The 57,671-nt window shown below is 34.5% G+C and carries 46 protein-coding genes (1 of these 46 running past the window's edge); 41 read left to right on the forward strand and 5 right to left on the reverse strand.

Annotation, left to right across the window (positions count from 1 at the left end):
* From BM212_RS04105 to BM212_RS04155, 11 genes are all read left to right on the forward strand, one after another.
* Window positions 1–332 (forward strand): transposase (locus tag BM212_RS04105; RefSeq protein WP_143744904.1); only part of this gene is annotated, 332 nt, incomplete at its 5' end.
* A 226-nt stretch (window positions 333–558) separates the two neighbouring features.
* Complete coding sequence (locus BM212_RS04110; RefSeq protein ID WP_072694207.1) at window positions 559–1,548, forward strand: sensor domain-containing diguanylate cyclase; 990 nt, start codon at window positions 559–561, stop codon at window positions 1,546–1,548.
* A 187-nt stretch (window positions 1,549–1,735) separates the two neighbouring features.
* Window positions 1,736–2,095: a pyridoxamine 5'-phosphate oxidase family protein gene (locus BM212_RS04115; RefSeq protein ID WP_091896530.1), complete on the forward strand. Its 360-nt coding sequence runs from the start codon at window positions 1,736–1,738 to the stop codon at window positions 2,093–2,095.
* A 250-nt stretch (window positions 2,096–2,345) separates the two neighbouring features.
* Window positions 2,346–3,101: a WecB/TagA/CpsF family glycosyltransferase gene (locus BM212_RS04120; protein ID WP_072694209.1), complete on the forward strand. Its 756-nt coding sequence runs from the start codon at window positions 2,346–2,348 to the stop codon at window positions 3,099–3,101.
* Window positions 3,101–4,192, forward strand: coding sequence for a glycosyltransferase family 4 protein (locus tag BM212_RS04125; protein ID WP_091896533.1), 1,092 nt, complete (start codon window positions 3,101–3,103; stop codon window positions 4,190–4,192). The genes BM212_RS04120 and BM212_RS04125 overlap by 1 nt, the downstream gene beginning before the upstream one ends.
* A gap of 105 nt (window positions 4,193–4,297) precedes the next feature.
* Window positions 4,298–5,773 carry a nicotinate phosphoribosyltransferase gene (locus BM212_RS04130; protein WP_072694211.1) on the forward strand — a complete coding sequence of 492 codons (1,476 nt, stop codon included), beginning with the start codon at window positions 4,298–4,300 and terminating at the stop codon, window positions 5,771–5,773.
* Between the two features lie 74 nt (window positions 5,774–5,847).
* Complete coding sequence (gene nadE, locus BM212_RS04135; RefSeq protein ID WP_072694212.1) at window positions 5,848–6,675, forward strand: ammonia-dependent NAD(+) synthetase; 828 nt, start codon at window positions 5,848–5,850, stop codon at window positions 6,673–6,675.
* A 297-nt stretch (window positions 6,676–6,972) separates the two neighbouring features.
* Window positions 6,973–8,109, forward strand: coding sequence for an N-acetylglucosamine-6-phosphate deacetylase (gene nagA, locus BM212_RS04140; RefSeq protein WP_072694213.1), 1,137 nt, complete (start codon window positions 6,973–6,975; stop codon window positions 8,107–8,109).
* Between the two features lie 22 nt (window positions 8,110–8,131).
* Window positions 8,132–8,830 carry a glucosamine-6-phosphate deaminase gene (gene nagB, locus BM212_RS04145; RefSeq protein ID WP_072696005.1) on the forward strand — a complete coding sequence of 233 codons (699 nt, stop codon included), beginning with the start codon at window positions 8,132–8,134 and terminating at the stop codon, window positions 8,828–8,830.
* A 104-nt stretch (window positions 8,831–8,934) separates the two neighbouring features.
* The gene (locus BM212_RS04150; protein WP_072694214.1) at window positions 8,935–9,651 is read left to right on the forward strand and encodes a GntR family transcriptional regulator; all 717 of its coding nucleotides are present in this window, start codon (window positions 8,935–8,937) and stop codon (window positions 9,649–9,651) included.
* A gap of 256 nt (window positions 9,652–9,907) precedes the next feature.
* Window positions 9,908–10,726, forward strand: a complete 819-nt coding sequence (locus BM212_RS04155) for an SGNH/GDSL hydrolase family protein (protein WP_072694215.1) — start codon at window positions 9,908–9,910, stop codon at window positions 10,724–10,726.
* 74 nt (window positions 10,727–10,800) lie between these two features.
* On the opposite strand, the gene BM212_RS04160 is transcribed toward BM212_RS04155, so the two are convergent.
* Window positions 10,801–11,901: an LCP family protein gene (locus BM212_RS04160; RefSeq protein WP_072694216.1), complete on the reverse strand. Its 1,101-nt coding sequence runs from the start codon at window positions 11,899–11,901 to the stop codon at window positions 10,801–10,803.
* A 167-nt stretch (window positions 11,902–12,068) separates the two neighbouring features.
* On the opposite strand from BM212_RS04160, the gene BM212_RS04165 reads away from it, so the two are divergent.
* Window positions 12,069–13,160, forward strand: a complete 1,092-nt coding sequence (locus BM212_RS04165) for a glycosyltransferase family 4 protein (RefSeq protein ID WP_091896587.1) — start codon at window positions 12,069–12,071, stop codon at window positions 13,158–13,160.
* Between the two features lie 21 nt (window positions 13,161–13,181).
* Here the strand turns inward: BM212_RS04165 and BM212_RS04170 are convergent, their stop codons facing one another.
* Window positions 13,182–14,291 (reverse strand): LCP family protein, encoded by a 1,110-nt coding sequence (locus BM212_RS04170; RefSeq protein WP_245750928.1) that lies wholly within the window; start codon window positions 14,289–14,291, stop codon window positions 13,182–13,184.
* 182 nt (window positions 14,292–14,473) lie between these two features.
* Window positions 14,474–15,109, reverse strand: coding sequence for a YigZ family protein (locus BM212_RS04175; RefSeq protein WP_072694218.1), 636 nt, complete (start codon window positions 15,107–15,109; stop codon window positions 14,474–14,476).
* A gap of 162 nt (window positions 15,110–15,271) precedes the next feature.
* On the opposite strand from BM212_RS04175, the gene BM212_RS04180 reads away from it, so the two are divergent.
* The 22 genes from BM212_RS04180 (at window position 15,272) to galU (ending at window position 42,061) form a co-directional block, all read left to right on the forward strand.
* A complete protein-coding gene (locus BM212_RS04180; protein ID WP_072694219.1) occupies window positions 15,272–16,129 on the forward strand; it encodes a DegV family protein in 858 nt (285 codons plus the stop codon).
* A gap of 155 nt (window positions 16,130–16,284) precedes the next feature.
* Window positions 16,285–17,658, forward strand: coding sequence for an ATP-dependent helicase ComFA (locus BM212_RS04185; RefSeq protein WP_072694220.1), 1,374 nt, complete (start codon window positions 16,285–16,287; stop codon window positions 17,656–17,658).
* A gap of 184 nt (window positions 17,659–17,842) precedes the next feature.
* Window positions 17,843–18,346, forward strand: a complete 504-nt coding sequence (locus BM212_RS04190; RefSeq protein ID WP_177206305.1) for a ComF family protein — start codon at window positions 17,843–17,845, stop codon at window positions 18,344–18,346.
* Window positions 18,347–18,506: 160 nt separating this feature from the next.
* Window positions 18,507–19,085: a ribosome hibernation-promoting factor, HPF/YfiA family gene (gene hpf / locus BM212_RS04195; protein ID WP_072694222.1), complete on the forward strand. Its 579-nt coding sequence runs from the start codon at window positions 18,507–18,509 to the stop codon at window positions 19,083–19,085.
* A gap of 312 nt (window positions 19,086–19,397) precedes the next feature.
* Entirely contained in the window at window positions 19,398–21,863 is a 2,466-nt protein-coding gene (gene secA / locus BM212_RS04200; protein ID WP_091896539.1) for a preprotein translocase subunit SecA, read from the forward strand.
* A gap of 219 nt (window positions 21,864–22,082) precedes the next feature.
* Window positions 22,083–23,184 (forward strand): peptide chain release factor 2 gene (gene prfB, locus BM212_RS04205; protein ID WP_425434170.1). Its coding sequence is split into 2 segments (ribosomal slippage): window positions 22,083–22,154 and window positions 22,156–23,184, totalling 1,101 coding nucleotides; the frame shifts between segments, so codons are not numbered across the junction.
* 450 nt (window positions 23,185–23,634) lie between these two features.
* Window positions 23,635–24,321, forward strand: a complete 687-nt coding sequence (gene ftsE, locus BM212_RS04210; RefSeq protein WP_087058932.1) for a cell division ATP-binding protein FtsE — start codon at window positions 23,635–23,637, stop codon at window positions 24,319–24,321.
* Window positions 24,311–25,198 (forward strand): permease-like cell division protein FtsX, encoded by an 888-nt coding sequence (gene ftsX / locus BM212_RS04215; protein WP_091896545.1) that lies wholly within the window; start codon window positions 24,311–24,313, stop codon window positions 25,196–25,198. Before ftsE ends, ftsX begins: the two co-directional genes overlap by 11 nt.
* A gap of 94 nt (window positions 25,199–25,292) precedes the next feature.
* Window positions 25,293–26,489 (forward strand): C40 family peptidase, encoded by a 1,197-nt coding sequence (locus BM212_RS04220; protein WP_177206309.1) that lies wholly within the window; start codon window positions 25,293–25,295, stop codon window positions 26,487–26,489.
* Between the two features lie 347 nt (window positions 26,490–26,836).
* Window positions 26,837–28,036, forward strand: a complete 1,200-nt coding sequence (locus BM212_RS04225) for a PDZ domain-containing protein (protein WP_072694228.1) — start codon at window positions 26,837–26,839, stop codon at window positions 28,034–28,036.
* Window positions 28,037–28,097: 61 nt separating this feature from the next.
* Window positions 28,098–28,808, forward strand: coding sequence for a response regulator transcription factor (locus BM212_RS04230; RefSeq protein WP_091896593.1), 711 nt, complete (start codon window positions 28,098–28,100; stop codon window positions 28,806–28,808).
* Window positions 28,805–30,601, forward strand: a complete 1,797-nt coding sequence (pnpS, locus tag BM212_RS04235; protein ID WP_072694229.1) for a two-component system histidine kinase PnpS — start codon at window positions 28,805–28,807, stop codon at window positions 30,599–30,601. Before BM212_RS04230 ends, pnpS begins: the two co-directional genes overlap by 4 nt.
* Window positions 30,602–30,788: 187 nt before the next feature.
* Window positions 30,789–31,448, forward strand: coding sequence for an HD domain-containing protein (locus tag BM212_RS04240; RefSeq protein ID WP_072694230.1), 660 nt, complete (start codon window positions 30,789–30,791; stop codon window positions 31,446–31,448).
* Window positions 31,449–31,598: 150 nt separating this feature from the next.
* Window positions 31,599–34,451 carry an excinuclease ABC subunit UvrA gene (gene uvrA, locus BM212_RS04245; protein WP_091896552.1) on the forward strand — a complete coding sequence of 951 codons (2,853 nt, stop codon included), beginning with the start codon at window positions 31,599–31,601 and terminating at the stop codon, window positions 34,449–34,451.
* Between the two features lie 257 nt (window positions 34,452–34,708).
* On the forward strand, window positions 34,709–36,478 hold the full coding sequence (gene liaX, locus BM212_RS04250; RefSeq protein WP_091896555.1) for a daptomycin-sensing surface protein LiaX: 1,770 nt from the start codon (window positions 34,709–34,711) through the stop codon (window positions 36,476–36,478).
* Window positions 36,479–36,496: 18 nt separating this feature from the next.
* Window positions 36,497–36,808, forward strand: a complete 312-nt coding sequence (locus BM212_RS04255; protein WP_091896558.1) for a PspC domain-containing protein — start codon at window positions 36,497–36,499, stop codon at window positions 36,806–36,808.
* 2 nt (window positions 36,809–36,810) lie between these two features.
* Window positions 36,811–37,146 (forward strand): phage holin family protein, encoded by a 336-nt coding sequence (locus BM212_RS04260; RefSeq protein ID WP_072694234.1) that lies wholly within the window; start codon window positions 36,811–36,813, stop codon window positions 37,144–37,146.
* A gap of 291 nt (window positions 37,147–37,437) precedes the next feature.
* Window positions 37,438–38,376, forward strand: coding sequence for an HPr(Ser) kinase/phosphatase (hprK, locus tag BM212_RS04265; protein ID WP_072694235.1), 939 nt, complete (start codon window positions 37,438–37,440; stop codon window positions 38,374–38,376).
* An 18-nt stretch (window positions 38,377–38,394) separates the two neighbouring features.
* Window positions 38,395–39,264, forward strand: coding sequence for a prolipoprotein diacylglyceryl transferase (lgt, locus tag BM212_RS04270; protein WP_091896561.1), 870 nt, complete (start codon window positions 38,395–38,397; stop codon window positions 39,262–39,264).
* A gap of 35 nt (window positions 39,265–39,299) precedes the next feature.
* Window positions 39,300–39,962 (forward strand): HAD-IA family hydrolase, encoded by a 663-nt coding sequence (locus tag BM212_RS04275; RefSeq protein ID WP_245750929.1) that lies wholly within the window; start codon window positions 39,300–39,302, stop codon window positions 39,960–39,962.
* A gap of 17 nt (window positions 39,963–39,979) precedes the next feature.
* Window positions 39,980–40,981 (forward strand): NAD(P)H-dependent glycerol-3-phosphate dehydrogenase, encoded by a 1,002-nt coding sequence (locus BM212_RS04280; protein ID WP_091896567.1) that lies wholly within the window; start codon window positions 39,980–39,982, stop codon window positions 40,979–40,981.
* A gap of 141 nt (window positions 40,982–41,122) precedes the next feature.
* Window positions 41,123–42,061 (forward strand): UTP--glucose-1-phosphate uridylyltransferase GalU, encoded by a 939-nt coding sequence (galU, locus tag BM212_RS04285; RefSeq protein WP_091896596.1) that lies wholly within the window; start codon window positions 41,123–41,125, stop codon window positions 42,059–42,061.
* 121 nt (window positions 42,062–42,182) lie between these two features.
* Here the strand turns inward: galU and BM212_RS04290 are convergent, their stop codons facing one another.
* Together BM212_RS04290 and BM212_RS04295 are read right to left on the reverse strand one after the other, a co-directional pair.
* The gene (locus BM212_RS04290; RefSeq protein ID WP_087057323.1) at window positions 42,183–43,262 is read right to left on the reverse strand and encodes an IS30 family transposase; all 1,080 of its coding nucleotides are present in this window, start codon (window positions 43,260–43,262) and stop codon (window positions 42,183–42,185) included.
* A gap of 343 nt (window positions 43,263–43,605) precedes the next feature.
* On the reverse strand, window positions 43,606–44,763 hold the full coding sequence (locus BM212_RS04295; RefSeq protein WP_087058897.1) for an ROK family transcriptional regulator: 1,158 nt from the start codon (window positions 44,761–44,763) through the stop codon (window positions 43,606–43,608).
* A gap of 586 nt (window positions 44,764–45,349) precedes the next feature.
* Between BM212_RS04295 and xylB the strand changes: the two genes are divergently transcribed.
* The 7 genes from xylB to BM212_RS04330 form a co-directional block, all read left to right on the forward strand.
* Window positions 45,350–46,840: a xylulokinase gene (gene xylB / locus BM212_RS04300; RefSeq protein WP_091896570.1), complete on the forward strand. Its 1,491-nt coding sequence runs from the start codon at window positions 45,350–45,352 to the stop codon at window positions 46,838–46,840.
* 418 nt (window positions 46,841–47,258) lie between these two features.
* Window positions 47,259–48,587, forward strand: a complete 1,329-nt coding sequence (xylA, locus tag BM212_RS04305; protein WP_091762547.1) for a xylose isomerase — start codon at window positions 47,259–47,261, stop codon at window positions 48,585–48,587.
* A gap of 1,329 nt (window positions 48,588–49,916) precedes the next feature.
* A complete protein-coding gene (xylE, locus tag BM212_RS04310) occupies window positions 49,917–51,344 on the forward strand; it encodes a D-xylose transporter XylE (protein WP_091896573.1) in 1,428 nt (475 codons plus the stop codon).
* A gap of 1,241 nt (window positions 51,345–52,585) precedes the next feature.
* On the forward strand, window positions 52,586–55,492 hold the full coding sequence (locus BM212_RS04315; RefSeq protein ID WP_177206310.1) for an insulinase family protein: 2,907 nt from the start codon (window positions 52,586–52,588) through the stop codon (window positions 55,490–55,492).
* 125 nt (window positions 55,493–55,617) lie between these two features.
* Window positions 55,618–56,043 carry a tetratricopeptide repeat protein gene (locus BM212_RS04320; protein WP_091896578.1) on the forward strand — a complete coding sequence of 142 codons (426 nt, stop codon included), beginning with the start codon at window positions 55,618–55,620 and terminating at the stop codon, window positions 56,041–56,043.
* A gap of 99 nt (window positions 56,044–56,142) precedes the next feature.
* Window positions 56,143–57,096, forward strand: coding sequence for a thioredoxin-disulfide reductase (trxB, locus tag BM212_RS04325; protein WP_091896581.1), 954 nt, complete (start codon window positions 56,143–56,145; stop codon window positions 57,094–57,096).
* Window positions 57,097–57,360: 264 nt separating this feature from the next.
* Window positions 57,361–57,671: the 5' portion of a phospho-sugar mutase gene (locus BM212_RS04330; RefSeq protein WP_091896584.1), read on the forward strand. Its footprint extends 1,423 nt past the window's final position; only the first 311 of its 1,734 coding nucleotides appear in the window; its start codon is at window positions 57,361–57,363; its stop codon lies beyond the right edge, outside the window.

A 57,671-nucleotide genomic window follows, 5' to 3' on the forward strand; every position in this document is an offset into this window, starting at 1 on the left:
TACGAGGCATTCGCCTAGCCGGACCATCACTTGGTCGTCCAAAGAAAGACCAAACCAGAGACAAAGAAATCGAATATCGCGATAATGCAGATCGTGTAGAAGTTGAGCGCGGCTTCAGTTTACTGAAGCGTTGTTTCGGTATGGAAAATATCCGCACCAAACTCCGCGAAACTACCTTGACTACGATTGCCTTATCCGTCATTGCGATGAATGTAGATAACATTAATCGCAATCGCTTGCGCTCTTTTTTTGGACAACTGAAAAATCGGAAAAAAAGCTGTTTAGTTCTATTGAACTTTTCTCCATTTCAAATTAGCCCAATTGTTCAGTAGGCATTAATTAAACATAGAGGAATAATTATTAACTAGAATATTTATTATTAGTAGCAGATTTATTAGTTGAGAGTTTAACCAGCTAAAATATTCCGATTATTAAAATTAATGATTTTACATTATGACATAAATGTGAACAGACATTCTTTTTTTAGCATTGAACGCTTATTATCTGTATGAAACGTTGATTCTATCACTTATAATTATTTGTGAGAGGTGTGAGTAAATGACAGAGAATAAACTCAATCTAGAAATTCAATCATTAAAAAAAGAATTAGATTCCGTTAAGCGATTGAATAATGAATTGTTGAAACTGCAAGAGGAACAAGACTCATTAGATTTTGCCTGGTCAGGTAATTTAGGACATTGGTTCTGGGATTTTCAAGTTAATAGAGTGACATTTAACCCAATGAAGGCAATCGCTTTAGGGTTTAAAAAAGAAGAGCTTCCAGAATATGTTGATTTTCAGTTTTTTACTGATCGTCTTCATCCAGATGATTATGAGCGAGTAATGGATGCTATGAGAGATCATTTAGGAAACAAAATTCCTGTATGGGAAGTTAGATATCGTATAAAAACTAAAAGCGGTGATTACCGTACTTATTATGACCGTGGAAAAGTAACGAAAAGAACTGCTGAGGGCGCACCTTTATTCTTATCTGGAATTGTATTTGACGTCACTGAATATGAAGAAGAACGGCGAAGGTTGCTTGAAGAAAATAAAGAATGGGCAATCCAATCTAAAAAAGATTCTATGACGGGCTTATATAATCGTGCAAATATCTTATTCGAATTAGGGAAACTAGTAAATGAAGCCCAAGTAGGCTCCAACAAGGCTCTCTCAATTATTTTATTAGATATTGATAATTTGAGTCATCAGAATTCACTATTTGGTCCTTTATTCGGAGATGAAATTATTCGTAAAGCTAGTCAAATCATCGAAAATCATATAAAAGAAGAGGATTATGCAGGAAGTTTTGAAGGCGGAAAATTTATGATTGTATTGCCGGAAACTAAGAAAAAAGAAGCACATCAGATTGCTGACAAAATCAGGCAAGAACTCAATGCGGCAGATTTTAGTGAACCTGCAGAAGTAACAAGTAGTTCTGGGATAGCACAATATATGCCGACTGAAACCGTTAGTCAATTGTTTAATCGTGCAGATCGAATGTTATATAGAGGTAAAACATCGGGGAAAAATCAAGTTCAATCATAGAATAGATACAGCATTTAATAGTCTAAACTTAAGAGTAGCTCATATGCTGCTTTTTTTGTTTGTCTAAATATTATAAGCGAATTCTTTGCTTGAAAAAGCTTTCTCTGTCATAGTTAATATAAATACTAAAGGAGATGAAAATATTGGTAGATATAAAAGAAAAGGCTCTTAAAATGATGTTGGTGTAATGGCGACAATTTCTGAAAATAAACCAATGGCACGTTATATGTCTTTTTATAGCGAAGAATTCACTTTATACACTATAACGGACAAGCGAACTGAAAAAGTGGAAGATCTTGAAGTAAATCCTAATGTATTTGTCTTACTTGGCTATGAAGAAGGGATTATCGATAAAGATTATGTCGAAGTTGAAGGACAAGTCTCAATGGTCAAAAATCAGGAAATTATCGATAAGTCATGGAATGACTACATGGATAAGCAGTATTCAAGTAAAGAAGATCCAAATATTTTAGTGCTGGAAATCAAACCGACCAGAATCAACGTAAAAAACAAAAAAGGAAATGAAGTAGAAGAAGTTAGATTATAATTGATCAATAGTAGTACTAGTAAAGAGTGAAAGAAGTGCATAGACTTCTTTCACTTTTTTTTGTTACTTAGGAAATTCAATTCTATTGAGATCGATTTAATCCAAAATTATCGTAGAAATATAGTTCCTAATTAGAACTATAATCATTAAACCTTTAAAATAGTCTGAATATAAACAAATTGAAGGCTGTACGCTAGGGCAAAATTGTATTACAATAATAGCAATAGAACTTACGGAACGGATGAATGGAATGGACGATAAAAAGGTTTCGATATTAGGCATTCCTTTTGATAATTTAACTCGAGTAGAATTTTTGGCTCGGCTGCTTGCACGGATGGAAGCGAACCAGAAAACGTTTCTTGTGACTGCAAACCCGGAAATTGTTATGTATGCTAAAGAAGATGATGAATACTATAATTTATTGTTAAAAGCAGATTATGTAGCACCAGATGGTATAGGAATCGTGAGAGCCGCTAAGAAGTTAGGAACACCTATCAAAGAGAGAGTACCAGGGTTTGAATTAATGTTGGGGTTACTGGAATTATCCAATATGCATAAAAAACGAGTATATTTCATAGGGGCTAAAGAAGAAATCGTTGAAAAAGCTGTCAATAATGCTGAAAAGTTATGGCCGAACCTAGTAGTTGCAGGCTATCATCATGGTTACTTTGATCATTCAGACAGTGCAATGATTGATCACGTAAAGTCAGTTGAACCTGACTTAATATTAGTAGCATTCGGTTTTCCTCGACAAGAAAAATGGATTCATGAATATTTGAAGGCTGCTGGACATGGTATAGCCGTTGGAGTAGGCGGCAGCTTTGACGTGCTGTCTGGGAAAGCTAAGCGAGCCCCTAAAATTGTACAAAAACTCCATGTAGAGTGGTTGTACAGGTTAGTTAAACAACCGTCTAGATATCGTAGAATGCTTGCTTTGCCTGCATTTATGCAAGAAGTCAATAAACAGAAGGCATTAGAAAAAACAAAAAAGAAACGAGATAGTTAATGAAAGTATTACATGTAAATGCGGGAAACGAATATGGCGGAGGCTTGTTTCATATTCTATCAATCTTTCAAGGGGTTTCCCAGCTGGAGATGGACTTATTAGTATTCGAAGATGGACCAGTAGCTGAAATGGCTAGAAAAAACGGTATAAATGTATTTATACTTCCTCAAAAATCTCGATATGATCTTTCGATCCTATCAAGACTTAAATCTTTTATCAATGATCGTGAGTATACGATCCTGCATACACATGGTCCAAGAGCCAATCTATTGATTTCTTTAACAAAGAAACGATTAGCAGCAAGATGGGTAATGACTGTACACAGCGATCCTACACTCGATTTTAATGATAGAGGAATCAAGGGTCGGATTTTTGAAGTACTTAATTTACGTACGATAAGAAAACCAGATCAGGTAATTGCAGTTTCAAGTGAGATAAAAGAAATATTAGTTAGTAGCGGAGTACCCTCTGACAATGTATCAGTTGTTCATAATGGAAGAAATTTCAATTTGAACCACTCTAAAATTAATAAGAATTCAAATCTTTTTAATATTATTACGGTTGGGAGGCTGGAATGGGTCAAGGGACATCGATACTTGATTCAAGCCTTGAGTAAAATAAAGCAAACAAACTGGACCTTGACAATTTGCGGAACTGGACAAGAAGAATCAGATCTAAAAAAACTTGCCGATGAATTGGATTTATCAGATAAAATAAATTTATTAGGATGGGTAGAGGGCACAGAAGTTAGTAAACAGATCGCTCAAGCAGATGTTATGGTGTTGCCTTCATTGAGTGAAAGTTTTCCCTTAGTTGCGCTAGAAGCCGGTGAGCATCACATACCAGTTATTGCTACGGATGTTGGCGATATTGGTGAAATGATTCCTAATAAGTCTGTGGGTTGGCTAGTACAGAAAGCTTCATCAGATGAATTGGCCGCAGCGCTAGAAGAAGCGTGTACAGACTGGGAATTAGATACTCTGGAACAAAAAGGTGAACGATTTTACAAATGGAGTAGTCAGTTTACAATTGAAAAACAAGGGCTGGAAACAATGAAAGTGTATAAACAGTGTATGGACCAGAAGAAGTAAATTGTGATGCAAACATGGACATAGTCATTATTTTCACAAGTAAATAATAGCTGGAATGTGATATACTAGCTAACATATTATAAGTACCACTAGGAGGATATTAAAATGAACCGAACGTATACGGATGATAGCGTAGCGTTGCATACTGATTTATATGAAATTAATATGATTTTAACCCATTGGAAAAAAGGTAATGATCAAAAACGTGCTGTATTTGAAGTTTATTACCGCAACAATCCATTCGGCATGGGTTATACGATTTTTACAGGATTAGAGAGAGTTGTCAGATATATAGAAGAACTGCGTTTTAAAGAATCAGATATTGCCTATTTAAGAGAGATTGAGCAATATCCTGAAGAGTTTTTAACTTATTTAAAGAATTGGCGATTTAAAGGAACGCTTAGATCTTTCAAAGAAGGAGAAGTAGCATTTGCAAATGAACCTTTAATTCAAGTAGAAGGTTCGATTGTTGATTGTCAATTGATTGAGACAGCTTTATTAAATATCGTGAACTTCCAGACCTTAGTTGCCACTAAAGCTGCGCAAATCAAGAGTGCTGCTGGAAATGATCCTGTTTTAGAATTTGGTGCGCGTCGCGCTCAGGAAATGGATGCAGCAATTTGGGGAGCTCGTGCAACTTATATTGCAGGAGTAGATTCTACTAGCAATACAAGAGCAGCAAAAATTTTTGGTATCCCAGCTTCTGGAACCCATGCACATGCGTTAGTCCAAGCTTATCGAGATGAATATCAAGCTTTTAAAGCCTATGCTGAGACACACAAAGATTGTGTGTTTCTTGTAGATACATTCAATACCCTGGAATCAGGTGTTCCAACTGCTATCAAAGTTGCTAGAGAAATGGGAGACTCCATCAATTTTTTAGGTGTTCGTTTGGACTCGGGAGATTTATCTTACTTATCTAAAAGAGTGCGTCAGCAGTTAGATGAAGCTGGCTTTAAAGAGGCAAAAATATTTGTTTCAAATGATTTAGATGCTGAAACGATTCTGAATCTGAAAATGCAGGGAGCTAAAATTGATGTGTGGGGTGTAGGGACTAAAATGATTACAGCCTATGATCAGCCAGCACTGGGTGCAGTTTATAAAATCGTATCGGTAGAAGGTAATGATGGCAATATGCACCACACACTAAAGTTAACCGGCAACGTTGCGAAGATTACAACTCCAGGAAAAAAACAGGTTTGGCGTGTGCGTTCTTATAATGATAAAAAGCCAGAAGGGGATTATATTTCACTGGTAGATGAACGTCCAAATGAACAGGAAGAATTATTTATGTTCCATCCTCAATATACTTATATCAATAAAACAATCACTGATTATAATGCACGCCCTTTATTACACGATATTATAGTAGATGGAAAGGTAGTATATACATTACCTACACTTGAAGAGATAAGAGACTATGCAATGCAAAGTCTATCTGAACAGTGGGAAGAACACAAACGTTTATTAAATCCAGAACCTTACCCTGTAGATCTTTCACAAAAACTTTATGAAGCAAAAGTTGAAACAATCAATTTGTTCAAAAAAATGCCAACTGATCAGTCAAAATCATTGTTTTAAAGCTATTTAAAAATTTATGATAAACTAAGAATACAGAAATTTCTTAAAAACTTAAATAGGAGATGACGTAGCCAATGTCAGAATTACAAAAACAGATTATTGAAGAAATGGCAGTCAAGCCGGAAATAGATCCAAAAGAAGAAATTAGAAAAAGTGTTGACTTAATGAAAGATTATTTAAAAAAAAATAATTTTCTTAAGACGTTAGTATTAGGCATCTCTGGTGGACAAGATTCATCATTGCTAGGTAAATTAGCACAAATTGCAATGGAAGAACTACGTGAAGAAACAGGAAATGAAGAGTATGCGTTTATTGCCATGCGCTTACCTTATGGTGAACAAGCAGATGAAGAAGAAGCTATGGCAGCAATCGACTGGATGAAACCAGATAAGGTTGTACGTGTGAATATCAAACCAACTGTTGATGCAAATGAAACTTCTCTTAGAGAAGGTGGAGTAAAAATCACTGATTTTAATAAAGGAAATATCAAAGCGCGTGAGCGTATGGTCGTACAATATGCAGTAGCAGCCAATCATAATGGAGTAGTATTAGGAACAGATCATTCAGCAGAAAGTGTAACTGGATTCTTCACAAAGTACGGCGACGGCGGAACAGACTTGAATCCACTATTTAGATTGAGTAAAGGTCAAGGTAAAGCGTTATTGAAAGAGTTGGGTGCTCCTGCTAAGTTTTATGAAAAAATTCCAACAGCTGATTTGGAAAGTGACAGACCAGGAAGATCTGATGAAGATGCTTTAGGTGTTACTTATGAAGAAATTGATCAGTACCTTGCAGGAAAAGAAGTTTCTGAACAAGCTGCAAAAACGATTGAAGATTGGTACTTGAAAACGCAACATAAACGCCATTTGCCAGTTACGATATTTGATGACTTCTGGAGATAAATATTATTTTAAAAGGATCGAGACAATTGTCTCGGTCCTTTTTGTCTTATCGGCAGTTATAGTGGAACTCGAGCCGGAAGAGAAACTGAGTAGAGAGATAAAAGGGGCTTATGTACCAACTCAAATCAAAAAAGAAGTAAAGTAGATAGAGAAAATGGATTTGTGTTTTAACTTAAACTGAAAATAGCTTGAGTGAATAGAGAAACAGCTTCTAGATCGGGAGTAAAATTTATATATTTGACTTTTTGGTATATACCAATTATAATAAGCTTGAGTAAAACCTAAGGAGGAATTTATATGGTTAAGGTTTTGACAAATGCGCATATTTACACCGGAGAAGATTCAATAGAAAAAGGATATATTCGTTTTGATAAAGAGATAATCGGCGTTGGGAAAATGGAAGCATTTGAAGCACAGTCGGATGAAGAAGTAATGGACCTGAAGGGTAAAAAAGTAATTCCTGGCTTTATTGATGTGCACAGCCATGGCGGATATTTGATTGACAATATGGATGGAACTCCTGAAGAAATCAACGAAATGATTAGAAAAATGTTGAAAGAAGGCGTTACAAGTTATTTTCCTACTACCATGACACAGTCGGATGAAAATATTGAAAGATCACTGAGAAATCTTAATAAAGCAGCGGCATCAAATCCGGTAATACAGGGAATTCATATTGAAGGACCTTTTATTTCAGTTAAACATAAAGGAGCTCAACCAGAGAAATATATAGTAGTTGCTGATAAAGATAAAATCGAAAAGTGGAATAATTTGAGTGGTGGTCGAATTCGTCTAGTCACCTATGCACCTGAAACAGGAGATGTCTCTGAATTTGAAGAGTATTGTAAAGAAAATAATATTATCATGTCAGTTGGACATTCAGATGCTAAATATAATGATTTAAAGGAATCTGCAGCAACTCATGTCACTCATCTGTTCAATGCACAAAGAGGATTACATCACAGAGAAATAGGTGTGACTGGATTTGGTTTGTTGGAAAAAAATGTTATGGTTGAGATGATCGTGGATGGTTTCCATATCGTTCCGGAAATGGTCAAACTAGCTTATAAAGCTAAAGGGGCAGAGGGCATTGAGTTAATTACAGACTCTATGCGTGCAAAAGGAGTTCCTGAGGGCAAAAGTGAATTAGGTGGACAACAAGTTATAGTAAAAGATAAACGAGCCCGATTAGAAGACGGTACTCTGGCAGGCAGCGTATTGACGTATATAGATGCCTTCAGAAACGTTATAGAATATACAGGCTGCAGCATTGAAGAAGCTGTTAAAATGAGTTCAGTTAACCAAGCAAAAGAATTTTCATTAGAAAATAAAGGATCTTTACTGCCTAATAAGGATGCAGATATGCTGATTTTAGGAGAGGACTTAACATTGCTTGAAACCATATTAGGAGGAGAAATCCAAGATGATAGATAAGACAATTAAAAATAATTCAAAAATGAATGTAATTATAACAAAAGATAAAGTAGAAGGCGGAAAAAAGGCATTTGAATTAGTTGAAAAAGCAATCCATAGTGATGCAGCAGTGTTGGGACTGGCTACTGGAAGTACACCTGAAACCCTCTACAAAGAAATGAGGGCAAGTAATACGGATTATTCGAACTTGATTTCTATTAATCTGGATGAATATAAAGGCCTTCCTGCAGATCATCCACAAAGTTATCATACTTTTATGCAAGAAAATTTATTTAAAGATAAACCTTTTAAAAAAAGTTTTATTCCTGATGGATTAGGGGATGAAGATGAAGAAGTAAAAAGGTACAATAAGATTATAGAAGAATACCCTATCGACTTGCAGATTCTTGGTATTGGCACAAATGCTCACATTGGGTTCAATGAGCCTGGCACATCTTTTCTACAAGAAACACATGTTGAAAAGCTTACTGAGGCAACAATTAATGCAAATAAGAGATATTTTGAGTCCGAAGAAGATGTACCTAAATATGCATTTTCTATGGGAATCAAGTCCATTTTATCTGCAAAAAAAATTCTGTTAATGGCCTTTGGTGAGAGTAAAGCTGAAGCAGTACATGATATGCTTAATGGACCAATCACTGAGCAAGTACCAGCCAGCATTTTACAGACGCATGATGATGTTACGGTCATAATCGATGAGGCAGCTGCAAGCAAACTTTAAGGTATTCTAACACCCCTAATGTCTTGTAGAGTGAAAGCTGATGTTTGTTTATCAGTGAAACTTTTGAATTAGTTTGACATATGGAGTTAGAAAGGAAGAATTGCATGCCAAAAAAAATGCCTGTATATATTCAAATGCATAACCAGATGAGAGAATGGATCAATACTGGTGAATGGAAAGAAGGAACCAAAATTCCTTCCGAAAGAGATTTAGCTTTACAGTTTGATGTGAGTCGTATGACGGCTAGACAAGCAGTAAATACCCTCGTAGATGAAGGATTACTTGAAAGACGAAGAGGTTCAGGTACATTCGTAGCTTTAGAAAAAGTTCGAGAAAAAATGAGTGGTGTACCAAGTTTTACTGAAACTGTTGAGCGCCAAGGGAAAACTCCTACAAGCCAATTAGTTGCTTTCCACACTAAACCAGCTAGTATCAGTGAAGCTGAAAAACTAATGATCGAACACAATGAAGAAGTTCTGATCATGGAAAGAATCCGTTCGGCGGATGGAGTTCCGATTTGTTATGAAGTAGCAACAATCCCTTATAAATATGTGAAAGATTTAAGTAAAAAACAAATTACACAGCATTTGTTTAAAACGCTGGAAGTAGAAAAAGGCATGCGGGTAGATCATGCAGAACAGACGATTTCGGCTACTTGGGCATCGGAATCAATAGCAGAGATGTTGGGAATCAAGCGAGGTTCTTCTGTTCTCAGATTACGGCAAGTCAGTTATAGCCAAGATGGTACGCCATTTGAATATGTTCGTTCTCAATATGTGGGAGATCGGTATGAATTTTTCTTGGAAGCAACTAAAAAGTAGTTTGGGGAACGCAGCGACTAATGAAGTACATTATTTCTAATAAATGAATTTTTTAAAACCTGAAGAGTACTTACTCTTTAGGTTTTTTAAGTTTTTAAAAGATTATAATCACCAAGTTAAAAAATGTGCCAGAAATATAACAATATATATTTTTTTAAGACAATTGATTAAGAATTCGATAAAATGGTACTGTTTTACAGTAGACTGTTAACCAGAAAGATAATCAATTACTTTAATTAAAAGGAGAGCAAATCTTATGAAGGAAAAGTTAAAGCTGGCAAAAACAAATTATTTAATAGCTGTTTTTCTCATATTGGTCTCCTTGAGCATTTTGTATTGGTTTTTAACAAAACAACAAGAAGCAGAGTCACAAGAACTCACTGAAGAGTATATGGAGCTGACAACTAAAGATTCTGAAAGCATCTTGGATAGAGCCAAGTTTATAACTAAGCGAGATGGACAAGTCGATATTGCTGTATTGGGAAGTAGTGTAACAAGAGGGAAAGGAGCTACTGCTGAACAGCCAGTTTGGGGAACGAGAGTAGAACAACGTTTGAACCAGTATGAAGAAATCAATGCTAAAGTGTGGAACAGAGGATACAATGGCTATAGCACAACCGATTTACTAGTTCAGGAAAAGATTACTGAAACGATTGAATCAAAGCCTGATATTGTTATTTTTGAGCTTTGTCTAATCAACAACAATCGATTTCCTCAAAACGATCTATCCTTAACAAAAGAAGAATTAATTGGAATTATGAATCGATTCCAGGAAAATCTGCCTAATACGTTAGTTATTCTTACGACAGCGAATCCCACTATTTATAACGATATATATTTAGATAATGGAACTTTAACCTATGATCAATATAATGATGAAGTGAGTGCTTTTGTTCAAAAACAAGGATGGAATTTTATTGATATTTATTCACTGATGTCCAGAAAAATTGCAAATTCTAATCATTCGTTAGAATACTATTTAGATGATGCAGTACATCCGAATGGAGAAGGATATAACTTATGGTATACACTACTTGATGAAAGGCTGAGTAAACCATTGTCAGACTTGAAGTAATGGATAAAAAAGTCTTACCGATTCAATAATTGAATCGGTAAGACTTTTTTTATAGTAGAGTTCTTGGGTTGAGGTTACTCTGTTTCTTCGTATTGTTCCTCTTCTAGTGGATTAGAAAATGAATCACCAGACTCAGAAGGAATATTTTCTAATTCTTCATCGATCCCTACTTCGCCTTCATCGATACTGTCAGTGGAAGGATCTAATTCTAAGTGCTCACGTAATGTACTTTGAATTTCTTCAATAGATTCATCAAAAGGAAGCCAGACATATAAATCTAGATCATAGGAAGGGAAATAGACGTAATCTGCTTCGCCTTGTATTTCAAGGGATTCAACATCATTTGCAGCTTCTGTATAATTATTGGCAATTGTCCAGATTTGTTGACCAGAAAGATTCGTTTGAAGATTTTCTCTTACAGCATCCATTATTGGAGCGAAGTTTACAAATGAGTCTAGAGACATTAGTTTTTCTGCTAATGTTTGGATGACTTCCTGTTGTCTTTCTTGTCTACCCCAATCGCCTCTTGGATCTTGTTTTCTCATTCGGGCATATCCTAAAGCATGTTCTCCATCTACAGTTTGCAGACCCTCTTCGATTTCGATAGCATCTGAATTTTCGTCACTATCTTGTACGGTGAAAGCTAATGGTGAATCTACTGTAATCCCACCTACTGCATCGACAAGATCCACTAAGCCTTCAAAATTCAGAGTTGCGTAATAAGAAATAGGGATGTCTAGATATTCTTCAACATAATCAATGGTTCCAGAAACACCGTAGATCGTATAGAGAGCATTGATCTTTTCTGAACGGTCTGAATCAGGTAAAGTAATCATCGTGTCTCGAGGGATAGAAACAAGTTTTACAGATTCCTCATTAGGGTTAATAGTCGCAACAATTAATGTATCAGAACGTCTGGTTCCATCAGCGTCATCGAGCCCAAGTAATAAAACAGAAAAGGGATGTAATTCTTCTAGACGTGCATCTTGTTCGGAAGTGTCTTGTAGCTCTTCAGGTGTATTTTCAGATACATCACTTAAAACGCGTATGATTTCACTGCCGTAGTAGCCTACTACGGTTCCAGTAACGAAAAAAACTAAAACTAAGATAGTAAATAAAATTCGTTTAATCCATTTATTTCTTTTTTGTCTTTTAACATGTTTTTGTGAACGCATGTCAACCTCGATTCTTTAATTAACTCATTTATTATTTTTTGTTTTAATATTGTAATTCTATTCTCAAGTTTAATTCAGATGATGTAATAATGCAATTGTGTTTTCGATTCTTTCAATGTTATAATGAAAGAAAGTTTACCAGAAATGGGATAGTTAAAATGTATGATATGTACTTAGTTCTTCTTGTCTGTATTGCCACTGTAATACTCAGTATGATTTTGACTGCTGTTTATAAAAGAGTCGCAATGAAATTCAATTGGGTAGATGTCCCGGATGCAAGAAGAGTTCACAATAAAATAATGCCAACAATGGGCGGGATTGCAATTTTTATTGCTTTTTATTTCGCGCTGTTTATTTTGCTGCCGATACCAACTTCACTGATACTTCCCATTTTTTTGGGTTCGCTGATCGTTTTGTTGACAGGGTGTATAGATGATCTGAAAAACTTAACGCCATTACTAAAAGTAATTGGTATTTTGCTAGGTGCTTTAGTTGTTTATTACTTTGGCGGTATCTCCCTGGAAACAATGACACTACCATTGTTTGGAACATTAGAATTTGGTTCTTGGAGTCTGCCTTTTACTTTACTCTGGATTCTCGGATTTACTAATGCAGTGAATTTGATTGATGGGCTGGATGGTCTCGCAAGTGGCGTTTCCATTATCGCACTTACAACTATGGGAATCATCGGGTTCTTTTTCCTGACAATACAAGAAGTGTCAATATCAATTATGATTTTTGTACTTGTAGCTGCTATTGCAGGCTTTTTACCTTATAACTTTCATCCTGCTAGTCTTTTTCTTGGAGACACGGGTGCGTTATTTATAGGATTTATGATTGGAATATTTTCTCTGCAAGGTTTGAAAAATGCTACACTGATTTCACTTGTCTTACCGGTCGTTATTTTAGGAATACCAGTCACTGACACACTATTTGCAATGATTCGAAGAAAAATGAATCGGCAGTCAATTTCGGTTGCAGATAAAAATCACATTCATCATCGGTTGATGTCTTTAGGTTTATCTCACAGACAAACCGTGCTAGCCATTTATAGTGTATCAGCTATTTTCTCAATCATTGCTTTATTGTATAATTTTTCAACATTCTGGGGTTCAATTTTACTAACTATTTCAGTATTTGTAGGTGTAGAATTGTTCGTAGAGATTATTGGATTAGTTGGGGCAGATAGAAGACCGTTATTAAAATCAATACGAGAATTTGGATATAAATTAAACAAAAAGAAACCAGACGATAAATAATCATCTGGTTTCTTTTTGTATTTACTGTGAATCTGTCTCTGGTTCAGCAGTTTCAAGTTCTGTTATAGTAGTCTCTTGATTAGAAGAGTTGTTTGATGTGGTCTCTTCATCATTATTCTCATCAGTATAAGCTGAATCATCAGAGAAATTTGGATCAAGAGAATTTTGTAATTCCAGTTGGATATTTGCAAAGCTAGTTGGATCGATTTTAACTAGATCCATGCCTCTTTCAGTAAAGCTTGACCATTCAAAAACGTGTGATTGTATTGCGAAGTCAGAATTAAGACCCGTTTTAGCAAGAGCAGTCATATCACTGATACGCATATTCGTACGCATATTAGCCCCGACTGTTTCAACAATATCCGTATATTTAGGAATGGAACCGATATTTAAAGCTTTTTTCATAATCGCTTCTATTACTAGCTGCTGACGATGGCCGCGTTCTACATCGTTGTCAATTTTTCTAGTTCTAGCTAGTGCAAGCGCTTCTTCTCCGTTTAACGTTTGTAGTCCTTCCTCTAAATGAATCATTCCAGATTTTCCAGAAGAATCTTGCTCAGAGAAGGTGATAGGGACATCCATTTCAATCCCGCCTAAAGCATCAATGATCTCTAAAAAAGCATCAAAATTGAAAGTAGCATAATAGTGGATAGGCACGTCTAGCCATGATTCTACAGTTTCGATCATTGTACTTTCTTGCCCTAGTGCATAAGCAGAATTAATCCGATCGTACTTAACGACTTGATTATCTTGCATGATCGGTACATAAGTATCACGGGGAATAGAAACCATATTCATTTTGCGAGTAATCGGATTTACAGTAGCGTAAATAATGGAATCTGCACGAGTTGAACCCAAAGATCGAGAATCTTCTTGATCGTTATCGACCCCAAGGATCAGAAAAGATACGGGTTCGGTTATTGGATCAACCTCTGCGACTGGAGTAGATCGTTCTACTTCTTGATAAGAAGCTTCAATTGCATTTTCAGTTGTAGCAAGCAGTCTTGCAAAATAAGCCATAGCAAATAAAATGATGGTGAAAAGTGGAATGAGAATAGCTAAGGCAATTTTTTGTTTTTTCTTTTTACTTGAACGTCGTACATTAGAACGACTATTATTATTTTTAGACAAATCTAGTACTCCTTTATAGGAAGAAAGTTTAATAAATGGCAAAATAATCTATTCTACATTATTATCTTTCTAGTTGTTAGTGTCAAGCTTAGACAGAAAATTTTATGATACTGTATAGTTTATGTGCAAAACTAGACACAAAATTATCATATTTGTAAAAATATAGATTAAATTAATAAATTTTATTCACTTACTTCTAATTCAATCCAGGCTTGTTTCCCTCGGGTACAAACTCCTTGGTCACTAGTCCATTCGGTTACTTCGTTAAGGAACTGTTCGATATTCTCTAAACGAATTAGACATTCAAAACTTACTGATTCAGTATAATGGATTTCCTGTAAAATATATTCAGATTGTCTAAGCTGATTTTCAAATTTTCCACTCATAGGATAAGAAACACTTACAGTAATGAATTGGTGTAACTGGCGTTCAACTATTCCAATAGAAGAAAGAGCAGCGTTGACAGAACCACTGTAAGCTCTAATCAGTCCTCCGGCACCCAATTTTATCCCGCCAAAATATCTTGTGACAACAGCGGTAATGTTATTTAAGTTTCTTTTCTTAAGAATCTCTAACATAGGAACGCCGGCAGTACCGCTTGGTTCGCCATCATCATGAGCGCGCTGGAATTCTTGTCTTTCTCCCAATATGTAAGCTGAACAATTATGATTAGCTTTCCAATGTTCTTTTTTTATTGATTCAATATGGTGTATAGCTTCTTCTTCTGTTTCAGTTCTTTTTAAGTGGCAAATAAAGCGTGATTTTTTTATTTGGATTTCATGCGAACCGTTTTCTTTTATGGTCCGGAAATTCTGCATATTTAAATCAACCTTTCTCTTTTTTATCCAATTAGTGTATAATGAATCTGGTGTGTTTACAAGGCGACTTTTTCATTAGAAATTTAGATATTTTCGCTGAAAATTACTTTTTTATGAAAACCATATATTCTGACTAGAGTATTATAGAGACGAGGTGAAAAGATGAGTATAGCCGTTGTAACAGATAGTACAGCTTATTTATCTCATGAACAATATGATTTATATAATATCTATTCGGTTCCTTTATCATGTATAGTTCAAAGTGAGGTATACAAAGAAGAAATAGATATTACTTCAGAAGAATTTTTTTTAAGAGTACGGGAAATGGATAAACTACCTACTAGTTCACAACCTACTGTGGGAGATTTTACTGCACTTTATGAAGAATTAGGAAAAGAATATGATGCCATTATTAGTATACATTTATCAAGTGGAATTTCAGGGACTTATCAAAATGCAGTAAGTGTGTCACAAGCTATTGAACATGTAGAGATTTATCCTTATGATTCTGAACTGGCAGCTGCCGGGCAAGCATTTCAAGTTATAGAAGCTGCCAAGTTAGCACAAAAAGGTGCTACAGTTGAAGAAATTCTGAAAAAATTAGATCAGATCAAAGAAGCAACAGAATTATATTTTGTTGTAGACGATCTAACAAACCTTGTGAAAGGTGGTAGATTATCAAGAGCTGCAGGAAGTGTAGCCACTCTATTAAGTATTAAACCAGTTTTAACATTTGTAGATGGATTGATTGTACCTTTTGATAAAATACGTACAAAGAAAAAAGCTTTGCGAAAGATTGAAAACTTGTTAGAAGAATCTGTACGTTCTTCTGATTATCCTATCCAAGCTACAGTTGTGCATGCTTTCAGTGAACAAGAAGGCTTAGCATTTAAAGAAAATTTAGAAACGAAATTTCCAGACGTAGAATTTAATCTCAGCTTTTTAGGTCCTGTTATCGGAGTGCATACAGGGGAAGGTGCAATAGGAATGACATGGACAATAAAAACAAGTGATGAATAGTACGATTTATTATTGAATGACAAATTAAGTAAATGAAATTTAGCTGAACTAGCGTATTTATACGCTAGTTTTTTATTTATTAAAGAAAAATAAAGTTATCTTTTCAGATCACTGATCAGTATATAAGTAGAATATTTATATAAGGGGATCATGAAATGAGGGAATGTTTCGATAAATCAATTTTATTTGGTAGAGAAGTATTGAAACAGGAATTAACAGAAGAAAGCGACTTTACAGAAGAGTTAGAGCTTAGGCTAGAGACAAGCACAGGATTTATTAAACGAAACGGAAAAGAATATTGTCGAAGATGCAATGCACCAGTTTATCCCATAGAGCAGAATCAGTGTTACTGTAAACAGCCTTGTACTTATTGCACGAAGTGCATACAGATGGGTAAAGTCAGACGCTGCAGTACATTTTATCATCTTCCAGAACCAAATATTTTTCAAAAAGCTGCTGAACCAATTTTACACTGGAAAGGAAGGTTGTCGTCGCAGCAGGAAATAGCATCTGAGGAGTTGGTTCAGACGATTAAAAAAAATGAAACTAGACTCTTATGGGCAGTAGCTGGAGCTGGTAAAACAGAAATGCTTTTTTCAGGAATCGAAACAGCAATTAGACAAAATAAAAGGATTTGTCTGGCTTCTCCTCGAGTAGATGTTTGTTTAGAATTAGCCCCTAGACTTAAAAACGCCTTTCCAACAGTTACAATGATTGTTTTATACGGAGGTATGGAAGAAGCCTATACTTATACACAGCTTGTGGTGGCGACTACTCATCAGTTGTATCGATTCAAAGAAGCTTTTGATTTGCTGATAATTGATGAAATTGATGCTTTTCCTTTCAGATTAGATGATTCGTTGCAGTTTGCATCAGAAAAAGCACGAAAAAAGGAATCTGCACTTATATATCTTACGGCAACACCAGACAGAATATACCAGAAAAAAATTAAAGAAAACAAAATACAATCTAGTATCTTACCAGCCAGATATCATGGTCATGCTTTGCCAGTTCCTGTAACGGTCAAGGAAAACAATTGGAAAGAACGCTTGCTGAAAAATCCGATGAAAACAAAAGTTTATAGAAAAATATTGGAACTATTAAAATCAGAGAAAAGGTTCTTAGTATTTGTTCCGAATATTAAATGGATGGAACAATTTGAATGTATCTTAAGAGAAGTTATTCCAAAGAAAAAGTTTGAATCAGTTCATTCAGAAGACTCAGATAGAAAAAGAAAAGTCCAAGCTATGCGGGATCAAAAGCTTGATTTTCTATTGACTACAACAATATTAGAGAGAGGTGTCACATTTATAGATATTGATGTACTGGTTATTGGAGCGGATGATCAGATCTATACGGAGTCAGCATTGGTGCAAATAGCGGGACGTGCAGGTCGTTCACCTGATTATCCTAGTGGAGAAGTGATTTATTATCATGACGGTTTGACGATTGCAATCAAAAGAGCAATCAAACAAATAAAAAGAATGAATCATATCGCAAGGAGCAGAGGACTGATAAAAAATGAATAAATGTGTATGGTGTAAAAGAGAAATAATTACAAACTTTTCGATATCTCAACTACTAACTTTTACTAAGATAGAACCTAGAGTGGTTTGCGGAACCTGTGCACTAAAATTTGATACAATTAAACTGGATTCATGCTGCCCAAAGTGTCATAGAAAGCAATTGGATAAATCAATATGTCAGGATTGTATGAACTGGCAGAAAATTTATCCAGATTATCCGTTTAGTCATTACGCTCTTTATTCGTATGATGAATTTGGCAAAGAATGGATGGAGCGTTTCAAATTTACCGGGGATATACGTGTGGCAAAAATGGTAGCAGACAGTTTAGCTAAAGTAATCAGTGGTTATAAAGCAATAGATATGATCATACCGATTCCAATATCGAAAAAGAGTTTTGCAAGGAGAGGATTCAATCAGACAGAGATTTTGCTAAAAACTGCAGGAGTATCCTTTATACAAGTTTTAGAAAACAAGAGTATTGAAAGTAATCAGGCCAGTAAAAACCGTCGAGAACGGTTGGAAACAGTACAGCCTTTTTCAATAAAAAAAGAAATGAAGCCCAAACTCTGTAATAAAAATGTCATGATCATCGATGATGTTTATACAACTGGAAGAACCATACTTTTTGCAGTAGAGTGTGTTTTAGCTGCCGGGGCGCGTAATGTGAAGACGCTGTCTTTATTTAGATAAGAGAATAAAATAAAATACTATAGATACATTGAGAAAGTAACCGCTGTCATGTATAATGAAACTAAGTTAACAAACAAAAGTAAAGTGTTTGTTAAAGAGTTATTTTAAGATTTGTGCTAAAATGACTCAAAGTAAAATAGATTTGGAAGGGTGAAGCAATATGCTAAGATACAATGTTCGCGGAGAAAACATAGAAGTGACCCAAGCAATCAGGGAATATGTTGAGAAAAAAGTAGGTAAGATTGAAAAATATTTTAAAGATGTGCCTGAAGCTAGTGCACATGTTAATCTTAAAACCTACTCTGATAAAACTGCGAAAGTAGAAGTTACAGTACCACTTCCTTATATCGTCTTACGTGCGGAAGAAACTTCTCCAGATTTATATGGAAGCGTTGATCTGGTTGTAAGCAAACTGGAAAGACAAATGAGAAAATATAAAACTAAAATCAATCGTAAAAACCGTAGATCACAAGGTGTGGATGCACCTCAACCTACAAACCCAGATTTATGGGCAGATCTTGATATTGATGATGAAGAGTCATCTACTGAAGAAGAAATTGGAGCAGCTATCGTGCGTACAAAACGTCTAAGCTTGAAACCGATGGATGCTGAAGAAGCAATCCTGCAAATGGATATGTTAGGTCATAATTTCTTTATTTTTGAAGATGCTGATACAAACGGATCAAGCATTGTCTATAAACGTAAAGACGGAAAATATGGATTAATTGAAACAGATTAAGTAAATAAATGGAGGCGAGCAGAGAATGCTCGCCTTTTTTAATGCCTATATTAGTTCGATCTGTTCAGAATGAAACCATCAAACTGGTAAGAGACCATTACCTATATTTGCTTAGATGAAATCAAGAACCTCTCGTCAAGCATCAAGAATCGTTAGATTTACCTAAGTGATGAGTAGTTAACAGTGCGATAACCGGGCTTTTTTTTGTGAAACAATAATGGTATGATAGTATAGTATGAAAATCGGTTAGTATAACTTTTGATATATAACGATAATGAAGAGATTACACGATTAAAGAGGAGATTTATAAAAATGGCTCATTTACTTAAAAATTTGTTTGATAATGACAAGAAAGAACTGCGTCGTTATGGAAAAATTGCCGACCGTATTGAAAGTATGGAAGAAGAAATTGCTGCTTTATCAGATGAAGAATTGAAAGCTCGCACACAAGAATTTAAATCACGCTATCATAACGGTGAAACTTTAGATGATTTATTACCTGAAGCTTTTGCGACTGTTCGTGAAGCAGCTAAACGTGTACTAGGTTTGTTTCCTTTCCGTGTACAGTTAATGGGTGGAATGTCACTCCATGAAGGTAATATCTCTGAAATGAAAACTGGTGAAGGTAAAACGCTGACAGCTACTATGCCGGTTTATTTAAATGCCATTTCTGGAGAAGGCGTGCACGTTGTAACAGTCAATGATTATCTGGCTACTCGTGATGCTGAAGAAATGGGCGAGTTATACCGCTGGATGGGATTGACTGTTGGATTAAATCTTAATGGGAAAAATTCTAGCGAAAAGCGTGAAGCATATAATTGCGATATAACATATTCTACTAATAATGAACTTGGATTCGATTATTTACGAGACAATATGGTCGTATACAAAGAACAAATGGTTCAAAGACCATTGAATTTTGCAATTCTTGATGAAGTGGATTCGATTTTAGTTGATGAGGCAAGAACACCATTAATTATTTCTGGACAGGCTAATCGATCAACTTCTTTTTACACTCGTTGTGACTTCTTTGTCAAAGGATTAAAGGAAGAGGAAGACTACACGATAGATCTGCAGTCCAAATCTATTTCTTTAACTGAAGAAGGGATCGAAAAGGCTGAGAAAACTTTCCGAGTAAACAATTTATATGATCTTGAGAATCAGACTTTAATCCATCACTTGGACCAGTCTTTAAGAGCTAACTTTATTATGCTTTTAGATATTGATTATGTAGTTAATAATGGAGAAGTCAAAATTGTTGATCAGTTTACTGGGCGTATCATGGATGGTCGTCGTTATTCTGACGGATTACACCAAGCTATTGAAGCTAAAGAAGGTGTAGAAATTCAGAAAGAATCTAAAACAATGGCGACTATTACCTTCCAGAACTACTTCCGTATGTATAAGAAGCTATCTGGGATGACAGGTACAGCTAAAACAGAAGAAGAAGAATTTCGTGAGATTTATAATATGAATGTTATTGCAATTCCAACGAACCGCGAACTTATTCGTGATGACCGTGATGACTTATTATATCCGACTTTAGAAAATAAGTTTAATGCAGTAGCTCAAGATATCAAAGAGCGCCATAAAAAAGGTCAACCTATTTTAGTAGGTACAGTAGCTGTTGAAACTTCTGAAAGAATCAGTCGCTTACTAAGAAAAGAAGGCGTTCCACACGAAGTTTTAAATGCGAAAAACCACTTTAGAGAAGCGGAAATTGTCGTGAACGCTGGGCAGCCGGGAGCTGTTACGATCGCTACCAATATGGCTGGTCGTGGTACAGATATTAAATTAGGACCTGGTGTTAAAGAATTAGGTGGACTGGCTGTAATCGGTACTGAAAGACATGAATCAAGACGTATTGATAATCAGTTGCGTGGCCGTTCCGGTCGTCAAGGAGATCCTGGCGTTTCACAATTCTATTTATCTCTTGAAGACGATTTAATGAAACGTTTTGGATCTGAACGTATTCGTATGGTGTTAGAACAATTAAAAATTTCAGAAGATGATGCGGTTATCCAAAGTCGCATGATCAGTCGTCAAGTAGAATCAGCACAAAAACGTGTTGAAGGAAATAATTATGACACTCGTAGAAATGTCCTTAAATACGATGATGTTATGCGTGAACAACGTGAAGTTATCTACACTCAAAGACAAGAAGTCATTCTGGAAGAAGAGTCTTTGAATTATGTAACAGTTCCAATGATTCGTAGAACAATTGAACGTTACGTTCAACTAAACACCCAACAAGAGGATAGAAGTAAATGGAATCTTTCTCATATTGTTGAATTTGCCCATACTGTTCTGGTACATCCTGACCAGTTATCCGAAGAAGACCTGAAAGGTAAATCAGCTGCTGAGATCGAAAATATCCTAGTTGACTTGGCTCGAGAGAATTATGAAGAGAAAACTGACCAGTTGAATGGAAAAGAACAAGTATTAGAATTTGAGAAAGTTGTTATTCTGCGTGTTGTAGACCGTAAATGGACTGATCATATTGATCAGATGGATCAATTGCGTCAAGGGATCGGGCTGCGTTCTTATGGCCAATTCAATCCTTTAACAGAGTACCAGCAAGAAGGATTTACATTATTTGAAGACATGATCGGTGAAATTGAATACGAAGTAACTCGTCTATTGATGAAATCACAAATTCGTCAGAACTTGCAGCGTGAGCAAGCAACACCAAATAGTAATGGTAAAAAGGCTAAACGTGGACAAGCGAAAAAGCCGACATTTTCACATGATGAAGAAACCCACACAAGATTAGGATAGTTTGCGTAATAAGCTGTAATATAGAGAAATGAACCCTCTTACAAATATGAGGCATCTGTAGAATAAGAAAAAAGAACTGAACCAATACTACATTGGTTCACAATTGTTATTCACTTACAGTGAGATGAGAAGTCATATGAGCGAATAAAAGAAATCTTATAAAAACAGATGTTGGTTGTAAGAGGCGTTTTTCTGCCCGAATTTTAGGAGGATATCATAATGGAAATTAGTGAAATAAGGAATGCACTACAAGCAGCAAGCCAGAAAGTATCAGATTTCAGGGGGTCTCTTTGACTTAGAGGCTATGGAAGTTGATATAGCAGAATACGATGAACAAATGTCTGATCCGTCTTTTTGGAATGATCAGCAAAAAGCTCAAATAATCATAGATGAAGCAAATAATGTAAAAAGTACCTATCAGTCTTTTCAATCTTTAGCAAGTCAAGTTGAAGAATATACGACGATGATTGAAATGCTGGAGGAAGAACAAGATGAAGACATCAGAGCTGAATTAGAAGAAGGTATTCAATCGCTGACTAAAGAGATTGAAGCATTTGAATTAGAAATGTTGTTAAGTGAACCGTATGACAATAATAATGCAATCCTTGAAATCCATCCTGGTGCTGGCGGAACTGAATCCCAAGACTGGGGAGAAATGCTTTATAGAATGTACACAAGGTGGTTTGACAAAAAGGGATTTTCATATGAAGTACTTGATTATCAGAATGGTGAAGAAGCGGGCATCAAAAGCGTAACCCTACTAGTTAAAGGACAGCATGCATATGGTCTTCTCAAAGCTGAAAAAGGCGTTCATAGATTAGTTAGAATATCACCATTTGATTCGAGTGGACGTAGACATACTTCATTTGTATCTATAGATGTTGCGCCAGAAATCAATGAAGATATTGATATTGAAATCAATCCAGATGATATCAGAGTAGATACGTATCGTGCTAGTGGGGCTGGCGGACAGCATATCAATAAAACGGAGTCTGCGGTTAGGATTACGCATAAGGAAACAGGATTAGTAGCAGCTAGCCAGGCAGGAAGATCGCAGCTGGCAAATAAAGAACAAGCAATGAATATGTTAAAAGCAAAATTATATCAAAAAGAACTAGATGAAAAAGCTCAACAAATGGCAGCGATAAAAGGAGAACAAAAAGAAATCGGATGGGGATCTCAAATAAGATCATACGTATTCCATCCTTATTCTATGGTAAAAGATCATAGAACAAATGTGGAAAGCGGAAATACAGATGCTGTTATGGATGGCGAAATTGATCAGTTTATTGAAGCGTACTTGCGTTCTCTAATACAATAAATGAATAAGGTGAAGACTGTTTGAGGATAGAAAGGCTGTCCAAAGCAGTCTTTTTTACGTAAAAATTGAAAGTTCATAAGAAGTGTCAAAATTCGGACATATTTTTAATTTCAAATTATTACTCTTTTGTAACATAATAGAAATATATATAATCCCATAAAAAACCAAAATAAAAGGTCGTAGTGGGTTTTGTTTCGGTTATAAAAAGAATATTTATATAAAAAGTGGAGAATTACAGGCTGATTCTAAAGGGGACCAAGTTTAGACCGTTCAGAATTATACAATCATGACTTTTTGAAATGTTTTTGTAATTGGATTAAAACAGACATCTGTAAATCCAATGATATACTAGAAAAGGCTTAAGACGAAGAAATAACTACTATGATTTATTGAGCAGAATGGCCTACCAGAATTGTTAAGAATAAATATAAATAGATAGGTGATTATATAATGATTGAAATGTCTAATGTTTATAAGAAATATTCAAATGGCATTACAGCAATAAACGGTTTAGATGTTCGAATAGAGCAGGGAGAATTCGTTTATGTCGTTGGACCGAGTGGAGCAGGAAAATCTACATTCATAAAAATGATATATAGAGAAGAATTGCCCACTAAAGGAACTGTTAAAGTAGGAGAATTCGAGCTTGAAAACTTGAAGCCTAAAAAAATTCCTTATTTAAGAAGACATGTCGGAGTAGTATTTCAAGATTTTAAATTACTTCCAAGACTGACAGTATATGAAAATGTTGCCTATGCAATGCAAGTTTTAGAAAAGAATCCAAAACAGATTCAAAAACGGGTTCTTGAGGTTTTAGATCTGGTTGGCTTGAAACATAAAGTAAGAATGTTTCCGAATGAACTTTCAGGTGGGGAACAGCAACGTATTGCAATCGCTCGAGCAATTGCGAATATGCCTCGAGTATTAATTGCCGATGAGCCAACAGGTAACCTAGACCCGGAAACAGCTTGGGGGATTATGGAGTTGCTTGAACAAATCAATAATCAAGGGACAACAATTATAATGGCTACACATAATAGTGAAATTGTAAACCGTGTCAGACATAGAGTCTTGGCAGTTGAAAATGGACGTATTGCCCGTGATCAAGAAGGAGGGGAATACGGATATGAAATTTAGAACAGTTAAAAGACATATTGTTGAATCATTAAGAAGTATAGTGCGTAATGGCTGGATGACACTAGCGGCAGTTAGTGCAGTGGCAGTAACGTTGCTACTAGTAGGAAGCTTTATAGCCTTGCTAATGAATGTGAACAAACTAGCGTCTGATATAGAAAATAATGTGCTCGTCCGTGTCCATATAGATTTGGCTGCTGAAGAAGCAGATCAGGAAGCACTAAAATCATCGCTTGAAGGGTTAGATAATGTTGAAAGTGTTGAATTTGTCAGTCGAGATACAGAGCTACAAAATGTTATTGGAAGCTATGGAGAAACTTTCGGACTATTCGATGGAGATAATAACCCCTTATATGATGTCTTTGAAGTGAATACAAATTCACCAGAATCTACTGCGGAGGTTGCAAAAGCAGCAGAAAGATTAGATTATGTAGCAGAGGTGAATTATGGCGGATCCGATGCTGATCGACTCTTTGAGGTAATGAGTACCGTTAGAAATGTTGGAACGATCATTATTGTTGCCCTCATCTTCACGGCAGTATTCTTAATATCCAATACGATTAGGATTACAATTTTCTCCAGAAGAACTGAGATTGAAATTATGAAACTTGTAGGTGCAACAAACTGGTTCATCAGGTGGCCTTTCTTAATTGAAGGAGCATTTATTGGATTGATCGGTGCGCTGATTCCAGTTTCAATCATCTCATATGTTTATCTAACAGGATATAGTTCAATGACTAACTATTTAGCAAGTTCTACCTATTCTTTACTTGAACCCAATCCTTTCTTGTTCTTACTAATTGCCTTATTGCTTGGTATTGGTATTGTGATTGGTAGTTTAGGGTCAGCTTTATCAATAAGGAAATTTTTGAAAATATAAATATTTTGAATAATGGTGGAGCGAGAAATACGCTTTAATCGCTCCACTTGCATACATAGTGAAAAATAATTTAATGGAGAAAGAGGTAACCGACGTGAATAAAAAATTAATCTTGAAATTAGCATTAACAACTACAATAGGATTTACTTATTTAGCAGCACCTTTAACAGTTTTAGCAGCACCTGGAAGTGAGTCAGAATATAACCAGAAGTTAGAGGATCTTTCGACTGATCAAAGTGATGCTGAAAAAGAATTAGAAGCAGTTGCTTCAAAAATAGAAGATAGAGAAAATGATATGAATAAGCTAGTTGAAGAAATGACTGCAACTACTGAAGCTTTAACAAAATTACAAGATGAAATTAAAGTCTTAAATGAAAAGATTGAAGAACGCGAAGCTCGTCTTGAAGAACAAGCTCGAGCAGTTCAAGTTACAGGAGATTCTAGTTCACTAGTTGAATTTGTAATGGATTCTGATTCTTTAGGAGATGTTATTGGCCGGTTAGATGTTGTCAGCAAACTTGTGACTGCTAATCAAAATTTAATTCAAGAACAGATTGATGATAAAGAGTTAGTTGTCGAAAAAGAAAAAGAAACGCTAGCTAAACAAGAAGAACAAACGCTTCGAGCAGCTAAACTTGAAAGTCAAAAAACAGAATTAGAAGAAGAGCAAGCAAATCAAGAGCGTTTAGTGGCATCTATTTCAGCCCAACGTGCTAAAGTTTCAGAAGAAAAAGACGCATTTTTGGCTGAACAAAAAGCTGCTGAAGAACGTATGAAAGAAATTCAAACAGCTAGAACTGTTGCTGAACAAACTAGCACAATTTCAGTATCAGATGAGTCAAATGGAAGTGATAAAACAGAAAATAATAGTAAAACCGTATCTACTTCTTCAAGTAAAGCTGATGTTGCTGAGAAAAATATCCCAGCAGCAACAAATGGTGGTTCAATCACAAGCGTAGCACAAAGTTTGATTGGTGTTCCTTATTTATCAGCTGGCAGTACACCAGCAGGATTTGACTGCTCAGGATTCGTACAGTATGTATTTCGTAAAGCTGGCCGCAGCATTACAAGAACAGCGGCTGGACAATATAGTGCAACTACAAGAATTACACAATCACAAGCAAAACCAGGAGATTTAATCTTCTTCAACCAATCTGGATCAATTGACCACGTCGGAATTTATCTAGGTGGCGGAAGCTTTATTGGATCTCAATCATCAACTGGTGTTGCAATAGCTTCATTTACCTCAGGCTACTGGTCTAATCATGTAGCTGGATTTGGACGTCCGTAAATTGGATGTCTATCCTTTTCAAATAAATAAAAAAATTAAATGAACAAATTTAATAAAATAGGTTAGTTTAGATCTGGTTTCTTTCTAGATTTAGACTAACCTATTTGTTTCTATAGGAAGGTTTTAATGAGAGGTACTAGGTAAAAAAGCGGAAATATAGAACTATGTAAATATAGATACTAAGTAATGTATTATTTTTTTGAACGATTTACTGTTTATACTCAATATACTATAAAGTCTCAAGTAGAATTCAAATAAATGAAATAAACCATTATCAAACCTTTGCATTACTTTTCATTAAGATGTGTTAAAATAATAAAGAAAGATAAGAAGAAAGGTGTAGAGAAATGAATATTTTACAAAACTTATTATTATCCATTGGACTTTTTTTTATACAGCCGTTATTCATCATTGGTATTATACTCGTTTTACTATCCAAAAGTAGAAGGATCAGTTATGATCGCAAACAGTTAAGAGCCACGATTTATAAAGATAACTTTGAAATTAAAAGATTTTTAATATGGGGACTCTTACCTGGGTTATTATTATCTATTTTAAATGTATTTATAGGTATGCCAATTACTTTAGACTGGGTTATTTTATATCAAATCGTAACTCTATTACTTTTGGGATTTGGCTATCGATTTATTCATCCAATCTTCACTTTTTCTATTACAAGCTTGATTTTGCTTGCTCTTACTTATTTTGACTTGAATTTCAGTCAGTTATTCATGATGCCAGCTAATTGGTTTAGTCCTTTAGAACAAGGTACTTCAGTTGCTTTTGAATTAACACAAGTTAGTTTTATTGTTGCCCTCTTACTATTGTTAAGCACAATACTAGTTTTACATGCAGGCGATATGACGAAATTTATTCCTCGTTTCCTATCGACCAAAAGAGGAAAACTTGTAGCTACTTATAGAATGACACCGTTATGGCTTGTACCATTATTTTTTGTAATACCTGGAGAGGGTTTTCGACCATTTTTTGAGTGGTGGCCGGTTTTTTCAATTGGAAATGAAACTTATTCTTTCTTCTTGCTGCCTGTTTTAATGGGTCTTAGATATACTGTTCAAGCTCAAATGCCAAGCGAAGCAAAAGATAGACTTTTAAAAGATTTTATTGGTTTATCTATAGTTGGTATTATAGTCTTTGCATTGACTTTCTGGATAAAAGAAATTGCTGTATTCGGATTGCTGCTTCTTATAGTTGGCGGATTTCTAGTATTATATCGTCATAGAAAACGGGAACAAAAATGGAGTTTCAGATTTGGACCTGCTGAACAAGGACTGAGAATTATTGCTGTTAGACCAAACAGTCCAGCTGAAAAAATGGGTCTAGATATTGGAGACGCCATTTTAGAATGTAATAATACAATATTACACAATATAGAAGAATATAACGAAGCGTTATTTTCAAATCGTGCATACTGCCATTTAAGAGTCAGACGAGTGGATGGGGAAATAATTCTTACTGAAACATCTATTTATGAAGATGATCCTCATGATTTAGGATTGATTACTCTTGAAGAAATTGAAGTAGTTTGAAACGATAGATTTTAGGTAAAAAAGATAGTGATGGATGAACGAAAGGGTGGAAAATAAAATCATGAAAAAGGTTTTAATTGTCGAAGACGAGCAGTCGATTATTAAATTATTATCTTATAATTTAGAAAAAGAAGGATACCAAGTTACTTCTTCTCTGAATGGAGAAGAAGGATATGAGATGGCTCGCACCAATGCCTATGATTTGATTATTTTAGATCTGATGTTACCTTCTAAAGATGGTATTGATATTTGTAAAGGGTTAAGACAGGAAAAAGTGGACACACCCATTATCATGTTAACTGCAAAAGATTCTGAAATTGATAAGATTATCGGACTTGAAATTGGTGCAGATGATTATATGACGAAACCATTTAGTCCTAGGGAAGTTTTGGCTAGAATGAAAGCAGTATTCAGAAGATACGAGAATAAAATTGAGCGTAAAACTGAACCAGAAGAAAGTCCTGAAAAAGCAATTATCATTAAAGATGTTGAGATTTTGCCTGAACAGTATGAAGTACGTGTGAAGGGCAATCTGATTGAATGTACACCAAAAGAATTTGATTTACTTATATATATGGCCCGCCGTCAAAATAGAATATTAAGTAGAGAACAATTGTTAAACGCGATATGGGATTATGATTTCGCAGGGGAAACAAGAATTGTAGATGTCCACATTAGTCATTTAAGAGAAAAAATCGAAGATGACACTAAAAATCCTCAATATATTAAAACAGCCAGAGGATTCGGATATAAATTAGAGGAGCCAAAATGAAACAACTGAGAAGGAGAATTTTACTCTTTTTCCTGATATTATTCGGTGTTTTTTCTATTATATTTTATTACATTTCTTCAAACACTTTCATTGAACAAGCAATGGATCAACAAGGAGACGACTTACAGGCACAATTACTGACACTTCAAAGTCAAATAGATGAAATCGTTGATGATCAAGATGATTTACCTCAGCTCAATGAAAATCTTGAAAAAACAGCGTCACTTATTTCTGAGCGAATTACCTTGATCGATCTTTCAGGAAAGGTGATATTCGATTCGCATGTGGATCAAAACAATATTGAAAATCATTTTGACCGTCCTGAAATTCAAGCCGTTCTTGAAGGAGAAGATATAGGGACGTATGATCGTGTAAGTAGTAGTACTGATGACTTTAGATATTATGCTGCGGTACCACTGCATAATGCTGCGGGTGAAAAAATAGGGATTCTGAGATTATCCAAAAAAGTTGAGGAAATGATTGGAATTACGGATGAGCTTATAAGATATTTATTAGTATTTATTACAATTTCTCTTATCTTGACAATGCTGTTTACCTTTTATTGGACTAAACGTATTGGTGATCCAATTGAAGAAATTAAGTATGTTGCCAATAAGCTCTCTCATCAGAAATACAAAGCCAGATATAGTGCTACATCATATCAGGAAATTGATGGACTTGGTCAGACAGTCAACGAATTAGCAGGTAGTCTTGAATCACAAATGCAGGAAATTAAGCAAAATGATGAAAGATTACGTGAGTTAATTAATCATTTAGTTATTGGTGTCATGCTCCTTGATGAAAATAGACAAATCACTATGGTTAATCCAATCATGAATGAAATCTTAGAAGAGAACTTATATGGTAAAATAGGTCATTCTTATCTAGAAGTATTTAAAAGTTTTGGATTGAATCAGCTGATTGAAACAGCTTATGAAAAACAAGAATTTCAAAATAGAGAAATAGCTTTACTTATACAAGATGAAAAAATCGTAGATGTTAATATTGTACCGATTCCAGGTCGTGCGAAAAACACAACAAACTATATAGTATTGCTTTATGATATAACAGAAATTAGAAGATTAGAAAAAGTTAGAACTGATTTTGTAGCTAATGCATCCCATGAATTAAGAACTCCAATTACTGCTTTGAAGGGATTCAGTGAAACACTTCTTGATGGAGCTTTAGAAGACAGAGAGGTTTTAATTGAATTTTTAGAAATTATGCTTAAAGAAAGCAGTCGTCTGGACTTGATGGTCCAAGATATTTTGCAGCTTTCGAAACTTGAACAAAAACAAGTTAGATTAAATGTTGAATCTATTGAAGCTGAATCAGTTGTTAAAGAAGTATTTCAAATCTTACAACAAAAAGCAGAATTGAAGGATATAGAATTATCAGTTGTTTGTGATGAGCCGGTTTATCTTGAAGTAGATCATGATCAATTGAAACAGATTATTTTAAACCTTGTAGGAAATGCTATATCGTATACTCCAGAAAAGGGTATAGTTAAAGTTGAACTGGGTTATGAGAATCAAGAAGCGATTATACGAGTCATCGACAATGGTATTGGAATACCTCTTGAAGAACAATCACGTGTCTTTGAACGTTTTTATAGAGTAGACAAAGCAAGAAGCAGAAATGCTGGAGGAACTGGGTTAGGATTATCGATCGTCAAATATCTCGTTGAAAATTTAAATGGATTTATTGAATTGAATAGCGAAGTAGGTAAAGGAACAACGTTTGAGATTCGTCTACCCATCAGGTTCGAAAATAAGATTCTGACTAAAAAATAAATTAATTGACTCTGGTTTTGTATTTATACAAACTAGGGTCTTTTTAATTCGGAACGGAATAATTGATTTATCGCTATGACGGAGATTAAAATAGAGGTAAGGTTGCAATTAAACTAATAAGCTGTTAATATAGTAAAAATTTACTCAAATTGTCATACTAATTAAAATGAAAGTGAGATGACCAAAAATGGGAATGCATGAATACTTTAAAAGTCTTAGTGATTTAGAAAAAATTAACCGTTGTCCTGGAAAATTCAAGTATGAGGAACATTCAGTTGCGGCGCATTCATTTAAAGTCACACAAATTGCTCAATTCTTAGGAACAGTTGAAGAGCAAGCCGGAAAGCAAGTAAACTGGAAGTCACTTTACGAAAAAGCGTTGAATCACGACTATACAGAAATTTTTATTGGAGATATTAAAACACCAGTGAAATATGCTGATCCTGATTTAAGAGAACGATTAGCAACTGTAGAAGAATCAATGGCACATCATTTTATAGATCAAGAAATACCAAGAGAATTTCAGAATATTTATAGAGAAAGATTCAAAGAAGGAAAAGATGATTCACTTGAAGGAAAAATTTTGTCAGTTGCGGACAAAGTGGACTTATTATATGAATCATTTGGCGAAATACAAAAAGGTAATCCTGAATCTTTATTTACAGAAATTTATGAAGAATCACTAGGTACAATTTTAGAATTTAAGGATTTGTATAGTGTGCAATACTTCTTAAAAGAAATATTACCAGATCTAATAAGCGGTGAATTTACTAATCAAGCTGAGTTAGAAAGAATTACGAGTCTTATATTAAAAGGAGAAAATACGGAACAAACATTCGCTAATTAAAAAAATATATGCTATAATTTGCTATGGAGAAGAGGTAGGGGAGGTTTCCGCTTACCTCTTCATTAGCGTTAACTAAATTAAAATGAGCAATTAAAGTACTACCTTCACTTAAACGGAAGATATACTCTAATAAAGGGAATGATTTAATTAATGAGTAATGATAAAATCGAAGTCCGCGGTGCCCGTTCGCACAATCTTAAAGACATTGATGTAACAATACCACGTGATAAATTTGTTGTGATGACTGGACTGTCTGGCTCTGGTAAAAGCTCGTTAGCATTCGATACTTTATATGCAGAAGGACAGCGCAGATATGTAGAATCGTTGTCTGCGTATGCAAGACAGTTTTTAGGACAAATGGATAAGCCGGATGTTGACAGTATTGATGGATTGAGTCCTGCGATATCCATTGATCAGAAAACAACGAGTAATAATCCTAGATCTACAGTAGGAACAGCAACAGAAATCAATGATTATATGAGACTGATGTATGCTCGTATTGGAACGCCCATCTGTCCCAATGATGGTACTGAAATTTCTAGCCAGACGATTGATCAGATGGTAGACAAAATTTTAGAAAATCCTGAAAAGACAAGAATACAAATTTTAGCTCCAGTTATTAAAGAAAAAAAGGGTCAACATAAAAAAGTACTTGAAAAAATTAAATCTGAAGGTTATGTTCGTCTAAGAATTGACGGAGAAATGGCCGACATTGGTGATACGATTGAACTTGAAAAAACTAAAAAACATACGATTGATGTAGTTGTGGATAGAATCGTAATCAAAGATGGAATCAGATCTCGTCTTTTTGAATCTATCGAATCTGCTTTGAGATTAGCAGACGGTTTTGTGGTAGCGGATATTATAGGGGACAGAGAAGAGTTATTCAGTGAACACTATGCTTGTCCTCATTGTGGATTTACACTTCCAAAAGTAGAACCTAGGCTGTTTTCATTCAATGCTCCGTTTGGTGCATGTGAAGCTTGTGATGGACTAGGAACAAACCTTGAAGTTGATTTGGAGCTTGTGATTCCAGATGAGTCTCTTTCTATTGATGATGGAGCTATTATTCCATGGAATCCAATTAGTTCTAACTATTATCCGCAGATGCTTTCACAAGCTTGTGAGACATTTGGAATCAAAACTAATATTCCATTCAAAGATTTACCTGAAAAGGATAAGGAAATTATATTAAATGGATCTGCAGATAGAAAATTTCATTTTCATTATAAAAATGATTTTGGCGGTGTAAGAGATACAATGATTCCTTTTGAAGGAATCTTGCCCAATATTGCAAGAAGATATAAAGAAACAAGCAGTGATTTTACGAGAAATCAAATGCTTCAGTATATGACTGAATTAGAATGTCCAGTCTGTAAAGGTAAACGATTAAATCGACAAGCACTGTCTGTTAAAGTATTAGGTAAAGACATTGGTGAAGTCAGTAAGCTTTCAATAGAGGATGCTCATTCTTTTTTTGATGAAATGAACTTATCTTCACGAAACACTACTATTGCGTTACCAATCCAGAAAGAAATCTTAGATAGACTCACGTTTTTGAAAAATGTTGGGCTGGATTATCTCACATTGAATCGAAGAGCGGGATCGCTTTCGGGGGGAGAAGCCCAAAGGATCCGATTAGCTACACAGATAGGATCGAATTTGTCTGGTGTTCTTTATATTTTAGATGAGCCTTCAATCGGTCTTCATCAAAGAGACAATAATCGATTGATTGAATCATTAAAGAATATGAGAGACTTGGGAAATACGCTGATTGTTGTAGAACATGACGAAGATACTATGCGTGCAGCTGATTATCTGATTGACATTGGACCAGGAGCTGGTGAACGTGGTGGAGAAATTGTGGCGATTGGAACGCCAGAAGAAGTAGAAAAAAATGTTGAATCATTAACGGGAGCGTATCTTTCTGGAGAAAAATTCATTTCGGTACCTGAAAAGCGGAGATCAGAAGAATTAGGTTATATTGAAGTGAAAGGCGCTCGAGAAAATAATTTAAAAAATATAGATGTTGCTTTCCCGCTTGGCCGATTTATTTCGGTTACAGGCGTATCGGGTTCTGGGAAAAGTTCACTAGTAAATGGAATCTTGAAAAAGGCTTTAGCTAGAGAAGTAGGACGTTCAAAAGCTAAACCTGGATTACATGATACTATAACTGGATATGAAGACATTGAAAAAATTATCAATATTGATCAAAGTCCGATTGGTCGAACCCCTAGAAGTAATCCTGCCACGTATACAAGTGTATTTGATGATATAAGAGACTTATTTGCGAAAACAAATGAAGCGAAGATGCGCGGTTATAAAAAGGGTCGTTTTAGTTTTAATGTTAAAGGTGGACGATGCGAAGCGTGCAAAGGCGATGGAATTATCAAAATCGAAATGCACTTTTTACCTGATGTGTATGTACCTTGTGAAGTTTGTCATGGAACTAGGTATAATTCTGAGACACTAGAAGTTAGGTATAAAGGTAAAAATATTGCTGAAGTTCTTGAAATGGATATAGCAGAAGCAGCAGAATTTTTTGAAAATGTTCCTAAGATTGCTAGAAAAATGCAAACGATTATTGATGTTGGGTTAGGATATATGACGTTAGGCCAACCAGCGACAACTTTATCGGGTGGAGAAGCACAGCGTATGAAACTGGCTAGTGAATTGCATAAAAGACAAAATGGCCATAACTTTTATATATTAGATGAACCGACTACCGGATTGCATGCGGATGATATTTTAAGATTATTAGTTGTATTAGATCGACTAGTAGAAGCGGGAAATACTGTGTTGGTTATTGAACATAACTTAGATGTTATTAAAGTTGCAGATTACGTTATTGATTTAGGGCCGGAAGGTGGAGCTGGCGGCGGTACAATCATAGCTACTGGAACCCCTGAAGAAGTAGCAGAAGTCAAAGAAAGTCATACTGGACGTTATCTTAAGGAAGTACTTGAAAAAGATAAAAAACGCAAAGCGAGTCTGAAGTCTTAATTTAAAAAACACCTCAATGTTTATTGTATAAATAATTGAGGTGTTTTTTATTATTGATTGATTTTTGATCATTTATCCAAAAATATCAGTCGCAAGTCCTATGACATTTATTCTCATATGTTGCATACTATTTATAAGGGTAGAGAACAAAAAGATCTATTCTGAACTTGTCGTAACTAAATCAGACTCTGAAATAAGTAAAAATGTAGTGATTTTGAGAGAATATTAGATTAAAAATCGAACGGGAGGAAAAAGACATGCAAGAGAGAGAACGTATTTTAGAATTAGTTAAAAATGGTGTGATTTCAACTCAGGAAGGCTTAGATCTATTAGAATCATTGGTGAAAAAAGAAGATAGAAAACAAGAGAAAAAAGATTTTGCGCAGCCAGATTCCGTTCAATCTAAAGTAGAAAATGAATCTGAAGAACAAGAAAGTCGTTTTGAAACAGAGACAGATCAGGATGAAACAGAAGACCAGGTAAATAATGATGAAGAAAAAGCACAAATTTACTCTCAGCTAGAAAAAGAACTAGAAAACTTGGCAGCAGAAATCAATCACTATTCTGTCGAACTGGATCAAGTTAATGAGAAACTTACTAATACTAAAGAGAATTTAGAAAATAAAAAAGCAAAGTTGTATGAGCTTAAAGAAGGATCTAGATTAGAAAAATCTGAAGAAATGGCTACAATTCGAGCTGATATCTTGAACTTGGAGAAAGAAATTTCTTTAATCCAGAAAATTGATGAATTAGATAATACTGCAGAAGTTGCAGAATTAAAATCTGATTTGAATGATAAAATAACTGAGTTAGAAAAGGTACAGGCTGAAACTGATCCAGATAAAGAAATGAAAATAAAAGAGTTAGAGAAAGAAATCAAAGTTTTAGAAGAACAAGCTGAAGGAATACAAAAAGAAAAAATGGCTCTTATGAAAAAATTGCATGCTGTTAAAATGAAACAATGGACAACAAAAGCAAAACAAGTTTCAGAGAGACTAGAAATTCCTGAGAATTGGAAAGACGAAGCGACTGAAACAATTTCTAAAGCAGGCAAGCAAATCGAAGCAAGTGGAAAAGAACTTGGAAAATTAATCAGAGAATCAGTATCTACTTCAATGAAAAGTGATACTGCTCAATCAGTTAAAGGTTCAATCAATTCTGCATTTGAGAACTTTGACTGGAAAGATATCAATATGCGTGTTCCAAAATTAGCTTCTACAACATTCGAACATGAATGGACATTTGAAGAAACGACGGCTAGCATTTTAGATTTCAAACTTGCCAATGGCCAACTGAAAATTGTGTCTAGCGATAATGACACGATCAAAGTATCTGCAAAAGTTAAATTATATGGTAAAATAAATGAAGAAACGCCATTAAAAGCATTCGAAGAACGCAGTCAGATTGAGATCGATGATGATAAGTTTGTTTTCCATGTTCCAAACAAACGAATTGAAGCTGTTATTACAATGTCACTTCCTAAACGAATCTATGATTATACTGCTATTAAATTATTGAATGGAGACGTCTTATTCAATGAATTTTCAGGAAAAGATGTCTTTGTCAAATCAACAAATGGAGATATGACATTTAAAAATACGGAAGCTGTTATGTTAGAAATTAAAGGAACAAATGGAGATGTTCAAGTTAAAAATTCAGATATCCGTGATTTCTTAGTTAGCACAGTCAACGGGAATATTGCCTACAAAGGAGCTCCTTTAAGTTCTGATGTATCCACAACAAATGGGGATATTAAACTGACGTTGAGCAGTAAAGAAATGACCCGAATCAAAGCAAGTTCCGTAAATGGAGATGTTAAAATTGCAATTCCTCTGGAAATAGACGTTGAAGGTGAAGCTAAGACAGTTTTCGGTAAAGTGAAAAGTCGATTAAATGAAATTGATGTTCAATCACAAAAAGATACAAAACTTAATTTCAGACGTATTCGTCAAGGACAAGTGCTTCAACTGACTGCACAGACGACTTCTGGTAATGTTTTATTAAAGGACACAAATGAATCTAAATAGTAAAGGAAGGTTAGTATAATGGGAAACTTAAAAAAATCAAAAGATAATGCAGTGATATTCGGTGTTATTGGAGGTATTGGGGAGTATTTTAATATTGATCCAGTGTTATTGCGCGTTATCCTGGTCGTTATTACTTTCTTAGGAGTCGGCACTACGATTCCTGTCTATCTGGTTATGGCACTTCTTATGCCGGAGGGGAATTCTTCAAGAAAAACGACAGATTATAATCCTTTTTCAAATAACTCAAGCGATTATACAAATAAAACAAAGCCTAAATCGCAACGAAAAGAAGCTGAAAAAGTAAAAGAGGATGACTGGAGTGACTTTTAATAATGAAATGGTGGCAGAGAATATTAGCTAATACCATCATATTTTTAGCATTAGCTGGATTTCTAGATGGATTTATGATTTCTACTTGGGCAACTGCTCTGATAGCTGCTATTGTGTTTGCAGGACTGAATCTATTTGTAAAACCAATACTAGTCTTGTTATCACTGCCCATTACATTTATGACTTTAGGATTATTTTACTTTGTCATTAATGGATTGATGTTGTGGTTTACAGCATCATTAGTAAGCGGATTTGAGTTTAGTTCATTTTGGATGGCACTTGTTGTGGCATTGATCGTATCAGCACTTAATGCATTTTTAAGTAGCGGATATGAATAAGCTATTCAATCCTATTAAAATACGACTATTGAAATCAGATTAGTTATTCTGATTTCAATAGTTTTTTTTTATTGATAATTAATGTAAGTATTTATTTATTACCTATAAACAAAAGCTTAATTGTGATATGATGTAAGTGCTTATTAGTTTTTAGGCAACATTAAATATCAGAAACAATTACCTTTAATGAATGTTTGATTTAAAGGAAATGAAGTGACTTGAAAGACTAATAAGGCAGAATCAGTTATTGTATTTCCTAATGCAATTCAATGATTAGCGAAGGAGAGTAAAATGACGAATATAGTAACCATTAAAGAACTTGTAGAAGAAATGAATGATATAAAAGTTGTCGTTGGAGAAGAGAACTTACAACGTCATATAACAATCAGTGATTTGTCTCGTCCGGCATTGGAATTAACAGGATATTTCAGTTTTTATCCTCAAAACCGTATCCAACTACTAGGACGTACGGAGCTATCATTTGTTGATCGAATGACAAGTGATGAACGATATATCATCATGAAAAGAATGTGTCAGGCAGATACACCGGCATTTTTAGTTTCCAGAAGCCAAGAGCCGCCTAAAGAACTTATCAAAGCTGCATCTGAAAAAGGTATTCCTGTCCTTGTGTCTACTAGACCCACGACTAGGTTATCGTCTAATGTAACAAACTTCTTGGAAGAACGTCTAGCTGAACGTATTTCTCAACATGGAGTCCTTGTCGATATTTATGGTATGGGCGTGTTGATTATCGGAGATTCGGGAATTGGGAAATCTGAAACTGCCCTAGAATTGATTCAACGTGGACATCGTTTGGTTGCAGATGATCGAGTAGAACTTTATATGATGGATGAAAATCGTATTATTGGTGAGCCACCAGAAATTTTACGTCACTTGATTGAAATCAGAGGTATTGGTGTAATTGATGTCGTAAATCTATTTGGAGTAGGCGCAATCAGAACAAGTAAAACAGTAGATTTAGTAATGAATCTAGAACATTGGGATCGCAACCGTGAGTACGATCGTTTAGGCAATAACTTGGAAAATATGCGTTTCTTTAATGTCGATGTACCAAAATTGTCTATTCCAGTTCGAGTTGGCCGGAATCTGTCAATCATTATTGAAATTGCGGCTATGAATATCAGAGCCAAGGAAATGGGCTATGATGCTACCGTAACCTTTGAACGTAATTTAGAAAAATTAATCAAAAGAAACTCACAAGACTTGTAGTATGGAGGAAATAAATTAATGAATTTTACTTTAGGCGCCATTGATCCAGTGGCTTTTCAATTTGGCCCTTTAAGGGTTGCTTGGTATGGGATCATTATAGTTTTTGGAATGTTCGTAGCTGTCTGGTTAAGTATTAAAGAAGGTGAAAAACGAGGAATAAAAGAAGATTTCATTATTGATCTAGCTTTTTGGATCATTCCAGCAGGATTGATCGGAGCCAGAATTTACTATGTCCTTTTTGAATTGGATGTTTATTTACAGGATCCTATCCGAATGCTCTATATCTGGGAAGGCGGCATTGCAATTTATGGAGGATTGATTGCAGGATTTGCAACCTTAGTCTGGTTTACTAAAAAAAGAGGGATTCCAGTCTGGTTATTATTAGATGTATTAGCTCCACATGTCATGATAGCTCAGGCAATTGGTCGCTGGGGGAACTTTATTAACCAAGAAGCTCATGGTGGAGAAGTCAGCCGTAACTTTCTAGAACGGATGTTTTTACCGAACTTTATTATTGAACAAATGAATATTAATGGTGCTTACTATCATCCTACCTTCTTATATGAATCTTTATGGAATGTAGTAGGATTTGTAATCTTAATGGTTCTGCGTAGTAAAGATAAAGTATTAAGACGAGGTGAAGTGGCTTTAGGCTACGTTGCATGGTATGGATTAGGAAGATTCTGGGTAGAAGGTATGCGAACAGACAGCCTTTATTTTGGACCGTTCCGTGTTTCTCAAGTCTTATCTGTCATTTTATTTTTAGGAGCTATAGCTTGGATCATATACAGAAGAAATTATCAGTATCCAACGCCTCCTTACTATACAGAAGGGATGCTTCCAGAGCAGACTTTTGCTGAGAAGAAGAGAAAATTTCAATCAAAATAATAAAATGAATGTTTAGGAAAAGAAAGGGAATTATTTTGGAATATACAGCAGCATTATTTGACTTTGATGGGACGTTAGCAAATTCCAATGAATTGATTAACCGAACCCATTATACAGTTCTAGAAGAACTTTTTCCCGGAAAGTATACGATGGAATCAGTTCGTCAATTTAACGGTCCTTCACTTGATGAAGTATATGGCACATTAGTACCTGATAGAAAAAAAGAAATCATTACTAAATATCGTCAGTTAAATTCTGAATTACATGATGAAATGATTACTTTATTTACAGGTGTGCAAAAAGAATTGATGCTGTTGAAAGAAAAAGCTGTAAAGCTGGCAATTGTTTCAACAAAAAAAAATGATATGATTGAGCGTGGAATTAAGATTTTAGGGCTGGAAAATCTATTCAATGTTGTAATTGGATCTTATTCTTATAATCATTATAAACCACATCCGGAACCAATCTATAGAGCATTAGCTGAATTGAATGTACCGCATAATCAAGCGATCATGATTGGGGATAATACTCATGATATAGAATCTGCGACTAATGCTGGAATACCTAGTGTATTTGTAGAATGGTCCCAAAAAACATTGAAGGAAATAGAGCCTTACGAACCTACTTATACAGTAAAAACTATGAAAGAATTATCTGAAGTTATTATTGGAAAAAATATTGATAAACAGATTCAGTAAGAGGAGGTGTCTAGTCAGTGCAAAAACAAGTAGCTGTTTTAGGAGCAGGCTCATGGGGGACAGCTCTTTCAAAGGTATTGTATGAAAATGGATGTTCAGTAAATTTATGGAGTCGCAATCAAAGTCAAGTAGATGAAATCAATCACTGTCATTCAAACAAAAATTATCTGCCTGATTCAGTTTTGCCGGATGGACTTAAAGCAACTAGTAATCTTAAAGCAGCTGTTGAAACTGCTCAAGTTATTGTTTTCGTAGTCCCGACAAAAGCGATTAGAAATTTAGCTCATCAAATTGCTGAGTTTATCACTGAACCTAAGTTAATCGTTCATGCTTCCAAAGGGCTAGAACAACTGACACATAAAAGAATCTCAACGATTTTAGAAGAAGAAATTCCTATAAAAAAAAGAACAGCCATTGTTGCTTTATCTGGTCCGAGTCATGCAGAAGAGGTTATGGCAAATGATCTAACAACTATTACAGCTGCGTCTGAAGATGAAGAGAGTGCTAAGACTGTCCAAGGCTTATTTATAAATGACTATTTTAGAGTATATACAAATAAGGATATTTTAGGGGTAGAAATTGGGGCTGCTTTAAAAAATATTATTGCAGTGGGTGCAGGAGCAATTTCCGGTATGGGGTTTGGGGATAATGCTAAAGCTGCACTAGTAACTAGGGGACTGGCTGAAATAACCAGATTGGGTGTCGCAATGGGGGCCGATCCACTAACCTTTATGGGATTAAGTGGTGTTGGAGACTTGATTGTGACCTGTACAAGTCCTCATTCTAGAAACTGGCGTGCAGGTCATTTACTAGGAGAAGGACAAGAGATCGATACAATTTTAACTGAAATGGGAATGGTTGTGGAAGGCATATCGACAACAAAAGCGGCATTTGAATTATCACAAGAATACAATATAGATATGCCGATTACAGACGCAATCTATAAAGTGGTTTATGAGGATGCTGAAGTAAAATATGTTATACTTGGGTTAATGCAGCGTGAAGGAAAATCAGAGTAACAGTTATGGTTGAGATCATGCTTTTAGCAGGCTGAATGTGAACTTAAATCAAAGCACCGTATTCTACTTGAACGCAGAAAGGAAACTTTTTGCGTATTAAGATAACAGAAGGAGATTCGAATGAAAAAGGAGAAGAAAGAAATGAAAAAAGTCAGAAAAGCGATTATTCCAGCAGCAGGATATGGGACACGTTTCCTACCCGCTACAAAAGCAATGCCAAAAGAAATGATTCCAATCGTAGATAAACCAACGATTCAATTTATTGTAGAAGAAGCAATTGCTTCAGGCATCGAAGATATTCTTATTATTACAGGGAAATTAAAACGACCAATCGAAGATCACTTTGACTCTAATCCTGAACTTGAAGAAAATTTAAAAGCAAAAGGAAAACATGAATTACTTAAATTAGTAGAAGAAACAACGGGGTTGAATTTATATTTTGCGAGACAATCTTATCCTCTAGGGTTGGGACATGCTGTTTTGCAAGCAAAAGCATTCGTAGGCGACGAACCTTTTGTAGTAATGCTAGGTGACGATATTATGGCAGATGAAGTACCTTTAACCAAGCAATTGATTGAAGGGTACGAAAAAACACATGCTTCTAATATTGCTGTTATGCGAGTCCCTCATGAAGAAACTTCTAGCTATGGAATTATTGATCCAGAGGCAGAAGCAGAAGAAGGGCTATACAACGTGCGTAAATTTGTTGAAAAACCTGATCCTGAGGATGCACCTAGTGACTTAGCAATAATCGGTAGATATTTGCTAACGCCTCAAATATTTGATCTATTAGAGAAGCAAGCACCGGGTGTTGGTGGAGAGATTCAGTTAACAGATGCAATTGATGCATTAAATAAAACACAACGCGTTTTTGCTAAAGAATTTAAAGGGGATCGTTTTGATGTTGGAGACAAATTTGGGTTCTTAAAAACAACCATTCAGTATGGGTTGACTCATCCACAAGTTAAAGATGAACTTAAAAATTATGTCATCGAACTGGCTAAAGAACTTGAAAATGGTGGAGCAAAAACTAAAATGGATGCAGAATCTCATGAATTGGAAGATAAACAATCTAAATAGTTTTTCTTAAAGACGTAAATTTCAAGTTTAAGTTAGCCACCTAATTTAAAAGATAACCGCAATCGATTGTTTAATTTGTCATTAAAAGACATCAATTGTCGTTTGATAAGCACTATCGTGCTTAGACTGCGTGGGACAAAGAGCGCAGAGCATTGGCAAAACAGTCATGTGGTGTTTTATAGCCAAGTATTTTCCGAGGATAGTCATTCATCCATTGCTGGATTCTCAAGTATTGTGCTTCACTAAATTGATCGATAGCTTTTCCTTTTGGAATAAATCGGCGAATAAATTTATGCTGGTTTTCGCTTGTCCCTCTTTCCCAAGAAGCATAAGGATGACTGAAGTACACATCAAGTGTCTCGTGAAGGGCCTCATGAAGACCGGCAAATTCAGATCCGTTATCAGAAGTGATGGTCTTAAACACTTTAGAGAACGTGTCGCCGGCTCGAAGTCGTAACTGATTGATTGCCTGATCGACAGATTCTTTATCTTTACCATTGAGTTTAAGGATGATTTCAAAGCGTGTTTGACGTTCAACTAATGTCAATAAAACCGAATCGGTTTTTGTTTTGTTTCCAACAACTGTATCAATTTCCCAGTGACCAAAGGTCTGCCGGTTATCAATTTCTGCAGGTCTTTGTTCAATAGATCGGCCTAACATTCGCTTGTTTTTTCGACTTCTATAAGTCGTATCTTTTGGTTTACGTGATAATTTTTCAAGGAGATCCATATTTTTTGTTCTCATGATACCTTTGTCAATCCACCCATAAAGTGTCGTTGTACAGGGAATAATAGATGAATCAAACAAGTCATGGGTCTTCGCAAATCCAACGACGACATCTGGGGACCACTTCTCGTTTAACAATTTATCATCAGCCCACTTGATAAAGGCATCCGTGTCAGCCCATTTTGGCCTACGACCACATGCTAAACGGTTCTTTTCGTAGTTAGCCTGTCCAAACTCAGCGTTGTAAACTTCAACATAGTAGTCGTAGATTTTACCGTTCTGCTTTTGTCTTTTCAGTTGTCTAACCATTCCTCGCTTCACTTCATTGTGAATTGTCTGGGGAGCAAAACCTAATAGGTTAGCTATGCGTCGATTAGAATAGCCTTCTTTATTCAAGATTTCAATTTGGTCTCTATCCTTGATAGATAAATGTTTTCCATTGCCAGTTAATGTGTTATCGTTAGAGTGCGTCATGTGAATTCATCCTGTCTATTGAGAGTTAGTGGTATAACTTCAATATAACATGAAATTCACGTGGCGTTTTTTATAGTTTAGCCTAAGTGGCTAACTTGATTATAAAATCCAGCTTTTTCTTAAAGAACTTATTTGTTCAAATAAAATGATAAAGCAAAAAGTACTGTTATGCATAAATAGAACCGGGAAGAAATCAACTATGATTTCTTCCCGGTTCTATTTTATTATCTCTGACCATATTTCTTTAAGAGAAAGACTAATGAGTAGATGGTTTATTTATTTTTCTATAGGGATATTTCAGATAGTTGATAGCCGTCATACTAAATCTATCTCCAAATTAAGCTTACTTTAAAAATGAGAAATCAAGAGAATCGACTTGTAGAAAATTTTGAATAGCTAATATGGAACCACCATATAAACTGGCATTTTCACCTAAAGCAGAAAGACGCATAGGAATATTTTTTGAAACAGTTTTTTCAACTTGTAATTTAATAGTGTTAAATAATTCAGGAATTTCAAAAAGAATTTCCGAATTAATAAAGAGAACTTGCGGACAAAAAGTCCCCATGATATTTGATAATCCAATTCCAAGATTTGCAGCAAATTCTTTTAGAAGATTGACTGTTTCTATGTCATTTAAATAGTAACCTTCAATTAGATCTGACACTTCAAGAGATTTATCTGATTTGATTGTTCTATAATTTTTCATAAGAGCTTTATGGGAGCAATATTGTTCGAAGCACCCACTATTTCCGCATGGACATTCTATGCCATTTGGGTAAAGTGTTGTATGCCCAATTTCTCCACTACGACCTTCAAATCCTCTATATAATTCTGAATCTATTATAACTCCTGCACCGATCCCTGTGTGGATACTTACACTAATTAGATTGGAGTAGTCAGAATCAAAAGTAGATTCCGCCAAAGCAGATAGATTTGCTTCGTTTTCTATATAAACAGGTATTGATAATTCTTGTTCTAGTACACTTGCTAAGTCAATTTGATCAAGATCATAATAAGGAGTAAAAGTAATTTTATTATTATGAACAATTCCGTGAATCGCTATGGCAATACCGGTTATGCCAAAAGGGGTATTTTCCATTCCCTTTTCATAGTCTTTTACAATTTTAGAAATAATAGAACAGATATTATTTTTGTTCAATTCTATATTTTGAGATTCCTTATGAATTATTTCACCATCTAGTGAATTAATCATGTAGCTAATTTGATCATACCGAATATCAAAACTGATAGACACACCTGCTTGTTTATTTACTTCTAATAAAATAGGTTTTCTACCTCCAGCCGAAGAACTCTCTCCGATACCAGTTTCGATCACATAATGATCATGCATTAATCTTTTAACAATTTCTGATATCGTAGCTTTATTTAAACCAATATTTTCGGCAATTCGAGCTCTCGACAAGCCTGGATTATTAATTATTTCTGAAAGTACTAGTAGTACATTATTTTCTCGAATAGAATTTTGAAGTTTAACCATACATCTTTCTCCTTACATTACAAAAATGAAAACGCTTGACAAGGTTGCGTTGATATATTAAGATCTAGATATGTTAGTTTTTTTAAGCAACAAACTTACTTTATCATAATTCTTGAAAATAAAATAGATATATTTTAAGAAAAGGAAACTAATTCATTTTTTCTTTAAGGTTCTGGTTTGTCCAAGAGTTATTGAGCAGTACAAAAAAATTGAAAGGGGCAACCAAAATACTTAACATACTTATATTTTTACTTAATTAATCAACTCTCTTCAATAAAGTATAGCATTTTTCTAACAAAATTATAGAGATTTTATAAAAAATAATTTTAGCTCCGTTTAGCAGGCTGTTATTTGGGAGGTGTTTATACATTAATTAATCTTTATTGAAGACAATATTTGATGGGAATGTTTTAATATAAAAGTTTTTTAGAAGAGAATATAGAGAGAACAACAAGTTGTATTTTACGCTAGACAAACTAGTGATAAAAAATGGAATATATCACCATTATCTTTTTAAGAATATTGAAATATAAGAGGTTATTTGGCATTTTCATGACCTCAATTCAAATGGAATGGAGAAAATAATATGGGATATGTATTGGGACTTGACATTGGGACGAGTGGGTTAAAAGGGATATTGTTAAATGGAAAAGGTGAAGTTGTAGCTTCAGCTTCAAAAGAATATGAAGTATTAAACCCCAAAAGAGGTTATAGTGAACAAAATCCAGAAGAATGGTATAGAGCAGCTGTTTTAGTGATGAAAGAGATTATAAAAACTATGCCAGATGCAGCAGGGAAAATTGAAGGTATTAGTTTTTCAGGTCAGATGCATAGTATGGTCCTATTAGATGAACATGGAGAAGTGGTTCGTAACGCTATTCTCTGGAATGACGTCCGTACTACAAAACAATGTGAGGAAATAACTGAAAAATTAGGTACTCATTTAATTGAAATTACAAAAAACAAGGCTTTGGAAGGATTTACACTTCCTAAAATTCTTTGGGTACAAGAAAATGAACCCGATTTATGGAAGAAAACAGCTCACTTTTTATTACCTAAGGATTATTTGGGTTATCGACTTACAGGAAATATACAAATGGAATATTCAGATGCTGCTGGAACACTAATGTTAGATGTATCAAACAGAGAATGGAGTAAAGAGATTTTAAATCAATTTAATATTGATGTGGAAATCTGCCCCCAATTAGTTGAATCTACTGCTAAAATAGGAGAATTGAAAACAGAACTGACTGAGGAATTAGGAATATCAAACTCTATATCAGTATTTTCAGGTGGAGCAGATAACCCTTGTGCTGCAGTAGGGGCGGGGATTGTAAAATCCAATCAAGCTATGGTAAGCATAGGAACATCAGGTGTTTTCTTAACCTATGAAGAGAACGGGGATAAAGAGTATAAGGGACAATTGCATTTCTTTAACCATGTAATTCCGAATGCATTTTATTCGATGGGGGTTACATTGTCTGCTGGAAGTAGTTTGAATTGGTTTAAAAAACAATTTGCACCTAATGATTCATTTGAATCACTCCTTGAAAATGTCAATCTGATTGAACCAGGATCCAACGGCTTATTATTTGCTCCGTATATATCAGGAGAAAGAACGCCTTATACCGATAGTGATATTAGGGGAACGTTTTTAGGGATCGATATTAGTCATACGAAGGATCATTTCGTGCGGGCGGTATTGGAAGGGATCACTTTTTCCTTGCGTGATTCTCAAGAGCTTATGCGTGAACATACTGGGAAAAGTTTTAATCAAGTTGTTTCTGTAGGAGGCGGAGCAAAAAATAAAGATTGGCTTCAAATGCAAGCTGATATTTTCAATACTCCAATAGTCACACTAAAAACAGAACAAGGACCTGCTATGGGAGCAGCCATGATTGCTGCTGTAGGGCTTCGATGGTACCCAAATTTTGAAGAATGTTCAGAGATATTTGTACAAATTAAAGAAGAATTCAAACCAGATTCAGCCGCTGTTAAGAAATATGAAAGTATTTACCAAAACTATAGAGATATTTATCCAGCTATCAAAAAAATTAGTCACCAGCTTGTAAACTAAGACAATAATCAATCATTGAAACGTTTAACGAGTATCTCTTTATTAATAAATAAAAGTATCCTCTTCCTTACTGATATATCTTATAAGGGATAGGATATTTTTTGTGAAAAAGCATTTAGTGAATAAATTAACTGATTTAAATAAGCGATAATAGTATTGAAAACTCCTGTCAAAATACAACATGACGATAGAAATTAGAATTATTAGGTAAAAGAATTCATTGCTCACATTAATATTATATTTCGTTTAAAAGATAGTTCGGAAGGAAATATTAATTAGGTTGAGATAATCATATTGATTAATCAGGAAGAATTGAGATAAAAATAAAAACTTCGTATATATTATTGACAACGGTTTCATAGTATTGTATATTTAGTTTGTAAGTTAAACTAACTAATATAATCATGGAGGGAAAATAATGGAATATTTTACAAATGTTAAGAAAGTCAAGTATGAAGGGATAGATTCAAAAAATCCTCTAGCATTTAAAATATATAATGCTGAAGAAATTATTGGTGGAAAAACAATGGAAGAACACCTTAAGTTTTCTGTTGCTTATTGGCATACTTTTGCTGAGGAATTGACGGACCCTTTTGGTTCAGGAACAGCTATTCGTCCTTGGGATAATATAACGGATCCAATGGAAAAAGCGAAAGCAAAAGTAGAAGCAGCTTTTGAGTTGTTTGATAAGTTAAATGTTCCATATTTTGCTTTTCACGATGTAGATATTGCACCAGAAGGTGAAAGTTTAAAAGAAACTTTTGAAAATATGGATATTATTGTTGATTTAATTAAAGAAAAAATGGAAACAAGTAAAACTAAACTTCTATGGAATACGGTTAATAATTTCTCGCATCCTCGTTTTGTTCATGGAGCAGCTAGCTCAAATAATGCCGATGTTTTTGCCTATGCAGCAGCAAAAGTAAAAAAAGGTCTGGAAGTTGGTAAAAAATTAGGATCTCAAAGTTATGTATTCTGGGGCGGTCGTGAAGGATACGAGAGTTTATTAAATACAGATATGGGATTAGAAGTGGACAACTTGGGTCGCTTTTTCCATATGGCAATCGATTATGCAAGTAAAATTGGCTACGAAGGGCAGTTTTTGATTGAACCAAAACCCAAAGAACCAACTTCTCATCAATATGATTTCGATGTAGCTACTACACATGCATTTTTACAAAAATATAATTTGGATGATAAGCTAAAATTCAATATTGAAGCTAACCATGCTACGCTAGCAGGTCATTCGTTTGAACATGAACTGCGCTATGCACGTATAAATAAAATGCTAGGGTCTGTAGATGCCAATCAAGGTCATCCATTACTTGGATGGGACACAGATGAATTCCCTTCAGATATGTACGCTACAACTTTGGCAATGTATGAAATTCTCAAGAATGGTGGGTTAGAAAAGGGTGGATTAAACTTTGACTCTAAAGTAAGAAGAACATCATTTGAGCCAGAAGATTTATTTAGAGCTCATATAGTAGGTATGGACAGCTTTGCTCTTGGATTAAAAGTGGCGCACAAAATGATAGAAGAAAATGTCTTTGAAAACATTATTGATAAACGTTATAAGAGTTTCAATGAAGGAATTGGTAAAGATATTGTTGAAGGGAATACAGACTTTGACAAATTGACAGAACACGCATTGAACTTAAAAGAAGTTAAGAATGAATCTGGTCAGCTAGAAGTTATTAAAGGCGTATTAAACCAATATATTCTCCAAGCTCTTTCAGGAAAATAGTAAAAATTAATAGATAGAATAAAAAGTTTCTCATGGGGAAGATTTATTCTTCTCCGATGAGAAATATTAAAAATAGAAAGATCATTTAGGTCTTTAGTATTAAATATTTAAAAATATGTTGATGAGAACCAAAAAAGTTAAGGAGCAAACCAAATATAAATTTTTTTGAATGAACAAAAGTCAATTTTGTAAGCGTTTGACGAAATGTTGGTATACTTCCATATCCTTGCGGAAAATAAAGATTAACAGATTCTACCACTCTGTTTTTGTATTCTTATAAATTAAAAAGATAGCGATCACTTCTAAAATAGGAATTAGCTTGAATAAATCTAAAAAAATATACGGAGCAAGATTATTAAAAAATAGATCGATATGGTCATCTTAGCAGCTATGAGCTAATTGGTTTTTGAAGCATATGGGAATGAAGGAAACTCAGTTATAGCTTTGGAAATGAAGCAGATACTGATAAGGCTGAACTATGACAAGATACAGAACAAAAAAATATGGACGAGGAGATCAAGTTTTAGAAATTTGGTCTTTTACTAATGAAGTCAATACTATATTTGAATGGTTTTAGCCAATTTTTTTGGATCATAAAAACGTTCCTTGTATTTCCCCTAGAGGAAAAGAGCTAATTCTTCTAATTACATACTGGCAACGTTAGCTAACGAAAAGGAATCGGCAAATACTTCCAACAGGGCAGCTTCAAAGATTGAAGTGTGTAGTTCATTTGAGAGCATATTGCACTTTTAATAAAGATTCTCAAGAAAAGGTTGCTTGCCATCCGTTATTTGCTGTATCACATTGATAAAGTGATCTCGTTAACCGTTGAATGGCCCTATACTTTTCTTTTTTAATGATGGTTTTACTATACCGCCTAAGGCCCCAAAGCCGATAAAGGACTATAGAGTTTTGAACAATAACTTCTACACCAAATCTTTATGTCCCTACTATTATCTGAAAGTGTTGATGGATAAAAATTTTAAACAAATGCAGATTTTATGTCAATGACAATTTGATCGCAATGGAACTTTCAGTTGAAGACTAGAATCGTTTCCTTGATCTGGTAGATACCATATAAGTCATTGTAAAGTATGTCTTATTTTAGACGGTTGCCTTAGCTGTCAAAGAACCACCCATCATTTTTTTAGAGCTAACACCAATACCTACGAATAATTCCACGAAAAGGATCTCCTTTCAAAAAAATTGGAGTATCCAAGTAAAAAGTTTAATGTAAATCTACTATTTGTTTTTTAAAGAGTAATTTGTTGTTCTTAAATATACTATAGGAGGGGGAAAGAAAGAGAATTTATCTCTTTCTGACATAAGATGAAGAAAAATGGTTATTTTTATATTGTATTAATCACATTGGTAGCAACCCTAGGAGGGTTATTATTCGGGTATGATACAGCTGTTATATCTGGAGCGGAGGGATCAATTCAAGCATACTTTATAGATAATTTAGGACTTAGCTCACTTGTACACGGAATTACCGTGTCTAGTGCTTTAATCGGTTGTGTTATTGGTGGATTTGCATCCGGTTTCTTTTCATCAAAATTTGGTCGGAAATATTCGCTTATATTAGCGGGAGGATTATTTTTGATGTCAGCTCTTGGATCAGCCTATCCAGAATTTTTATTCTTTACAAAAGATAATCCAACTGTAGCTCTACTTATTACATTTAACATTTATCGTATTATTGGTGGCATTGGTGTTGGACTAGCATCAGCAGTTGCCCCAATGTATATTGGTGAAATGGCACCTGCACATATTAGAGGTACATTGGTTTCATTAAATCAATTTGCAATTATTTTTGGTATGTTAGTCGTTTATTTTGTGAACTATGGTATAGCTAGCGGACAAACGTTGGAGTGGATAAATGATATTGGTTGGAGGTACATGTTTCTTTCAGAAGCAGTCCCTGCACTATTATTCATGACTTTACTATTTACTGTTCCAGAAACACCACGTTATCTTGTTTCGAAAAATAAAGATGAAAAGGCGATGTCTGTTTTATCTAAAATTTATGAAACTACAATGGCGAAAGCCACTTTGTATGAAATCAAGGAATCATTTGATAAAAATAATGCAAAAGCAAAGCTATTTTCTTTCGGTAAAAAAATTGTAGTCATAGGTATTTTGTTATCTGTCTTCCAACAATTTGTAGGGATTAATGTGGCACTTTACTATGCACCACGGATTTTTGAAAGTATGGGGGCAGGAAAAGATGCTTCTATGTTTCAAACGATTATTATGGGCTTAGTGAATGTTGTATTTACGCTTATTGCGATTTTCACAGTTGATAAATTTGGACGAAAGCCATTATTAATTATTGGTTCGATTGGTATGACTATTGGAATGTTTGGCGTTGCTGGAATGGCTTATTCAAACATAATTGGGGTTGGAACGTTAATCTTCATTATCATTTATACGGCATCATTCATGATGTCTTGGGGACCAGTTGTTTGGGTACTCATTTCCGAAATATTCCCTAATAAAATTAGAGGACAGGCTGTCGCAATTGCTGTAGCTGCACAATGGGCAGCAAACTATTTCGTTTCTTCTACCTATCCAGCGATGATGGAAGTTAGCGGTGGAGTAACATATTCAATATATGGCATCGTGAGTCTAATCTCAGCAATTTTCATATGGAAATTCGTACCAGAAACAAAAGGGAGATCACTAGAAGAACTCGAACAAATCTTAGTAAACTCAAGAAAAGAAAAAATACAATCACTAAAAACTAAAGTATCTTAACGACATACGGGGGAGGTACCTTATAGGAAATAGACTAAAATAATAAATAAGGCTAATGCTTTTTAGTGAAATGAAAGTACCTCCAACAGAACTTCCAAGTACTAATCCGATCTGGTAGAAGAAAGTCTTCTTGTTACGTAATTTTAAAACAAGGAAGAGGAATAATTTGAAAACATGCATTATTTGAAGAATTAGATAAAAATTGCGTCGTACCAATGTGCAACAATTTAATAATTGTTTTACTTCATCAATAGCTCGTCCATCTTTTTAAAAAGCAAATACTATGTAGATTATAATTGCATATTTTTTGAAAAAAGCTATTTAAATTTAAAAAATAATAATAAGATTAATTGTAAAATAGTGATACTCTATGGTGTTAGATCACATTGATTATAGTGCCTAAGACGTAAGCTTTCAAGTGACAGTGTTAGGATCTTGTCCTTCAAATACGAATAAGAGGTAAAATCAAAGTTTATATCCTCTAAGCTGTATCCATGAAGGATAAAATCTAAGATTTTTTCAGATTCTATAGGATACTTAGCATATTGTTCTTTTGTGGTTGAGCTTTAAAAAAAATACACGTTGGAGCTTTAGTTAAGGTTGGTCTATTTCAACTGGAATTAACATTTGAATGAGTTACCATTATATGCTATCACTTTCCATTCTCTGTTGAAGAAAAAAATATAGTAGAACAAAAACGGGAGGGCATTGAGCTCTTCCGTTTTTGTTCTACTATTACTTTAGAGATAATATTTTTTAAGGCGGTCAGAATGCTATTTATATTCTCGAGTATTAATTTAGCCCGTAAAGCTAAGTATGCATTGATTGAATGAAGCATATGATGATCAAGCAAACTAATTAGATGAAGGTTTCGAAGGTCTCTTCGAGTATAAGCTTGTAGGTAAAAGTTACAATTGATTGAAAAGAACGAAACTGCTTGAACGATTAAATGTGAAAGTCAGATAGAGAGAAAAAGTGATCAGGAGTTTCTCCAACATGGATTCCGCTAATCTCTACATTGGGAATGACTTGAAGAACTTCTACGAAAATCGGATCAGTTCTTCAAGATATAATATTCAGTTTGAATCAAACAAATGAAACTAAAAACAAAGTATCGTAGAATTTACACAGAGATCTGGACTTGATTATACTTTATATAGATAAAATGAGCTTTAAAAAAAGTATCATCTGTTATAATGTAAGTAATGTATAAAGGAAGACTTATAAATCGGAGGCAAATAATGGAATTAAATCAACGATATAATGGATTTGTTGTTACACATTTAGAAAAAATCCCAGAAGTAAAAGGAACAGTTTATCAAATAAAACATGAAAAGACAGACGCAACGATTGTGTATGTAGAGAATCCTAATGAAGAAAAAGTGTTTTCGATTGGCTTTAGAACACCTTCTAAGGATGATAGTGGAATATTTCATATACTTGAACATGCTGTCTTAAATGGATCAAAAAAATATCCTTTAAAAGATCCTTTTGTAGAACTATTGAAAGGCTCTTTACAGACTTTTTTAAATGCAATGACATTTAGCGAAAAAACAATTTATCCTGTTGCAAGCATGAATGAAGTAGATTTCTCAAATCTCATGGATGTATATTTAGATGCTGTTTTCTTCCCGAACGTTTTAAACAACAAACAAATTTTCCAGCAAGAAGGTTGGAATTTGAAATATAATGAAAGTGAAAACCGATATGGATTTGAGGGAATTGTCTTCAATGAAATGAAAGGAGCACAATCTTCTTCTCAAAGAAGATTTATACAAGGTCTTGAAGCAGCATTGTACCCAAACACGCCATATGCTACGAATTCAGGAGGAACACCTCTATCTATTTTAGATTTAACTTGGGAACAATTAGTAGAAGCACATCAGACTTATTACCATCCTTCTAACAGTTTTATTTATTTATACGGAGAAATGAATATTGAAGAACAACTAGATCATCTAGCGGAGTATTTAAATGAATTTAACTATCAAGATATTTCTAATAAACTGATTGATCTTAAAGGGGACTCCTCTCTATCGGAGACTGTAATTGAGTTTCCGATTGCAGAAGATGAAGATAAGCAAAAACAAGCTTATCTTGGTTACGGAACTAAGTTTTCAATAGAAAATAAATACGAATTATTGTTAGCTTTTGAAATCCTTGATGAAATCTTATTGCGTGGAAATGATGCACCCTTAAAAAAACGACTACTCCAAGAAGGAATCGGGAAAAATGTATTTGGATGGTTTGATACTTCTTCTACTATGCCCTCATTTAATATTGGCGTTAGTCAGACCGACGAAGCACAGAAAGATCGTTTTATAAGTGAAATTAGTTCTGTATTAGAAAGATTGGTAAATGATGGGATTAATGAAGCGACAGTTCAAGCAGCGATTGCATCAGTAGAATTCCAATTGAGAGAAGGAGATTTTGGTTCTTCCCCAGAGGGATTATATTATGGCATCAATGCAACTGAGGCCTGGGTCGCTAGTAGACCAGTTTTTCCTGCTTTTAAATATGAAGAAAGCTTTAGTATGATTAAAGAGCAGCTAAATGAAAAATATTTTGAAAATTTAATTGAAAAATATCTATTAAATAATGAGAATAAAACAATTGCTGTAGGTATACCTTCAACTGAAATTGAAAAAGAAGAATATAAAGAAGAGCAAAATAAATTAGAGCAGTTTAAGGCGACTTTGACTGAAGATGATATAGTAGAATTGATTCGAGAAAACGAAAAATTGGTCGCTTTCCAGACTACGATTGATTCTGAAGAAAATAAACGTACATTGCCAAATTTAAAACTAGCAGATATAAGTCAAGAACCCATCGAACTACCTTTAGAAAAAGAAATAGAGAATGAAATAGAGTTCTTATATCATGAATTAGAAACGAACAAACTAGCATACTATAACCTTTATTTTAATGTATCTGCTATAAGTGATAGTGAATTACCTTATTATCGGTTATTCACTACTCTACTAAAAGAATTAGGGACTTCTAAATATACTAGTGAACAATTATCGCAAGAAATTGCTATTAAGGTAGGGCAAATTTCTATTTCTAATCAAGTGTATGCTCCTGATATTGACAAAGCTGTGCATAAAATAAAAGTTGGAGTTAGAACCAAAGAATCTTCAATAAAGGAATCTGTAAGTTTAGTTAACCATATTATGACTGAAACAATCTTTGATGATAAAAATAAAATAAAGGAAACTTTAGGCCGGCTAAGTTCTTCAGTAAAACAATTTTTAGAAAATAGTGGACATGTAGCCGGTATGATGCGGGTGAACAGCCATTCATCCATTTCAGGACATATAACTGAGCAATTAGAAGGAATCAGCTTTTATCGCTTTTTAACCAATCTAGAAGAGAATTTTGATGGTCAGTATGAAAATATAGTGGAACAGATGGAGAACATTGCCCATAAGATCTTCAGTAGAAAAGAATTGACTGTAAGTTTTACAGGAGAAAAGGCTTTATTTAATAGTTTTAAAAAAGAAATATTAACTATAGACTATCCTATATCTGAGTCAGTTAAAGCAATAAATGAATATAAACCAGAAATTAGTAAAGAAGCCTTCACAAATAGTAATTCAGTTGTATATGTTTCAAAAGGATCAAATCTTAAATTAGTTGGTGAAGAAGTAAGCGGATATCTTTCTGTTACTAATAGTATTTTAAACTTAGAATACCTTTGGGAAAAACTGCGTGTAGTTGGGGGAGCGTATGGTGGTGGAATGTCATTATCTTCCAGTGGTAATATTGTATTTTATTCCTATAGAGATCCCAATATTTCTACTACGTTGAATACGTATGATAAAGTAAGTGATTTTATTCAAAATTTAGAATTGAGTGATTTAGCACTTGAGCGATTTATTATTGGGACTATAGCCAAAATGGATCGGCCAATGAATGCTCGTATGAAAGGAAATGCTTCAGATGCAAATCATTTCCAGCTAATAAGTGAAGCTAAACGTAAGCAAAGACGTAAAGAAATTTTAACCACTACACTCAATGATATTAAAACGACTTCTGAGATATTTAATAAATTAAGGTCTTTAGAGTCAACCTGTGTGATAGGAAATGGAAGAATAATAGAAGAGAATTCCGCTGAATTTGACTACAAGGAAAGCTTATTCAAGTAAAAGATAAAAAGTTGCATAAGGCAACATAATGAAGGTATAATCAATTCTAGTGTAATTGAAACGAGCAATAGTAACTTGAGAAAGGTTGAACGAATTGTTTTAATGATAAGAGGAGAATCGTAGTTATGGAACGATCGGATGATCATCAAGTTATTTCACTCACCCCTAGTGCAAAAACTTATTATGGGCGAGCGATGATAGCATATGAAAAAACGAATTTTGAAAGAGCAAAAAACCACTTTAAAATAGGAATTAGTTTAGCTAAGAATGAAGAAGAAAAAATGTTTGGTCATATTCAGCTTGCATTGATTTATCAGCATTCTTTTGAATTTGAAAAATCAGTTGAACTATTTGATTCACTTTTAAATAATCTAATTCAAAGATATCATGAAGTTTATTTTTTTCAAGCAACAAATTATTTGCATTTAAAAGAATACAATAAAGCTCTATCATTACTAGAAAAATATATTGAAGGAAATCATTCAGGTTCTTATAAATTAGAAGCTTTAGAAATGAAGAAAATAATTGAAACGCAATCGAAAGGCATTTGATTGAAAAATTAAAACTTACTAAAAGTAAGAAAGAACACTAGCGTAATGACTAGCATTTCTATTATAATAGAAAGAGAAACAGTTGAAAGGAGTTATTATATGGAAGTCATTGATAAAATATATGACGTAATTGTCATTGGTGCAGGTCCTGGTGGTTTAACTGCTGGACTTTATGCTTCTCGCTCTAACTTAGCTACATTGATGCTCGAGAGAGGCCTTCCAGGCGGACAAATGAATAATACCGCTGAAATTGAAAATTATTCTGGATTTAATAGTATCCTTGGACCAGATCTTTCCACAAAAATGTTTGAAGGTTCACAGCAATTTGGTGCTGAATATGCATATGGAGATGTTCAGGAAATAATTAATGGTGAAGAATATAAAGAAATTGTAACTTCTAATAAAACATTCCGTACTCGCTCCATCATTATAGCAACTGGTGCTGAGCATAAGAAACTTGGAGTTACCGGAGAAGCAGAATTCAATGGTAGAGGCGTATCTTATTGTGCCGTCTGTGATGGAGCTTTCTTCAAGCAAAAGCACATTATCGTAGTTGGTGGAGGAGACTCTGCTGTTGAAGAAGGAACCTATTTAACGCAATTTGCTAGTAAAGTAACGATTGTTCATAGAAGAGATTCTCTTCGCGCACAAAAAATTCTCCAAGACAGAGCATTCAAAAATGATAAAATCGAATTTATATGGAATTCTGTCGTTGAAGAAATCGAAGGCGAAAATGCGGTTAATGCTGTACGCATCAAAAATATCAAAACAGGTGAAACTTCAACTTTAGAAGCAGAAGGAACTTTTATTTATATTGGTTTGTTACCTAACTCTGATCAATTCCGATCATTAGAAATTACTGATGAAGAAGGTTGGATTGAAACAGATGAAAATATGGAAACGAACATTCCAGGAATTTTTGCTGTTGGAGATGTGCGCAAAACAGTATTGCGTCAAGTAGCCACAGCTGTTGGGGATGGTTCTGTTGCTGGTAATGCTGCTTACCAATATGTTGAAGAGTTGAAAGAAAAATTGGAAAAACAAAGTGTTTGACCATTATTGATAAGCAGTAAGATTTGTTTTATATAACAGATAAAAAAGTATAGTTTTAAGAATTGACTTAATAGCTTTAGATAATATCTAAAGTTTATGAGGAATCTTAGAACTGTGCTTTTTTATATTGTTAAATAGTCAACAAGTGCGTATAATAGTAGTTGTCATGTAAGCCTTTTATGTCAAGTTCATGCATAATCAAAGCAAAAATGGTACAATTAAACCAATATCAAAATAAAATTACTTAAAAGAGAGGTTATATATATGAGTTGGCAGGAAACCTATAATACATGGAAAAATTATTCTAAATTGGATACGGATATGTTAAAAGATTTAGAAAATATTGAACAGGATGAATCTACATTAGAGGATGCATTTTATGCGCCGCTTGAATTTGGTACAGCGGGCATGAGAGGTATTATTGGTGCAGGTATTAATCGAATGAATATTTATACTGTGCGTCAAGCAACTGAAGGTCTTGCCTTATTTATTGAGGAAGAACAAGGTGAGCAAGCTAAGAAAAGTGGAGTAGTAATAGCTTACGATTCTCGTCATATGTCTAAAGAATTCGCTAT

It is taken from the genome of Marinilactibacillus piezotolerans, assembly GCF_900114235.1.
GTDB lineage: Bacteria > Bacillota > Bacilli > Lactobacillales > Carnobacteriaceae_A > Marinilactibacillus > Marinilactibacillus piezotolerans.

Coding starts and splice junctions, on each gene's coding strand:
- BM212_RS04110 (WP_072694207.1), top strand. CDS start 559: ATGACAGAGAATAAACTCAATCTAGAAATTCAATCATTAAAAAAAGAA.
- BM212_RS04115 (WP_091896530.1), top strand. CDS start 1,736: ATGGCGACAATTTCTGAAAATAAACCAATGGCACGTTATATGTCTTTT.
- BM212_RS04120 (WP_072694209.1), top strand. CDS start 2,346: ATGGACGATAAAAAGGTTTCGATATTAGGCATTCCTTTTGATAATTTA.
- BM212_RS04125 (WP_091896533.1), top strand. CDS start 3,101: ATGAAAGTATTACATGTAAATGCGGGAAACGAATATGGCGGAGGCTTG.
- BM212_RS04130 (WP_072694211.1), top strand. CDS start 4,298: ATGAACCGAACGTATACGGATGATAGCGTAGCGTTGCATACTGATTTA.
- nadE (WP_072694212.1), top strand. CDS start 5,848: ATGTCAGAATTACAAAAACAGATTATTGAAGAAATGGCAGTCAAGCCG.
- nagA (WP_072694213.1), top strand. CDS start 6,973: ATGGTTAAGGTTTTGACAAATGCGCATATTTACACCGGAGAAGATTCA.
- nagB (WP_072696005.1), top strand. CDS start 8,132: ATGAATGTAATTATAACAAAAGATAAAGTAGAAGGCGGAAAAAAGGCA.
- BM212_RS04150 (WP_072694214.1), top strand. CDS start 8,935: ATGCCAAAAAAAATGCCTGTATATATTCAAATGCATAACCAGATGAGA.
- BM212_RS04155 (WP_072694215.1), top strand. CDS start 9,908: ATGAAGGAAAAGTTAAAGCTGGCAAAAACAAATTATTTAATAGCTGTT.
- BM212_RS04160 (WP_072694216.1), bottom strand. CDS start 11,901: ATGCGTTCACAAAAACATGTTAAAAGACAAAAAAGAAATAAATGGATT.
- BM212_RS04165 (WP_091896587.1), top strand. CDS start 12,069: ATGTACTTAGTTCTTCTTGTCTGTATTGCCACTGTAATACTCAGTATG.
- BM212_RS04175 (WP_072694218.1), bottom strand. CDS start 15,109: ATGCAGAATTTCCGGACCATAAAAGAAAACGGTTCGCATGAAATCCAA.
- BM212_RS04180 (WP_072694219.1), top strand. CDS start 15,272: ATGAGTATAGCCGTTGTAACAGATAGTACAGCTTATTTATCTCATGAA.
- BM212_RS04185 (WP_072694220.1), top strand. CDS start 16,285: ATGAGGGAATGTTTCGATAAATCAATTTTATTTGGTAGAGAAGTATTG.
- BM212_RS04190 (WP_177206305.1), top strand. CDS start 17,843: ATGAACTGGCAGAAAATTTATCCAGATTATCCGTTTAGTCATTACGCT.
- hpf (WP_072694222.1), top strand. CDS start 18,507: ATGCTAAGATACAATGTTCGCGGAGAAAACATAGAAGTGACCCAAGCA.
- secA (WP_091896539.1), top strand. CDS start 19,398: ATGGCTCATTTACTTAAAAATTTGTTTGATAATGACAAGAAAGAACTG.
- ftsE (WP_087058932.1), top strand. CDS start 23,635: ATGATTGAAATGTCTAATGTTTATAAGAAATATTCAAATGGCATTACA.
- ftsX (WP_091896545.1), top strand. CDS start 24,311: ATGAAATTTAGAACAGTTAAAAGACATATTGTTGAATCATTAAGAAGT.
- BM212_RS04225 (WP_072694228.1), top strand. CDS start 26,837: ATGAATATTTTACAAAACTTATTATTATCCATTGGACTTTTTTTTATA.
- BM212_RS04230 (WP_091896593.1), top strand. CDS start 28,098: ATGAAAAAGGTTTTAATTGTCGAAGACGAGCAGTCGATTATTAAATTA.
- pnpS (WP_072694229.1), top strand. CDS start 28,805: ATGAAACAACTGAGAAGGAGAATTTTACTCTTTTTCCTGATATTATTC.
- BM212_RS04240 (WP_072694230.1), top strand. CDS start 30,789: ATGGGAATGCATGAATACTTTAAAAGTCTTAGTGATTTAGAAAAAATT.
- uvrA (WP_091896552.1), top strand. CDS start 31,599: ATGAGTAATGATAAAATCGAAGTCCGCGGTGCCCGTTCGCACAATCTT.
- liaX (WP_091896555.1), top strand. CDS start 34,709: ATGCAAGAGAGAGAACGTATTTTAGAATTAGTTAAAAATGGTGTGATT.
- BM212_RS04255 (WP_091896558.1), top strand. CDS start 36,497: ATGGGAAACTTAAAAAAATCAAAAGATAATGCAGTGATATTCGGTGTT.
- BM212_RS04260 (WP_072694234.1), top strand. CDS start 36,811: ATGAAATGGTGGCAGAGAATATTAGCTAATACCATCATATTTTTAGCA.
- hprK (WP_072694235.1), top strand. CDS start 37,438: ATGACGAATATAGTAACCATTAAAGAACTTGTAGAAGAAATGAATGAT.
- lgt (WP_091896561.1), top strand. CDS start 38,395: ATGAATTTTACTTTAGGCGCCATTGATCCAGTGGCTTTTCAATTTGGC.
- galU (WP_091896596.1), top strand. CDS start 41,123: ATGAAAAAAGTCAGAAAAGCGATTATTCCAGCAGCAGGATATGGGACA.
- BM212_RS04290 (WP_087057323.1), bottom strand. CDS start 43,262: ATGACGCACTCTAACGATAACACATTAACTGGCAATGGAAAACATTTA.
- BM212_RS04295 (WP_087058897.1), bottom strand. CDS start 44,763: ATGGTTAAACTTCAAAATTCTATTCGAGAAAATAATGTACTACTAGTA.
- xylB (WP_091896570.1), top strand. CDS start 45,350: ATGGGATATGTATTGGGACTTGACATTGGGACGAGTGGGTTAAAAGGG.
- xylA (WP_091762547.1), top strand. CDS start 47,259: ATGGAATATTTTACAAATGTTAAGAAAGTCAAGTATGAAGGGATAGAT.
- xylE (WP_091896573.1), top strand. CDS start 49,917: ATGAAGAAAAATGGTTATTTTTATATTGTATTAATCACATTGGTAGCA.
- BM212_RS04315 (WP_177206310.1), top strand. CDS start 52,586: ATGGAATTAAATCAACGATATAATGGATTTGTTGTTACACATTTAGAA.
- BM212_RS04320 (WP_091896578.1), top strand. CDS start 55,618: ATGGAACGATCGGATGATCATCAAGTTATTTCACTCACCCCTAGTGCA.
- trxB (WP_091896581.1), top strand. CDS start 56,143: ATGGAAGTCATTGATAAAATATATGACGTAATTGTCATTGGTGCAGGT.